55 protein-coding genes (1 of these 55 running past the window's edge) are annotated in these 55,392 nt (G+C 72.4%); 20 read left to right on the forward strand and 35 right to left on the reverse strand.

Going from position 1 to position 55,392, the window contains the following annotated elements:
- Window positions 1-32 precede the first annotated feature (32 nt).
- From OG711_RS28110 to OG711_RS28120, 3 genes are all read right to left on the reverse strand, one after another.
- Complete coding sequence (locus OG711_RS28110; RefSeq protein WP_329561211.1) at window positions 33-1,967, reverse strand: SPFH domain-containing protein; 1,935 nt, start codon at window positions 1,965-1,967, stop codon at window positions 33-35.
- A 7-nt stretch (window positions 1,968-1,974) separates the two neighbouring features.
- The gene (locus OG711_RS28115) at window positions 1,975-3,384 is read right to left on the reverse strand and encodes a TIR domain-containing protein (protein ID WP_329561212.1); all 1,410 of its coding nucleotides are present in this window, start codon (window positions 3,382-3,384) and stop codon (window positions 1,975-1,977) included.
- A gap of 221 nt (window positions 3,385-3,605) precedes the next feature.
- Window positions 3,606-4,889 (reverse strand): MFS transporter, encoded by a 1,284-nt coding sequence (locus OG711_RS28120; protein WP_329561214.1) that lies wholly within the window; start codon window positions 4,887-4,889, stop codon window positions 3,606-3,608.
- Window positions 4,890-4,988: 99 nt separating this feature from the next.
- Here OG711_RS28120 and OG711_RS28125 point away from each other — a divergent pair, with 99 nt between their 5' ends.
- Window positions 4,989-6,065: a LysR family transcriptional regulator gene (locus OG711_RS28125; RefSeq protein WP_329561216.1), complete on the forward strand. Its 1,077-nt coding sequence runs from the start codon at window positions 4,989-4,991 to the stop codon at window positions 6,063-6,065.
- Window positions 6,066-6,089: 24 nt separating this feature from the next.
- Here the strand turns inward: OG711_RS28125 and OG711_RS28130 are convergent, their stop codons facing one another.
- From OG711_RS28130 to OG711_RS28140, 3 genes are read right to left on the reverse strand one after another with little or no spacing between them, the layout of a single operon-like run.
- The gene (locus OG711_RS28130; protein WP_329561218.1) at window positions 6,090-6,653 is read right to left on the reverse strand and encodes a TetR/AcrR family transcriptional regulator; all 564 of its coding nucleotides are present in this window, start codon (window positions 6,651-6,653) and stop codon (window positions 6,090-6,092) included.
- 58 nt (window positions 6,654-6,711) lie between these two features.
- Window positions 6,712-8,415, reverse strand: coding sequence for a phytoene desaturase family protein (locus tag OG711_RS28135; RefSeq protein WP_329561220.1), 1,704 nt, complete (start codon window positions 8,413-8,415; stop codon window positions 6,712-6,714).
- Window positions 8,412-9,371: an ACP S-malonyltransferase gene (locus tag OG711_RS28140; protein ID WP_329561222.1), complete on the reverse strand. Its 960-nt coding sequence runs from the start codon at window positions 9,369-9,371 to the stop codon at window positions 8,412-8,414. Before OG711_RS28140 ends, OG711_RS28135 begins: the two co-directional genes overlap by 4 nt.
- Before the next feature lie 246 nt (window positions 9,372-9,617).
- Between OG711_RS28140 and OG711_RS28145 the strand changes: the two genes are divergently transcribed.
- The 5 genes from OG711_RS28145 to OG711_RS28165 all read left to right on the forward strand — a co-directional run bounded on the left by OG711_RS28145 (window position 9,618) and on the right by OG711_RS28165 (window position 13,293).
- Entirely contained in the window at window positions 9,618-9,893 is a 276-nt protein-coding gene (locus tag OG711_RS28145; RefSeq protein WP_073793460.1) for an acyl carrier protein, read from the forward strand.
- A complete protein-coding gene (locus OG711_RS28150; RefSeq protein WP_266514833.1) occupies window positions 9,886-11,133 on the forward strand; it encodes a beta-ketoacyl-[acyl-carrier-protein] synthase family protein in 1,248 nt (415 codons plus the stop codon). Before OG711_RS28145 ends, OG711_RS28150 begins: the two co-directional genes overlap by 8 nt.
- Window positions 11,130-12,248 carry a beta-ketoacyl synthase N-terminal-like domain-containing protein gene (locus OG711_RS28155; protein WP_329561226.1) on the forward strand — a complete coding sequence of 373 codons (1,119 nt, stop codon included), beginning with the start codon at window positions 11,130-11,132 and terminating at the stop codon, window positions 12,246-12,248. The genes OG711_RS28150 and OG711_RS28155 overlap by 4 nt, the downstream gene beginning before the upstream one ends.
- Before the next feature lie 215 nt (window positions 12,249-12,463).
- Window positions 12,464-12,889, forward strand: coding sequence for an FAS1-like dehydratase domain-containing protein (locus OG711_RS28160; protein WP_073793457.1), 426 nt, complete (start codon window positions 12,464-12,466; stop codon window positions 12,887-12,889).
- Window positions 12,886-13,293: a MaoC/PaaZ C-terminal domain-containing protein gene (locus tag OG711_RS28165; RefSeq protein ID WP_206606917.1), complete on the forward strand. Its 408-nt coding sequence runs from the start codon at window positions 12,886-12,888 to the stop codon at window positions 13,291-13,293. Before OG711_RS28160 ends, OG711_RS28165 begins: the two co-directional genes overlap by 4 nt.
- Here the strand turns inward: OG711_RS28165 and OG711_RS28170 are convergent.
- The 5 genes from OG711_RS28170 to OG711_RS28190 form a co-directional block, all read right to left on the reverse strand.
- Window positions 13,196-14,596, reverse strand: a complete 1,401-nt coding sequence (locus OG711_RS28170; protein ID WP_073793456.1) for an MFS transporter — start codon at window positions 14,594-14,596, stop codon at window positions 13,196-13,198. The two genes, OG711_RS28165 and OG711_RS28170, sit on opposite strands and share 98 nt — an antisense overlap.
- 103 nt (window positions 14,597-14,699) lie before the next feature.
- Window positions 14,700-15,143, reverse strand: coding sequence for an ester cyclase (locus tag OG711_RS28175; RefSeq protein WP_073793455.1), 444 nt, complete (start codon window positions 15,141-15,143; stop codon window positions 14,700-14,702).
- A 74-nt stretch (window positions 15,144-15,217) separates the two neighbouring features.
- Window positions 15,218-15,922, reverse strand: a complete 705-nt coding sequence (gene fabG, locus OG711_RS28180) for a 3-oxoacyl-ACP reductase FabG (protein WP_073793454.1) — start codon at window positions 15,920-15,922, stop codon at window positions 15,218-15,220.
- Window positions 15,923-15,929: 7 nt separating this feature from the next.
- Window positions 15,930-16,592: an HAD family hydrolase gene (locus tag OG711_RS28185; RefSeq protein ID WP_073793453.1), complete on the reverse strand. Its 663-nt coding sequence runs from the start codon at window positions 16,590-16,592 to the stop codon at window positions 15,930-15,932.
- Entirely contained in the window at window positions 16,589-17,581 is a 993-nt protein-coding gene (locus OG711_RS28190) for an AfsA-related hotdog domain-containing protein (protein WP_073793452.1), read from the reverse strand. Before OG711_RS28190 ends, OG711_RS28185 begins: the two co-directional genes overlap by 4 nt.
- A gap of 236 nt (window positions 17,582-17,817) precedes the next feature.
- Between OG711_RS28190 and OG711_RS28195 the strand changes: the two genes are divergently transcribed.
- Complete coding sequence (locus OG711_RS28195) at window positions 17,818-18,462, forward strand: MerR family transcriptional regulator (RefSeq protein ID WP_329561235.1); 645 nt, start codon at window positions 17,818-17,820, stop codon at window positions 18,460-18,462.
- On the opposite strand, the gene OG711_RS28200 is transcribed toward OG711_RS28195, so the two are convergent.
- Entirely contained in the window at window positions 18,450-19,082 is a 633-nt protein-coding gene (locus OG711_RS28200) for a class I SAM-dependent methyltransferase (RefSeq protein WP_073793450.1), read from the reverse strand. The genes OG711_RS28195 and OG711_RS28200 overlap by 13 nt on opposite strands.
- 211 nt (window positions 19,083-19,293) lie before the next feature.
- Here OG711_RS28200 and OG711_RS28205 point away from each other — a divergent pair, with 211 nt between their 5' ends.
- The gene (locus OG711_RS28205; RefSeq protein ID WP_073793449.1) at window positions 19,294-19,932 is read left to right on the forward strand and encodes a DedA family protein; all 639 of its coding nucleotides are present in this window, start codon (window positions 19,294-19,296) and stop codon (window positions 19,930-19,932) included.
- Window positions 19,933-20,045: 113 nt separating this feature from the next.
- Window positions 20,046-22,241: an MMPL family transporter gene (locus OG711_RS28210; protein WP_329561237.1), complete on the forward strand. Its 2,196-nt coding sequence runs from the start codon at window positions 20,046-20,048 to the stop codon at window positions 22,239-22,241.
- Between the two features lie 285 nt (window positions 22,242-22,526).
- On the opposite strand, the gene OG711_RS28215 is transcribed toward OG711_RS28210, so the two are convergent.
- Window positions 22,527-22,886, reverse strand: a complete 360-nt coding sequence (locus OG711_RS28215; RefSeq protein WP_329561239.1) for a hypothetical protein — start codon at window positions 22,884-22,886, stop codon at window positions 22,527-22,529.
- Between the two features lie 88 nt (window positions 22,887-22,974).
- On the opposite strand from OG711_RS28215, the gene OG711_RS28220 reads away from it, so the two are divergent.
- Both OG711_RS28220 and OG711_RS28225 read left to right on the forward strand, forming a co-directional pair.
- Window positions 22,975-23,577, forward strand: a complete 603-nt coding sequence (locus tag OG711_RS28220; RefSeq protein ID WP_329561241.1) for a hypothetical protein — start codon at window positions 22,975-22,977, stop codon at window positions 23,575-23,577.
- Entirely contained in the window at window positions 23,574-24,788 is a 1,215-nt protein-coding gene (locus OG711_RS28225) for a lactonase family protein (protein WP_329561243.1), read from the forward strand. The genes OG711_RS28220 and OG711_RS28225 overlap by 4 nt, the downstream gene beginning before the upstream one ends.
- 88 nt (window positions 24,789-24,876) lie before the next feature.
- On the opposite strand, the gene OG711_RS28230 is transcribed toward OG711_RS28225, so the two are convergent.
- From OG711_RS28230 to OG711_RS28255, 6 genes are all read right to left on the reverse strand, one after another.
- Window positions 24,877-25,587, reverse strand: a complete 711-nt coding sequence (locus OG711_RS28230; RefSeq protein ID WP_143201304.1) for a 4'-phosphopantetheinyl transferase family protein — start codon at window positions 25,585-25,587, stop codon at window positions 24,877-24,879.
- Entirely contained in the window at window positions 25,584-26,420 is an 837-nt protein-coding gene (locus tag OG711_RS28235) for an AfsR/SARP family transcriptional regulator (protein WP_329561244.1), read from the reverse strand. Before OG711_RS28235 ends, OG711_RS28230 begins: the two co-directional genes overlap by 4 nt.
- Window positions 26,421-26,449: 29 nt before the next feature.
- Window positions 26,450-27,406, reverse strand: a complete 957-nt coding sequence (locus OG711_RS28240) for a UbiA family prenyltransferase (RefSeq protein ID WP_099284060.1) — start codon at window positions 27,404-27,406, stop codon at window positions 26,450-26,452.
- Window positions 27,407-27,525: 119 nt separating this feature from the next.
- Window positions 27,526-28,260 carry a response regulator transcription factor gene (locus OG711_RS28245; RefSeq protein WP_079185031.1) on the reverse strand — a complete coding sequence of 245 codons (735 nt, stop codon included), beginning with the start codon at window positions 28,258-28,260 and terminating at the stop codon, window positions 27,526-27,528.
- Window positions 28,244-29,350 carry a sensor histidine kinase gene (locus OG711_RS28250; RefSeq protein ID WP_073793444.1) on the reverse strand — a complete coding sequence of 369 codons (1,107 nt, stop codon included), beginning with the start codon at window positions 29,348-29,350 and terminating at the stop codon, window positions 28,244-28,246. The genes OG711_RS28245 and OG711_RS28250 overlap by 17 nt, the downstream gene beginning before the upstream one ends.
- A 205-nt stretch (window positions 29,351-29,555) precedes the next feature.
- A complete protein-coding gene (locus tag OG711_RS28255; RefSeq protein ID WP_329561250.1) occupies window positions 29,556-30,158 on the reverse strand; it encodes a MerR family transcriptional regulator in 603 nt (200 codons plus the stop codon).
- 363 nt (window positions 30,159-30,521) lie between these two features.
- Between OG711_RS28255 and OG711_RS28260 the strand changes: the two genes are divergently transcribed.
- Window positions 30,522-31,163, forward strand: a complete 642-nt coding sequence (locus OG711_RS28260) for an HAD family hydrolase (protein ID WP_073794128.1) — start codon at window positions 30,522-30,524, stop codon at window positions 31,161-31,163.
- A gap of 19 nt (window positions 31,164-31,182) precedes the next feature.
- Here OG711_RS28260 and OG711_RS28265 read toward each other — a convergent pair whose 3' ends face one another.
- The 3 genes from OG711_RS28265 to OG711_RS28275 all read right to left on the reverse strand — a co-directional run bounded on the left by OG711_RS28265 (window position 31,183) and on the right by OG711_RS28275 (window position 32,766).
- Window positions 31,183-31,644, reverse strand: a complete 462-nt coding sequence (locus OG711_RS28265; RefSeq protein WP_329561253.1) for a phosphatase domain-containing protein — start codon at window positions 31,642-31,644, stop codon at window positions 31,183-31,185.
- A 25-nt stretch (window positions 31,645-31,669) separates the two neighbouring features.
- Window positions 31,670-31,846: a hypothetical protein gene (locus OG711_RS28270; RefSeq protein ID WP_266514794.1), complete on the reverse strand. Its 177-nt coding sequence runs from the start codon at window positions 31,844-31,846 to the stop codon at window positions 31,670-31,672.
- Between the two features lie 377 nt (window positions 31,847-32,223).
- Window positions 32,224-32,766: a DoxX family protein gene (locus OG711_RS28275; protein ID WP_329561255.1), complete on the reverse strand. Its 543-nt coding sequence runs from the start codon at window positions 32,764-32,766 to the stop codon at window positions 32,224-32,226.
- 219 nt (window positions 32,767-32,985) lie between these two features.
- On the opposite strand from OG711_RS28275, the gene OG711_RS28280 reads away from it, so the two are divergent.
- Entirely contained in the window at window positions 32,986-33,309 is a 324-nt protein-coding gene (locus tag OG711_RS28280) for a nuclear transport factor 2 family protein (RefSeq protein WP_073793440.1), read from the forward strand.
- 169 nt (window positions 33,310-33,478) lie between these two features.
- On the opposite strand, the gene OG711_RS28285 is transcribed toward OG711_RS28280, so the two are convergent.
- Both OG711_RS28285 and OG711_RS28290 read right to left on the reverse strand, forming a co-directional pair.
- Window positions 33,479-33,940, reverse strand: coding sequence for a lamin tail domain-containing protein (locus OG711_RS28285; protein ID WP_329564100.1), 462 nt, complete (start codon window positions 33,938-33,940; stop codon window positions 33,479-33,481).
- Window positions 33,941-34,115: 175 nt separating this feature from the next.
- Complete coding sequence (locus OG711_RS28290) at window positions 34,116-35,117, reverse strand: Gfo/Idh/MocA family protein (protein ID WP_329561257.1); 1,002 nt, start codon at window positions 35,115-35,117, stop codon at window positions 34,116-34,118.
- 215 nt (window positions 35,118-35,332) lie between these two features.
- Between OG711_RS28290 and OG711_RS28295 the strand changes: the two genes are divergently transcribed.
- Window positions 35,333-36,703 (forward strand): multidrug effflux MFS transporter, encoded by a 1,371-nt coding sequence (locus OG711_RS28295; protein WP_073793437.1) that lies wholly within the window; start codon window positions 35,333-35,335, stop codon window positions 36,701-36,703.
- 727 nt (window positions 36,704-37,430) lie between these two features.
- Here OG711_RS28295 and OG711_RS28300 read toward each other — a convergent pair.
- Both OG711_RS28300 and OG711_RS28305 read right to left on the reverse strand, forming a co-directional pair.
- Window positions 37,431-38,156, reverse strand: a complete 726-nt coding sequence (locus tag OG711_RS28300) for a bifunctional DNA primase/polymerase (protein ID WP_073791563.1) — start codon at window positions 38,154-38,156, stop codon at window positions 37,431-37,433.
- A 162-nt stretch (window positions 38,157-38,318) separates the two neighbouring features.
- Complete coding sequence (locus OG711_RS28305) at window positions 38,319-38,981, reverse strand: TetR/AcrR family transcriptional regulator (RefSeq protein ID WP_073791560.1); 663 nt, start codon at window positions 38,979-38,981, stop codon at window positions 38,319-38,321.
- A 152-nt stretch (window positions 38,982-39,133) separates the two neighbouring features.
- On the opposite strand from OG711_RS28305, the gene OG711_RS28310 reads away from it, so the two are divergent.
- Together OG711_RS28310 and ddaH are read left to right on the forward strand one after the other, a co-directional pair.
- Window positions 39,134-39,400 carry a DUF6243 family protein gene (locus OG711_RS28310; RefSeq protein ID WP_266514779.1) on the forward strand — a complete coding sequence of 89 codons (267 nt, stop codon included), beginning with the start codon at window positions 39,134-39,136 and terminating at the stop codon, window positions 39,398-39,400.
- A 186-nt stretch (window positions 39,401-39,586) separates the two neighbouring features.
- Window positions 39,587-40,405 (forward strand): dimethylargininase, encoded by an 819-nt coding sequence (ddaH, locus tag OG711_RS28315; protein WP_342748491.1) that lies wholly within the window; start codon window positions 39,587-39,589, stop codon window positions 40,403-40,405.
- Here the strand turns inward: ddaH and OG711_RS28320 are convergent.
- The gene (locus tag OG711_RS28320) at window positions 40,402-41,424 is read right to left on the reverse strand and encodes a small ribosomal subunit Rsm22 family protein (protein WP_266514776.1); all 1,023 of its coding nucleotides are present in this window, start codon (window positions 41,422-41,424) and stop codon (window positions 40,402-40,404) included. The two genes, ddaH and OG711_RS28320, sit on opposite strands and share 4 nt — an antisense overlap.
- 148 nt (window positions 41,425-41,572) lie before the next feature.
- Between OG711_RS28320 and OG711_RS28325 the strand changes: the two genes are divergently transcribed.
- Window positions 41,573-42,631, forward strand: a complete 1,059-nt coding sequence (locus OG711_RS28325) for a hypothetical protein (protein ID WP_329561263.1) — start codon at window positions 41,573-41,575, stop codon at window positions 42,629-42,631.
- Between the two features lie 887 nt (window positions 42,632-43,518).
- Here OG711_RS28325 and OG711_RS28330 read toward each other — a convergent pair.
- Genes OG711_RS28330 through OG711_RS28340 form a run of 3 tightly spaced genes read right to left on the reverse strand, consistent with a single transcriptional unit; the run spans window position 43,519 to window position 46,555 of the window.
- Entirely contained in the window at window positions 43,519-44,346 is an 828-nt protein-coding gene (locus OG711_RS28330; RefSeq protein WP_329561265.1) for a heme ABC transporter ATP-binding protein, read from the reverse strand.
- The gene (locus OG711_RS28335) at window positions 44,346-45,545 is read right to left on the reverse strand and encodes a FecCD family ABC transporter permease (protein WP_245876872.1); all 1,200 of its coding nucleotides are present in this window, start codon (window positions 45,543-45,545) and stop codon (window positions 44,346-44,348) included. The genes OG711_RS28330 and OG711_RS28335 overlap by 1 nt, the downstream gene beginning before the upstream one ends.
- The gene (locus OG711_RS28340) at window positions 45,542-46,555 is read right to left on the reverse strand and encodes a heme/hemin ABC transporter substrate-binding protein (protein ID WP_266514732.1); all 1,014 of its coding nucleotides are present in this window, start codon (window positions 46,553-46,555) and stop codon (window positions 45,542-45,544) included. The genes OG711_RS28335 and OG711_RS28340 overlap by 4 nt, the downstream gene beginning before the upstream one ends.
- A gap of 130 nt (window positions 46,556-46,685) precedes the next feature.
- Between OG711_RS28340 and OG711_RS28345 the strand changes: the two genes are divergently transcribed.
- The 3 genes from OG711_RS28345 to OG711_RS28355 all read left to right on the forward strand — a co-directional run bounded on the left by OG711_RS28345 (window position 46,686) and on the right by OG711_RS28355 (window position 50,936).
- Entirely contained in the window at window positions 46,686-48,179 is a 1,494-nt protein-coding gene (locus OG711_RS28345) for an HtaA domain-containing protein (RefSeq protein ID WP_329561269.1), read from the forward strand.
- Between the two features lie 215 nt (window positions 48,180-48,394).
- Entirely contained in the window at window positions 48,395-50,092 is a 1,698-nt protein-coding gene (locus OG711_RS28350; RefSeq protein ID WP_329561271.1) for an HtaA domain-containing protein, read from the forward strand.
- A 178-nt stretch (window positions 50,093-50,270) separates the two neighbouring features.
- A complete protein-coding gene (locus OG711_RS28355; RefSeq protein ID WP_266514724.1) occupies window positions 50,271-50,936 on the forward strand; it encodes a PhzF family phenazine biosynthesis protein in 666 nt (221 codons plus the stop codon).
- A 203-nt stretch (window positions 50,937-51,139) separates the two neighbouring features.
- Here the strand turns inward: OG711_RS28355 and OG711_RS28360 are convergent, their stop codons facing one another.
- From OG711_RS28360 to map, 5 genes are all read right to left on the reverse strand, one after another.
- On the reverse strand, window positions 51,140-51,793 hold the full coding sequence (locus OG711_RS28360; RefSeq protein ID WP_073791533.1) for a biliverdin-producing heme oxygenase: 654 nt from the start codon (window positions 51,791-51,793) through the stop codon (window positions 51,140-51,142).
- A gap of 268 nt (window positions 51,794-52,061) precedes the next feature.
- Complete coding sequence (locus OG711_RS28365) at window positions 52,062-53,066, reverse strand: transporter (RefSeq protein WP_329561274.1); 1,005 nt, start codon at window positions 53,064-53,066, stop codon at window positions 52,062-52,064.
- Complete coding sequence (locus tag OG711_RS28370) at window positions 53,063-53,956, reverse strand: ABC transporter ATP-binding protein (RefSeq protein ID WP_329561276.1); 894 nt, start codon at window positions 53,954-53,956, stop codon at window positions 53,063-53,065. The genes OG711_RS28365 and OG711_RS28370 overlap by 4 nt, the downstream gene beginning before the upstream one ends.
- Window positions 53,953-54,366: a GntR family transcriptional regulator gene (locus tag OG711_RS28375; RefSeq protein ID WP_329561278.1), complete on the reverse strand. Its 414-nt coding sequence runs from the start codon at window positions 54,364-54,366 to the stop codon at window positions 53,953-53,955. Before OG711_RS28375 ends, OG711_RS28370 begins: the two co-directional genes overlap by 4 nt.
- A gap of 202 nt (window positions 54,367-54,568) precedes the next feature.
- Window positions 54,569-55,392: the 3' portion of a type I methionyl aminopeptidase gene (gene map, locus OG711_RS28380; RefSeq protein ID WP_266514716.1), read on the reverse strand. Its footprint extends 34 nt past the window's final position; only the last 824 of its 858 coding nucleotides appear in the window; the start codon falls outside the window, past its right edge — the gene reads right to left on this strand; the stop codon is at window positions 54,569-54,571.

Below are 55,392 nucleotides of genomic sequence, written 5' to 3' on the forward strand. Positions count from 1 at the left end.
AGCCGGGCGGGCCGTCCGGCGTGGCATGGGCCCTACTCCGGTTCGCCGCCGCCGTCCCCTATGAGCTCACCGTCCCCCAGGAGCTCGCCGTCCGCGACGAGTTCTTCGGGCGGGGTGGTCTGCGTCAGCGCGGGCTGTTCGGCGTGCCGCTTCGCCCCGTCGATGAGCTCCAAGGCGCGCTGCATGGGCAGGTACTGGAGCAGGGACTCCGCGTCACCGCTGACGATCTGCGGCACCTTCATGTGCTTCAGCTCCGCGAGGAAGAGCTGCATGGCGACGGTGTCCCGGCCCAGCAGCTCGATCTTGCGCTCCAGCTTCACGCTGTCCAGCAGCATGCGTTCCCGCTCGGCCGCGAGCTCTATATGGCGGATGTCCGCCTTGAGGTGGGCGTTCTTCTTCTGCTCCTCCAGTTCCTGGGTACGGGTCTGCGCCTCGAACACCCGCTTGCGGGCCTTGTCGAGGTCGCCGTCCAGGGATTCGAACTCACCCAGGTTGGTGCTCGCCGCCTCGACTCCCCAAGCGGCGAGGGCGTTGCGTACCTGTGCGCCCAGGTCCGTGCGGATTCCGGCGTACCCGGTCAGGAACTCCTCCACCGTGGACTCGGCGGCGATGCCGTTGAAGTACGTGTCCACGGCGCCGCCGAGCACCCGCTCGACGAAGCGCTGCACCGGGGCCGGGTTGTTGACCAGGCCGCCCACCCCGGAGGACGAGGAGTCGCCGAACTCGCTGACCAGCCGGGGAGCGGCGGCCTCCGGGATGTTCAGCGTCTGGCGGAGCTCGACCTGGAGCCGGTGCCCCTGGACGTTGACGCTGATCCGGTCGAGCGCGGCGTCGTAGTTGTTGTCCGCCTGGGAACCGCCCTTCTTGCTCCAGTCCAGGATGAGCAGCCGGGTCGGGATCAGGACGACGCGGACGAACCAGGGATTGAGCGCGTAGACGGAGCCCTCGCCCAGGCTCTCCTCCTGCACACCCCGCCAGCCTCCGCTCCCCAGGAAGATCCAGGGCAGCCGGAAGCTGCTGTGGCCCTTGACGATCGGGCCGACCCTGCGTTCCGTCCGGTCGGGCTCGGCGCCGTCCAGAGTGATCACGACTCCGGCATGGCCGACGGGGATCGCGATCTCCTTCAGCTGCCCGGTCCCGAGGCCGTCCGAGCCGCCCCCGTCGGAACGGCCCACGTTGCTGGAGGTGATCGTCTCGAAGAGGTAGGGATTGATGTCGTAGTGCGTGCCGCCGGTGAGGATCGCCAGTTGTCTGCCCTGTTCGCCGCCGCCGAGGAGGAAGGCGGGGCCGTCCTGGAAGTTGTCGCACTCCACGTACCGGCCGAGCGGGCGGTCCGGGGGCCGGATGGCGCCGTCCTTGGCGATGATCAGTCCGACCGTGCCCGGTTCCACATAGGTCCGGGGTACGACCTCGACCTGGAAGAGGGCGGTGTTGATGTAGTACGAGCTGTCGCCGCGGAGGATCGCGAGCTGTCTGCCCTGTTCGCCGCCGCCGAGGAGGAAGGCGGGGCCGTCCTGGAAGTTGTCGCACTCCACGAACCGGCCGAGGACCCGGCCGGGGTCGCGCTTGGCGCCCTCGGCGGCGACGACGAGTCCGATCTGTCCCGCCGGGACATGGACGCGCGGTACGAACTCGACACCGTGGACGAAGGGCGTGAGCCAGTACAGCCGGCCCGGCAGCAGGGTGCGGGCCTGGACTCCGCGCGCGTCGTGGGGCGTGATCCGCTTGAAGCGCTGATCCGGGTGGGCCTTCCCGAACCTCTTGTGGACGATGCCGACATGGCCCGCGGGCACCACGCACAGACCGGCCCAGGAGACCAGCATGCCCGCCCCGAACCCGGCCATCCCGCCGGCTTGCCGTGCCGAACGCGAGGTTCGCTCACGCTTCGACCGGCCCGATCCGTGGACGATGAGGATGCTCAACGCCACGAACCCCACGATCAACAACAGCACCAGTAGCAGGAACAAAGGAGGTTCACCCTCTCTCGCGAAGCCGCAGATGTACGGCGAGCACCGTCTCGGTCCACTGGTCGTACCAGTCCCGGTACCGCTCGCTCTGGGGGTTGCGCAGGGTCGGGAAGAAGGCGTGGTTCCCGGCCGCGCTGGTGAAACGCTGGTAGGTGGGCACGGTCTCGTCCGGCGAGGAGCGCCAGCCGTATCCCACGGAGAGGGGCATGAAGTCCGAATGCCGACCGCCGCCCGCACGGGCGAGGCGCGTCTGCGCGCCGAAGCCGTAGGTCCCGCCGGAGGAGCGCGACCAGAGGGTGTCGATCCCGGAGATCAGGGACTCGGGCAGCCGTCTTCCGTCGGACCGGCGCAGCCACCCGGCTTCGAGTCTGCCGACCGCTTCCAGGAGCAGCGTCGTCGTCAGCAGATCGGCGTGCTCGGTCTCGTGCTCGGCGAGCAGGGCTTCGAGCGTGGCCAGCGAACCGCGGGCGGGGGAGCGGACGGCGGGCACCGGCCGGGCCGCGGGGAGCGGCAGTACCGGCGGGGTCCCCGGGGCGGGGGACCGCCGCTCGGAGCGGGGGGAGTCGTGGAGGCGGCGCAGCAGGCGCATCGCCTCGGGGCCGGGCAGATCGCCGTTCCTGGCATCGAGGTACCAGCTGCTGGCGAGCAGGTAGTTGCGCTCTCCCCGTAACAGGACGGGGAAGAACTCGCGGCTGTGGCGCTGCCCTTCGAGGATCTCCCGGGTGACGTCCTCGGACTCCTCGGCCTCGGGCGACATCAGGACGACGACCGCGAGGGCGTGCCGGAGCCGCTGCCGGATCGTCCAGAGGTAGTCGTCGCCCCACTTGAGATGGCCCAGGGACCATACGGGCAGGCCCGAACCGGAGAGCTGGTCCACCAGCCGCTCCCCGTAGGCGGCGTCGGCGCGGGCGTAGCAGACGACGAACGCGGGCTGCGCGGAGTCGGTGGGCGGCCGGGTCCGCGGACGGGCGAGATCGAGTACCTCTTCGCCCGCCCCGGGCTTGCGGGGCTGTTCACCGCCGCGCAGGACACCGGCCAGTTCGGCGGCCTTGGCATCGAACGCGGGCCCGCTCAGCTCGCGGAAGTCCACCCAGACCCGTGTCCCGGCGAAGGCGGGGAGGTCGGCGTCGCCGCAGAGCACGGGGATCAGCCTCAGCCCGCGCCCGGCCGACGCCTGTACGAGCGCCGCGTATTCCTGCCGCGCCCACGGTTCGGTCATCGTCCGCGGGCCGACGACCTGGATGCCGTGCGTGGACGCGCGGATCGCCTCTTCGAGCTCGTGCACCACGATGTCGCCCGGCCGCAGGCTGCATCTGTCGAAGAAGACGCGCACGCCATGTGCCTTCAGACGCTCCGCCAGCAGACCGGTCCAATCGCCGTCAGCAGCCGCGTAAGAGATGAATACGTCATAGACCACGTTTCCCCCGCACGAACGCATGGTGGTCGCGCTGTGACACTCCAGGATATCGAGAGGGAGCGGTATGGGCAGCGGAACGCGCGCAGGTCTGTGGTGCGGATGGCCTTACGGCGGGCTGTTGCGGCGGGCCGGCGCGCAGCCGTACAGGCCCGCCCCCTGGAAACCGCCGGGTTCCCGTGGGGGCGGGCCTGTACGCGTCAGCCCGGTGGGCCTTGTTGCGCTCAGGCGGTCGTCTTCCCGGACGTGTCCGCGCGTCGTCCGGCGGACGCGCCGCGCCGCTCCCCGGGGCCGGGGCCCCGGTCCGCCCGGCCCGGGCGTGCCAGGCCGGTGACGAGGGCCGCCGCCGTGAGGGCCACCGCGCTCCACAGCAGGGCCGTGATGCCCGCCGCCTCCACGATCGTCCCGCCCAGGAAGGCGCCCAGGGCGATGGCCGCGGTGAAGACACCGACGTACAGCCCGGTCACCTGCTCGACGCGGTGGGGTGCCGCCTGGACCATCCAGATCTGGCAGGCCACCGACACCCCGCCGTACGCCAGGCCCCACAGGGCGACCGCCGCGGCGGTGATGCCCGTGACCGTGCCGAAGAAGGCGAGCAGCGCGACCGCCGCGCCGATACCGGCCGTCAGACCGAGCAGGGTGGGACGGGCGCGGCGCGCCGCGAGGGCGCCCGCGGCGAAGTTGCCGATCAGACCGAAGACGCCGTACACGGCCAGGACCAGGGCCACGGAACCGTCCGTCAGCCCGGTGCGCTCCTCAAGGACGGGCCGTACATAGGTGTACGCGGCGAAGTGCGCCGTGACCAGGAACACGATCAGTACCAGTCCGACGGCGACCTGGGTGTTGCGCAGCAGCGACCCGCGTTCCGCCCGGCCGCCCGTACCCGTCGGCGCGGGCGGGCGCGGCAGCCGGGGGAGCGTCAGCAGCAGCCCGGCGGCGAGCAGCAGCGCGGCCGTGGCCAGGACGGCGAACGCCGCGCGCCAGCCGAACGCGTTGCTGATCACGGTGCCCAGGGGCACCCCGGCGACCGAGGCCGCCGCGACACCGCTGACGGCGACGGACACCGCGAGCGCGGTGTTACGGGCCGCCACGAGCCGGGTCGCGACCGCCGCCGCCAGACCCCACACCACCCCCATCCCGATCCCGAGGACGATCCGGGAGACGACCAGCGGACCGAAGCCCCCGGCCACGGCGGTCAGCGCGTTGCCCGCGGCCAGCACCACCATCGCCGCGGCCAGCACCGTACGGCGGTCGAGCCCGCCCAGCAGCCGGGGTACCAAGGGGGCGGTGACCGCCGTCGTCAGACCCGTGACGGACAGGCTGAAGCCCGCCGAGCCGGGGGAGATCCGCAATCCGTCGGCCATCGGGGTCAGCACCCCGACCGGCAGCATCTCGGAGGTCACCACCACGAAGGTGCTGAGCGACAGGACCGCGACCGCCAGCCACTGCCGTGCGGTGGTGCGATCCGGATCGGAACCGGCGCTGTCGACCGGTGCGTACGAAGCCATGACCTCAATCAAGCAGCGGGCCGGAGCGGGAACAACGCCGAACTTCTCAACGGTTGATGAGGTGGAGTGATCGATGAGCGGGACGCCGGGAGGCCGTTGATGAACCAGGTCCATGTCCAGGAGATCGAGTGCCTGCTGGTCCTGGCCGACGAGCTGCACTTCGGGCGGACGGCCACCCGGCTGGGCTGTTCCCAGAGCCGGGTCAGCCAGCTCGTCGCCTCCCTCGAACGCCGGGTCGGGGTGCGTCTCGTCGACCGCACCAGCCGCCGCGTCTCGCTCAGCCCCTTCGGCGCGCAGTTCGTGGACGAGGTGCGCCCGGCCTACGAGACCCTGTCCACGGTGATCACCCGGGCCCGGGAGCGGGCCGGGAGCGGCACCCTCCAGCGGTTGCGGATCGGCTTCCACGGCAGCGTCTACGAGGAGGTCACCGAGGCGTTCCGCCGGCTGCGCGCCCACCACGACGTCACGATGGCGCTGAGCGAGATCCCGCTGGGCTCACCGTTCTCGGCGGTGCTCGACGGTCAGGTCGACGCGGTCGTCGTGGAGCTGCCCGCCACCGACCCCGCGCTGACCTGCGGCTTCCGCTTCCCGCCGCAGGACCGGCTGCTCGCCGTCGCGTCCTCCCACCCGCTGGCCGCGGCCGGGCGGGCGGATGTCGAGGAGCTGGCCGGTCTGGATCTCCTCCATCCGGCCGGGGAAGCCCCCGACGACTGGAAGGCCGCCCGGGTGCCGCGTACCACCCCCGCGGGCGTGCCCGTCCGTTCCACCACGGGGATCACCACCGTCCAGGAGGGCCTCGCGCTCGTCGCCTCCGGCGGGCACGCCATGCTGGTCTGCCGCCCGCTGGCCGAGCGCGCCGTCCGCGGTGATGTGCGCTATCTCCCGGTGGACGGACTCGACGAGCCGTCGCAGATGGCGCTGATCTGGCGCACGGACCGGGGTTCCCGGCAACTGCTGATGCTCGCCCGGCTCCTCCGGGAGGAGTTCGACCGGGGGCGGGCCCCAGTGGGTGCGGTGGGTGTTGCGGCTTCGGCCGGTCCGGTGGGTCCTGCGGCTTCGGTGGCCTCGGCGGGTGCGGTGGGCCCGGTGGGGCTTGCGGCTTCGGCCGGTCCGGTGGGTCCCGCGGCTTCGGTGGCCCCGGCGGGTGCGGTGGGCCCGGTGCCGCTCGCGGGATGACCCGGGGTCCCGGCTTCCGGGCCCTCAGCCTCCACCGTCCGCCGGACCGCCCGGACCGCCCGGACCGCCCGGACCGCCCCGGTCGTCCGCCGGACCCCGGGGGCCCTCCAGCGCGGTCTGGGCGATCATCAGCAGCTCCTGCGCGAAGAACGCGCGGACCTCGGCGGGCGGCGCGCCCGTCCGGTCCTCGACCGAGAACCACAGCGCCGCCCAGCTCCGGCGGACCTGGTCGGTGATACCGGGGTCGCCCGCGGCGAGCACCGCCGTGACGGCGTGCAGCCGCAGCAGCGGCAGGCTGCTGTCGTCCAGGAACCTCTTGCGTGAGCGGGCCATCGCGTCGAGGGCGTCCGTGCCGCGCAGTCCCTCGGCGGCCCGCGCGTAGAAGTCGCCCGTCTCCTGGAAGCACCGCTCGACGGCCTTCTCGAACAGGGTGCGCTTGTTCGGGAACAGCCGGAAGAGATAGGGCTGCGAGATCCCGGCCCGTCCGGCGATCCGGTCCATGGGCGTGCCGTGGAAGCCGCCCGCCGCGAACTCGGTCACCGCGGCCCGGACGACCGCCTCTCGCCGCTGCGCCGAGCTCAGCCGCATGCCCCCTCCCGTCTTCGCGCGCCGCTGTCCGGCCCCGCCGCGTACCGGGGGGAGCGGATCATGAACGGCCCTGCCGGGATCCGCGCAGCGGCTCCCAGCCGGCGCCGCGCTCCGGCAGCAGCGACGGGTCCCCGAGGACCGCGCCCGCGTGCACCTCGTGCATCAGCCGCCGTCCGAGGATCTGGCCCGCGCACGCGATACCGCTCACCGCGGAACCGGTGATGCCGTTGCCGTAGCGGGTGTTGGCGCCCGCGATGTGCAGGCCCTCGATCACGGTCGCCGTGTCGGGGCGGGCCCCGGTGGCGCCCCAGCGCGCCATGCCGAAGGGGGTGCCGCCGGTGGACAGCGTGTACCGCTCCTGGGTGAGCGGGGTCGCCGTCTCCAGATGGGTGATCCGGTCCCGGAAGGTGCCGAGCACCTCCTCCGCGGCGTCCAGCACCGACTCCGTCAGCGCCGCCTTGCGCCGCAGGTACTCCGGGTTGTCGCGGTACCGCTCGCCGTCCGCCGGACCGGCGCTCACCCCCCAGGGCTCCAGACCGGGCGGGCACAGCGTCATCAGCTGGAAGTTGGAGTGGCCCGGCGGGCAGATACGGCGGGTGTCCGGGTCCTTGCCGTTGGCGAAGGAGACGAACAGGAAGTCCGTGCCGCCGGAGGCGGAGCCGTCGCGCAGGGAGCGGTAGAACCGCTCGATGTCGTCGTCGCGGTACCACCAGAGGTTGGCGTGCCGCCCGAGGTCCTCGGACAGCCCGACGTAGACGGTCGCCCAGGGCAGCGCCATCCGCGCGTCCTGGGTCTTCGCCGCCAGTCGGCGGGGCAGATGCTCGGCGCCCACCAGGTCCAGCATGGTCCGCCGGTAGTCCGCGTTGGAGACGACGACCGGCGCCGCTACCCGGGTCCCGTCCGCGAACTCGACGCCCGTGGCCCGCTTCCCGTCCACCAGGACCCGCCGCACCCGGGCATGGGTACGCAGCTCACCGCCCCACGCGCGGATCACCTCCAGCAGCCCGGCGGCCAGCATCTGACCGCCGCCCTCGGGGTAGTAGGCGCCCCGCATGTAGTGGTCGACGAGCGTCGCGTGGGTCGCCACGGTCGCCTCGTCCGGCGCCATCCCGTAGTTGGGGGACTGCGCGGCGAGCAGCGTCCGGGCCCGCGCGGAGAGCCCGCAGTGGTCGAAGAGATCGGCGAGGGTGCGCCGCCCCCAGGCCACCGACTGCGGTGCGCGCTGCGGCAGTTCGGCCATCGGCACGTCCTCGGCGGTGAGGATGGCGTCCCGCCGTTCGGCGCCGAGTCCGGAGACCACGTCCACGAACACGTCGATCCCGGCGGAGTCCTGCGGGCACAGGTCCGTGACCCGCTTGCGGTACCCGGCCCAGTCGGCGGGGACGTCGAGCGCGGCGCCGGGGATCAGCACCCGGTCGAAGCCGTCCGGGTCCATCTCCCGGTAGGTGATACGGCCGCGCAGCCCGAGACCGTCGAGGATCGCGGGCAGCACCCCGTCCGACCCGCAGTCGCCGAGGTAGTGCAGCCCCACGTCGAACTCGTAGGCGCGGCGTCTTCGGAACACATGGCTGTTCCCGCCGGCGACACCCGCCTGCTCGGCGACCAGGACGCGTTTGCCCGCGACGGCGAGATACGCGGCGCTCACCAGCCCGCCGATACCGGAGCCGATCACCACCGCGTCCCACGACGAGCCGCTGCCGCCACCGGCCGTACCCGTACCGCTCACGCTCTCCGCTCCGTTCACGTTCCCCGTCCCGCTCACGCGACGTTCCGTCCGGCGGGCGCGGGCACGGCCGGCAGCTGGCCCGGTTCGCTGACGGTCAGCCGGGAGACCCGGGGACTGATCCGGCGGGCCAGCCCGGTGAGGGTGCGGCCCGGGCCGATCTCCACGAGCATGTCGCAGTACAGGTCGTCGGCCATCGTCCGCACCGAGTCCGCCCACCGCACCGGGGAGGTGAGCTGCCGCTCCAGGATGCGCGGCCAGTTGTCGCGGCCCCGGTGCGCCCGCGCGTCGATGTTCGCCACGACCGGCGCGAACCCGGCCCGGAACTCGGTACCGCTCAGCGCCTTGCGGAACGCCAGCGCGGCGGGGGCCATCAGCGGGGTGTGGAAGGCGCCGCCGACCGGGATCGACACGATCCGCGCGGCGGGGGAGTCCCCGAGCAGCTTCGCGCAGTGCCCGACGGACTCCTCGCTGCCCGAGAGCACCGACTGGAGCGGCGAGTTCAGGTTCGCCACCCACACCCGGCCCCCGTCGGCGCGCACCGAGGCGGTGGCCGCCTCGACCTCGTCCGGCGGCAGCCCCACGACGACCGCCATCGTGCCGGCCTCGGCGGCGCACGCCGCCCGCATCGCGGCGCCGCGCCCGGCGACCAGCCGCGCCCCGTCCTCGAAGCTCAGGATGCCCGCGGCGACCAGCGCCGAGTACTCGCCCAGACTGTGCCCGGCGCACACCAGCGGCCGGTCCGCCGTGGGCAGCGCCTGACGCAGCTCATGGAGGATCACCATCTCCAGCACGAACGTGGCGAGCTGCGCGTTGTCGGTGCGGCGCAGCCGCTGCTCGTTGGCGTGCAGCAGCAGATCCACCACATCGCGGCCGGTGACCTCAGCGGCCCGCTCCGCCAGGAACCAGCCAGGGCTGGTCGTCCAGGGGCGGCCCATCCCGGGCTGCTGCGCACCCTGGCCGGGAAATGTCAGTGCCAAACGTGGACCGCTCATATCGGCTGACCCCCACCTTCTGGTATTCGCTGGATACCAGATTGACAACCCCCTCTGGAAGCCCGATGGAGCACGAATAAAAGCGAGAAAAAGGGGCGGGCAAATGCCGTGGAACGTGGTCACCACACGGTTCGATGTCACTTTCGATGAATGTCGTACGCCTTTCGTGGGGTGACTCTTGTACGCCCAACTTCGGCCTGTTTACGTTCCGTTCTGTTCGCCCCGCACAGGATGAGAGGAACGCGCATGACTCAGCAGACCGTTACCACGGCCGTCGAATACCACGCGCAGGTCAGCCAGATCGTCAACGAGGAACTGGAGCTGGAGGACGGCGAGCTGACCGACAGCGGACACTTCATCGACGACTACGACAGCGACTCGCTCTCGCTGATCACGGTGGTCTCCCGCATCGAGAAGGAACTCGGCGTCGCCATTCCGAAGACCGAGCTCGGTGAACTCTTCAACCTGCGCCTGCTGGTGGACGCGGTCGTGCAGTACGCCAAGGAGCGCGCGGATGGCTGAGCCCGGTCTTTCCGTAGCCGGGGCGCCGGAAATGCGCCGCGTCGTGATCACGGGGCTCGGCGCGGTGTCGCCCGTCGGTATCGGCGCCGATGTGTTCGCCGCCGCCGTCCGTGCGGGGACGGTCGGAACCAAGCCGATCACGAGCTTCGACGCGAGTGCCTTCCCGCGTCGCAACGCCGGTGAGGTCCTCGACTTCGAACCGGCCGACCACCTCAAGCGGCTCGACCCGGGAAGCTGGGGGCGCAGCGGTCTGCTGGCGGCCGCGGCCGCCCGGCTCGCCGTCGCCGACGCCGGGATCGACGAGGGCCAGCTGGAGCTCGCCCGCGCCGGCGCGATCATGGGCACCACCAGCGGTGAGTCCGCGGTCATCCAGGAACTCGCCGAGCAGTGGGTGGCCGACGGGCTGCACACGATCGACGGACGGCTGGCCGGGCAGACCCCGGCCTCCCGGATCGCCAACGCGGTCAGCACGGAACTGCGGCTCAGCGGCGAGACGCAGACCATCCCGACCGCCTGCTCCGCCTCCAACTACGCGCTGGGCTACGCCTACGACCTGGTCCGCAGCGGCGAGGCCGAGGTGATGCTGGCGGGCGGCGCGGACGCCGTCAACCGGCTCACCCACGCGGGCTTCTACGCGCTGGGCGCGATGGCCGAGGACGTCCCGCGGCCCTTCGCGGCCGACCGCACCGGTATCGTCACCGGTGAGGGCGGGGCCGTCCTGGTGCTGGAGACGTACGAGCACGCGGTCGGACGCGGGGCGCGGATCTACGCCGAGGTGCTCGGCTACGCCGCCAACTGCGACGCCTCCCACATGGTCCACCCGGACAACACCAGCATCGCCGCGTGCATCCGTGCCGCGCACGAGGCCGCCGGGGTCCGCCCCGAGCAGATCGACTACATCTGCGCCCACGGCACCGGCACCCCGACCAACGACGCCACCGAGGTCGCCGCCGCGCGCGAGGTGTTCGGCGAGCGCATCCCGCCGATCAGCTCCATCAAGTCGATGCTCGGCCACACCATGGGCGCCGCCTCCGGCTTCGGGGCGATCGCCTGCTGCAAGGCCCTGGAGCAGGACTTCCTGCCGCCCACCGCCAACATCACCGAGCCCGATCCGGAACTCGGCGAGGGCGTCGACCCCGTGGCCGGCGTCGGACGCGCGGCCCGGCTCGACATCGTGCAGAACCACGGCTTCGCGTTCGGCGGCAACAACGTCATCACCATCTTGGGGAGGGTGTCGTGACGGCCACCACCACGGGTCCGGCCCCCGCCGGCCCGGCCACCACCGTCGTCGAGCCGCTGTACATCACCGCGGCCGGGGTCGTGTCCTCGGCGGGCATCGGGCTCGGTCCGCTGGCCGACGGGCTCCTCGGGCTCACCGAGTCGCAGGAGGGGCCGGTCGGCGAGGACGCCGAGGCGTACCCGCCGCGCCCGGTACGCGCGGTGCGGGGTCTGGACGTCAAGGAGCACCTGGGCCGCAAGGGCACCAAGTACCTCGACCGCCTCACGTCGTTCGGGCTGATCTCCACCAAGGAGGTGCTCCGCGACACCGAGGTCGACGGGGCGCGCACCGGAGTGGTCATGGCCACCAACACGGGCTCGGTGTCCACGCACAGCACCCTGCTGTACGACACGCTGACGCTCGACAAGCCGTACCTGGTCAACCCGGGCCGGTTCCCGAACACCGTCATGAACAGCGCCGCGGGACAGATCGCCATCCGCAACGGGCTGCGCGGCCTCAACGCCACCGTCGCGGGCGGCCAGACCGCCTCCCTGCTGGCCTTCCGGCACGCACGGCTCGCCCTCGGGCTGCGCCGCGCGGACCGGCTGGTGGTCGGCGGTGCGGAGGAGCTGAGCGCCCCGGCGGCGTGGGGCTGGCACCGTACGGGGGTGCTGCGGGACGGGGCGGCCCTGGGCGAGGGCGCCGCCGTGTTCACCGTGCAGCGGGAGCGGCCCGCCGAGGGCCCGCTCGCCGAACTGCTCGCCTGCGAGACCCGGTTCACCCCCGACCCCCGCGGCTACACCGACGGCCTGGCCGACGCGGTGACGCGGGCGCTGCTCCGCAGCGGGGTGTCCCCCGACGAGGTGGACGTCGTCTCGCTCGGCGCCGTCCACCAGCGTGGCCTGGAGCGGCTGGAGGAGCGCGGCGTGCGGGCCGCGCTGGGGGGCGGGCTGCCGCGCACCGTACGGATCGCCGATGTGCTCGGCGAGACGTTCAGTGCCAGCGGCGCGATGCAGCTCGCCGCCCTCCTCGCGCTGTGGCAGGCCGAGCCGGCCGCCCCGCCGGTGACCGCCCTGGTCACCTCGGTGGGGTGGGACGGCCAAGCCGCGGCCATGGTGGTGCGAAGCCCCCGCTGAGGCCCGCGGTACGGCAGCGGCGCCCGTGAGTTGTCCACGGGCGCCGCTGCCGTTGGCCGTCGCCCGTGCCACCCCGGAGCCCGGAGCCCGGCCCCGTACGCGCTGCCCGGTGGCCCCCGCCGACCCACTCCCGCAGCACCCGCTCCCGCAGCACCCACCGAGCCACCCAGCAGCACCCACCGACCCACCGACCCATCTTGACCACAGGAGGTCACGTGCCCGGCGTCTTCGACACGTCCTGCCAGGGACGCGTCTACCCACCCGGCGAGCCCTACGAAGTGGGCCGCGAGAAGATCAGGGAGTTCTCGGCGGCGGTGGGGGGCGGGCCCGGCGACGGGCTCGTCGCGCCGCCCACGTTCCCCATCGTGCTGTCCATGCACGCCGAACGGCAGGTCATCGACGATCCGGGGCTCGGCTTCGACTTCTCCCGGGTCCTCCACCGCGACCAGCGGTTCGAGGCCGTACGGCCGGTGCGGGCCGGGGACCGGCTGTCGGTGAGCGTCGAGGTGCTCGCCGCGGCGACCGTGGACGGCAACGACGTGCTCACCCTGCGTGGTCTTGTGCACGAGGCCGGCACCGAGGTGCTGGTGTGCACCACGACGTCCACCCTGGTCTCCCGCGGTGCGGAGGCGGGCGCGTGATCGGCTCCGGCGACAAGCTGCCCCTGCGCGTCTTCCGTGTCACCCGCGCCGATCTGGTGCGGTACGCGGCGGCGTCCGGCGACCACAACCCCATCCACTGGTCCGACTCCCGGGCCCTGGCCGTGGGGCTGCCGGGGGTGATCGCGCACGGGATGCTCAGCATGGGGCTTGCGGCCACCGCGCTCACCGAGTGGGCGGGCCCGGACGCGGTCGTCGTCGAGTACGGGACCCGTTTCACGCGTCCCGTGGTGGTGCCCGACACCGCCGACGGCGTGGAACTCACCGTCGACGGTGTGGCGGGCGACGTCAGCCCGGACGGCTCGGTTCGGGTAGATCTGACGGTGCGCTGCGGAGCGGAGAAGGTCCTGGCGCGGACCCGGGCCCGGGTTTCCCCCGGTCGATAGCGAACCCGGCGAACGCGCCGGCGAACACCACGGCGGCCCCCGTCAGCACCGCGCTGCGGAGGCCGCTGTTCACATAGACGGCGGTGAGCACGGCGATGCCGAGCGCGCCGCCGAACTCGCGCAGGGTGTTGTTCACGCCGGACGCCACATTGTGCTCGTGCTCGGCGACCGAGCCGATCACCGTCGAGGGGTTCGCCGCGAACACCAGCCCCATGCCGATCCCCGCGAGGGCCATCGCGGCGGACATCTCCGAGTAGGACACCCCGGGCCGGGCCGTCAGACCCAGCCAGAGCAGGGCGCCCGCCTGGAGCAGACAGCCGACGGCCTGGAGGATGCCGCCGCCGACCCGGCCGACCAGCGCGCTGGCCACGGGGACGGCCACCATGGGCGCCGCCGTCCACGGCAGGGTGCGCAGCCCGGCCTCGAAGGGGGAGTACCCCATCGTGTTCTGGAGGAACTGGGCGAGGAAGAACACCGAGCCGAACACCCCGAAGTACATCGCCAGGGCGAGGACGTTGCTCAGCATGAACGCCCGTACCCGGTACAGATGCGGGGGGACGAGCGGGGCGGGTGCCCGCTGCTGCCAGTACCGGAACACGACCAGCAGCGCGGTGGCGACGACGAGCCCGCCGAGCAGTACGGGCAGCCCGCCCGCCTCGAACTGGACGATGCCCCAGACCGCGGAGATCACCGCCCCGGTGATCAGGACGGTGCCGAGGACGTCCAGCGGGCGCGGTGCCCCCCGGGACTCCCGCAGCACCCAGAGCGCGAGCGGCAGGGCCAGCACCCCGACCGGTACGTTGATCCAGAAGATCCAGTGCCAGTCGAGTCCTTCGGTCACCAGACCGCCGACGAGGGGGCCGACCGCGATCCCCAGACCGTTGACCCCGCCCCACACGCCGACGGCCAGCGCCCGGCGCTCGGTCCCGGCGGCCTGGACGGCGAGGGTGAGGGACACCGGCAGGATGGCCGCCGCCCCGATGCCCTGGAGCGCGCGGGCCGCGATCAGGGTGGCGGAGGTGTCCGCCAGCGCGCACGCCGCGGACGCCACGGTGAACAGCGCGATGCCCCAGACGAAGACCCGGCGCCGTCCGATCCGGTCGCCGAGGGCCGCCCCGGCCAGCAGCAGCCCGGCGAAGACCAGGATGTATCCGCTCATCACCCATTGCAGACCGGCCTGGTCCGTGTCCAGGTCCTCGGCGATCACGGCGAGGGCGTTGGTGACCACCAGATTGTCCACGGCCACCATGAACATGGGCAGCGAGGTCGCCACGAGGGCCCATGCCACCGACTTGCGTTCCATCCTCCTTCTCCTTCTCCTTGTACGTACCAACGGTTCTCATACGGATGCGCACAGGCCGCCGGACCCTGTGGGGGAGGGCCCGGCGGCCTGTGCGCGCGGGGAGTTACGCCTGGGTGCCGGTGGGCGGCAGCTTCAGCTCGACGGCGCCGATCTGGGCCAGCAGGAACAGGTCCTGGCGGCAGGCCCAGTGCTCGTGGACGAGCCCGTCGTCACCGACGCGGTAGATGTGGATGTGCTCCACGTCGACCTTGTTGCCGCTGCCCTCGAAGCCGAGGAAGTTGCCGGTGTGGATACCGGTGAACCGGACCCGGACGACGGCCTTGTCGCCGTCCGCGAACGAGTCGATGTGGTCCCAGCTGGCCTCGGTGAACACGGAGTTCATCCAGCGGGCGGTGCCGAGGTAGCCGTCGGGGCCGCCGGGGGTGCCGGGCGGGGCCTCGTAGTCGACGAAGTCCGGGGCGACGAGGTCGTGGGCGACCTTCTCGTCCAGGTCGTTGAACACCTTGCCCATCTGGTGGGCGATCTCCAGCACCTTCTGGTTCGACATATGTGTCCTTTCGTACGGTGGGACGGGGAGGAAAGAGGTCTGTGGGCGGGTGGGGCGGACGCGGGGGCCGGGACTCAGTGGCCGACGCCCAGGCCACCGGTGACGGGGATGACCCCGGCGGTGACGTAGGAGGCGTCGTCGCTCGCGAGGAACCGGATGACACCCGCGACCTCCTCGGGCTGGCCGGCCCGGAACAGCGAGGTCTGGCTGAGCAGATGGTCCCGGCGCGGGCCGGTGACCTCCTTGACCATGTCGGTCTCGATCAGCCCGGGGGTGACGATGTTGACGGTGACGTTGCGCCGTCCGACCTCCAGGGCCAGGGACCGGCCGAAGCCGATGAGTCCGGCCTTGGACGCGGCGTAGTTGGTCTGGCCCGGGGCGCCGGCCAGCGAGCTGACCGAGGAGACGAGGACGATCCGGCCCCAGCGGGCCTTGATCATGTCCGGGACGACCTCCTTGACCACCCCGACGGCCGCCAGCAGGTTCGTCTCGACGACGGCGCGGAAGTCGGACTCGTCCATGGCGACCAGCAGCTCGTCACGGGTGATCCCGGCGTTGGAGACCAGCACCTGGAGGGGGCCGTGCTGGATACGGGCCTCCTCGACGGCGCGGCGCACGGACTCGGCGTCCGTGATGTCGCAGCGCACCCCGAACAGGCCCTCCGGCGGCTCCCCGGTGCGGTAGGTGACGGCGACCTTGTCGCCCTGGGCGGCGAGGGCCCGCGCGGTCGCGAGACCGATACCGCGGTTGCCGCCGGTCACGAGTACGGAACGGCTCACTGGCTGCTCAACTCCCCTGGCTGAGAGCGGACCCCAGCAGCGCGTCCAGCCGCTCGGCCGCCGTGGTGGTGTCGGTGAAGTGGACCGCCTGCCAGCCGGCCGCCTCGGCGCCCGCGCAGTTGTGCGCGAGGTCGTCGATCAGGACACAGCTGCCGGCGGGGACCCCGGCGCGTTCGGCGGCGAGCGCGAACATCCCGGGCGAGGGCTTGCGGTGGCCGACCTCGAACGACAGCACGACGTCGTCGAAGAGTTCGGCCGGGTCGACCATCCGGCGCCAGTGGGCGTCCCAGGTCGGGACCATGTTGGAGAGCATCCCGACGAAGGCGCCCCGGTCCCGGGCCTTGCGGAGCACCGCGACCCACTCGTGGTTGGTCTCCCGCCCGTCGAACCAGGCGTCGGCCAGTGAGGTGAGCCGCTTGCCGGTGACCCCGTGGTCGGCGGCCAGCACCTCGGAGATCTGGGCGAGCCACTCCTCCTCGGTGATCAGCGGGGTGTCGATGGGCTCCATCACATCGGTGGTGTTGTACCGGGCGGTGACCTTGCCGAGGGCCTGGAGCAGGACCTGCGGGTCGAGTCCCTGGGCCGCGCAGAAGGTGCCCATGGTGTGCTGGATCGGCGGGGTCAGGACCCCGCCGAAGTCGGTCCAGACGGCGATGCGCCGGGTGTTCACAGTGCCTCCTTGGTGGCGACGGTGACCGTCACCTGGGCGATCTCGTTGCCGTCCTGGACGAACCGCACCGGCACCTCGCCCCGGCCGTCGAGGGGGACGGCCCGGGGCGCCTCGGCCCGGACCACGTCGTCCAGCTCCGCGAATCTGCTGAAGCCCGCCTCGAAGCCGACGGCGTACGTGCCGAGCGGCTCCCCGGACCCCAGCAGGGCGAGCTGGCGCGCCGCCTCGACCAGCGTCATCGCCGGCAGATGGTCGTACTCGTGGTCGAACAGGGCCCGGTTGTCGAAGCGCGGGGTGACCTCGGCGCCGACCCGCTCGCCGAAGCGCTCGGCCCGGGACAGGACGACGTTCAGCGGGTTGGCGCGGCCCACCTCGTGCGCCGGGACCTGGCGGCTGCCGTCCCCGCCCGGTCCGTGGTCGCCGAAGTCGGAGGTCATCGGCGCCGGGGTGCCCCGCTGCGAGTGGCGCAGCACCTCGTTCTCGTGCGGGTTGAGGAAGAGCACGTCCATCTCGTGCGTGGCCACCTCGGTGTCCCCGACGAAGTACCGCTGCGCGACCTGGCCGTTGCGGACCCGGCCCCGCTTGTTGATCTTGCCGTCGTACGCGGTGTCGATCCGGATGTGCCCCGGCTTGGTGCCGATCGTCAGCCCGCCGGGCTGGTCCAGCGAGAAGCGGAACCGGTCGACGATCATCATCGTGTTCGGCGCCAGACCCATGAACACGTGGGACCCGGCGATGGCGGCCTGCCGTCCCGACTCCAGCAGCAGCAGCGCGTCGAAGACGGCCGGCCGCTGGAGATGGTCGCTGTAGTAGCCGTGGGTCAGCGGGAGCTGGACGGCGGTGCGCACCTTGCGGGCGGCCAGCTGCTGCACATCGGTGACGAAGACCTCGGAGACCGCGGTCCGGTGGACCAGGGAGCGGTCCACCGTGCGGCCGAAACTGAGCTCGGCGGGCGCCGAAGAGGTCTCCGGAGCCGCGTGTGGGGTCATGGCTGCTTCCTTTGGCTGGGTGCCCTCGAAGGCTGCGGTTCACGTTGCCGCCGTCGTCGCCCTTGTCGGCAAGGGGTGTTGACGGTGTCGTCCGATCCTGACAGGGGGTCATGAATTCGAGGTCGTGCCAGAATTCAAGGCCGATAAAAGACGGAGCAAATAGGGTGCGGCGTCGCGTAGCGGTTGGATCCCTCGCGGGCGGTCTGGATACGGGGGAAGCGCAGTATCCTTATGGAATGCGTATCGGAGAGCTGGCGCGGCATACGGGAGTTCCGGCCCCCACGATCAAGTACTACACACGTGAGGGGCTGCTGCCGCCCGGCGAGCGCACCAGTCCCAACCAGGTGCGCTATGCCGGGTCCCATGTCCGCAGGCTCAAGCTGATCAGGGCGATGCTGGAGGTCGGCGGCATGTCCGTCGCCACTGTGCGTGATGTCCTGGCGCAGGTGGACGCTCCCGGGCGCACGGTCCACGGCATGCTCGGGGTGGCCCAGTCGGCGGTCAGCAGGTCCGCCACCGAGCGCGGTACCGAGGAGGAGCGGCGCGAGGCCGAGCGGGAGGCGGCCGAGCTGGTCCGCCGGCACGGCTGGGACGTCAAGCCGGAGAACCCGGGCTGGCCCGCGCTCGTCCAGATCATCGTCACCTACCGGGACCTCGACCGGGGTGATCTGCTGGCCCTCCTCGACGAGTACGCGGCGGCGGCCGGCCGGCTGGCCCAGGTGGAGCTGGCCACGGTCGCCGACGTCCCCACCGTGGACGGCATGGTGGAGGGCGTGGTCCTCGGCACGGTGCTCGGGGACGCCGCGATGTCGGCGATGCGCCGGATCGCCCAGGAGAGCGCCTCGTCCCGTTTCGCCAGACCCCGGACTCAGTCGGTGTAGGTCACCGCGGGCCGCACCGGCACCAGATGGTGGACATGGGCCGGCGGGAGGTTGCCGAGCACGGTCTCGGTACGGAAGCGGTGGCGCTGGAGGGTCCGGGTGATGACCGCCTGGGTCCGCAGCGCGCGCCGCCGCTCCTCGGGGCCCACGAGCGCCCGGCGCAGGGCGGGGAGCCCCGCGTAGGCGAAGAAGGAGAGGGTCCCGCCGGGGCGCAGCGCGCCCAGCAGCCGGTCGAAGATGTCCTGCACCGTCGCGGCGTCGAAGTTCGCGAACGGCAGTCCGCACACGATCGTGTCGTACGAGCCCAGCTCGTGCTCCTGCACCAGGCCGGTCAGCAGCCGGACCTGGCCGTCGCCCGCGTACCGCTGCTGGAGCAGCTCGGCGAAGCGCGGATTGGCCTCGACCAGGTCCAGGGTGTCCAGCGGCCCTATCGCGGCCCGCGCCCGCCGGGTGACGGCCCCGGTGCCCGGCCCCACCTCCAGTACCGCGCGTGCGTGGCCCGGGCTCGGGATCACGAAGCGGGTCAGGGCGCCGGCCAGCGCGGGACTGCTCGGGGCGATGGCCCCCGTCTCCCGGCGCGATCGGGCGAACTCCTGGAAGAAAAGCGTCACTTCGGTCATGACCCCCACCTGCGTCCTTGGTGATAGTGAAACTATCGATAGTTTAGGTTACTGTAGGGGTCAGGCGGGGTCGTTCACCGCCATGCGCGACGTTAACGGCCTTGCGGCCAGGGAGCATCACCTCCTTCCGACCCCGTGCATACCTCCAAAGACACATGCGCGTCTCGCGAACCCGTCCCCGGACGGCTACCGACAGCCCTGGGGGAAGACCATGGACTTCTCGTCGCTCCTCTCATGGGTCGACATCACGGCCGGCCTGGCCCCCCGCCTGGGGGAGATGGCCTGCTGGGCCTACGCGATCCTGGCGATCACCACCCTGCCGCCGCTGCTGCCCAACAATCTGCTGCTCATCACCGGCGGCATGCTCGCCGCCCGCGGCGAGATGTCCCTGGTACTCGTCCTGCTGTCGGTCGCGGGCAGCGCGCTGCTCGGTGATCTGCTGCTGCACCGCTTCGGCTGGTCCGCGGGCGGCAGGTTCCGGCGCTCGGAGCCGACCGGCCGCCGCGGCGAGATGTTCGTCTGGGCGTCGGACCGGATACGGCGCCAGGGGCTCCCGTTCGTGATCGGCGTACGGTTCCTGCCCAGCGGACGGCTCCTCGGGCCGCTCGCGGCGGGCGCCGCGGGCTACCCGGTACGGCGCTTCGTCATCGGCGCCGCGATCGCCGAGACGGTCTGGACGGCCTACTCGGTGGGCGTCGGCTACTTCGGCGGCGCGCTCAGCGACAACCCCGTGCACGCCCTCGCGATCGGACTCTCGTTGTCGCTGGGAGTAGCCGCCGTGGCCACCGCCGTCCAGCGGCGCGGAACGGCGCGGATGAGGGCCGGCGCCGATGTCCCGAAAGAGGCATGAACCGCACCCCCAGCGCGCATTCCTTTGAAATTCCGGGCTCTGTAAGGATTGTGACAACAGTTCAGGCGGGCCGCCGGTAGACCATCGCTCGTCATTCAAGCAGGGAGAGGGAAATGTTTGCCGCCATCGGAGAATTCACCGCGCGGCGCCGGAAATGGGTGGTCGTAGCCGCAGTCGTATTCACGCTGTTCGCCGGAGTGTGGGGAACAGGCGTATTCGGCTCGTTCACCGGTGGTGCGGGCTTCGACGATCCCTCCAGCGAATCCGTACAGGCCGACAAGGTCCTCGAAGGCCCGCTCGGACGTGAGTCCAACGATCTGATCGTCCTCTACGAGTCGGACAAGTCCGGACAGAGCGTGGACGAGTTCGGGCCAGCCGTGAAGGCCGCCCTCGACGCCGTCCCCCGGGAGGGCATCGAGCGCCTCGACTCCTTCTGGCAGCCCGGCGCCCAGGGCGCGGACGGCTATGTCTCCAAGGACCGCGACCAGACCTATGTCACGGTCCAGTTCACCAGCGACAACGACCAGGACCAGGTCGAGCTGCTCACCGAGATCGAGGACCGTTTCGCCGCCGAGGGCACCGACGTCCGCTTCGGCGGGGTCGCCGCGATGACCCAGCAGGTCAACGCGCTCACCGGCTCCGACATCGCCCGCGCCGAGATGCTCTCCGTCCCGCTGCTGCTCCTGCTGCTCGTGCTGATCTTCCGCAGCGCGATCGCCGCGCTGCTGCCGCTGGCCGTGGGCACCTTCGTGGCACTCGGGTCGTTCGTGGTGCTGCGGGTGCTCACCATGTTCACCGAGATCTCCAGCACCGTCATCAACGTCATCACCATCCTCGCCCTCGGCCTCGCCATCGACTACGCCCTGTTCATGGTCAGCCGGTACCGGGACGAACTCCGGGCGGGCGCCGACGTCGACGAGGCGGTCCGCCGCGCCACGGCCACCGCCGGACGCACGGTCGCCTTCTCCGGACTCGCGGTCGCGATCTCCTTCGCGGGCCTCATCGTCTTCCCGTCCCGTTTCCTGTCCTCCATGGGCTACGCCGCGGTCGCCGTCGTCACCTTCGCCGTCGTCGGCTCGCTGTTCCTGCTGCCGGCGCTGCTGCGCTACACCGGGCACAGCATCGACAAGTGGCGCATCCCGCTGCCCGGCGGCAAGAAGGAGCGCCCGGCCAAGCCGGAGAACCAGGGCGCCTGGTACCGCACCGCGCACGCCGTGATGCGCAAGCCGCTGATCTCGTCCTTCCTCATCGTCGCCGCCCTGGTGGGCCTCGGCGCCCCGCTGCTCGGGGTCAACTGGGCGCGGCCCGGCGAGTGGGTACTGCCCTCCGGCGCCGACGCCAAGGTCGTCAGCAAGGACCTCGGCTCGGAGTTCCCCACCAACCCCGGCCGGATCATGACCACCGTCGTCCGCTTCGACGGCGATGCCGACCGCGACGCGACGAGCGCCTACGCCGCACGCCTGGGAGAGGTCGACGGCGTCGCCTCGGCCACCCCCACCGCGTTCTCCGGCGGCGACGCCCGGGTGACCATCCGCTACACCCCCGACCCGATGTCGACCGACGCCGGGGACATGGTCCGCGACATCCGCGCCACCGAGGCACCCCCGGGCGCCCAGACACTGACCACCGGTATGCCCGCCTCCCGGGTGGACATCGTCGGGATGATCGGTGAACGGCTCCCCTGGATGGCCCTGTTCGTCGCCGTCGTCTCGTTCCTGGTGCTCTTCCTGGCCTTCGGGTCGCTGCTGCTGCCGCTGAAGTCGGTGGTCCTGAACCTCCTCTCGCTGCTCGCCACCTTCGGCGCCATCAAGTGGATCTTCCAGGACGGCCATCTCTCCGGGCTGCTCGGCTTCGAGCCCATCGGCGCGGTGGACGCCAACTTCCCGGTCCTCGTCGTCGCGATCGCCTTCGGTCTCGCCATGGACTACGAGGTGTTCCTGCTCTCCCGGGTCCGCGAGGAGTGGGAGATCAGCGGCGACCCGATCGAGTCGATGGCACTGGGTCTCCAGCGCTCCGCGAAGATCATCACCAGTGCCGCACTGCTCCTGGTCGTGGTGGTCGGCGGGTTCATGACCTCGTCCATCCTCTTCATGAAGATGATCGGCGTGGGTCTGGTGATCGCGGTCATCGTGGACGCGACCATCGTCCGGGGTCTGCTCGTCCCCGCCACGATGGCGCTGCTCGGCAGCAAGGCGTGGTGGGCACCCGCCCCGCTGGCCCGCTGGTGGTCCCGCTTCAACCTCAGCGAGTCGTCGGCCCCGCCGCCGCCCGCCGAGCCCACCGCGGCCCGCGCCGAGGCGTTGCGGTGACCACCGCGAAACCCGGCGACACCGCGTCGCCCGCGCCGCACCCGGCGCCCGCCCCGCCCGCGTCGGTGACGCGGGCGGGGCCCGCCACCCCGGCGGCACGGTCCGCCACCCAGGCCGGACCCGCCACCCAGGCCGGACAGGCCGACCGCAGCCCCGCCCCGGCCCGCCGGGCAGGGCACCCGCACCACCCCGCGCCGACCGGGGCACCCGCCCCCGCCGGCGCCCCCAGACCGCGCCGCGCCCCGGACCCGCACATCCCCCGACGGGCAACCGGGGCGCGGCGCCTCAATCCGGGACCGCCGGGCCCGCCACCACGGGCCCGGCGAGCCCCCCGGCCACCGGGTCCGCCCCGGCCCCGGCGAGCCCCGGGCCCCCCGGCGGCGGCACGGAGCCCGACCCCGGCGGTACGGGGACAGGGACGGGGACCCGTACGGCCACCGGCACCACCGGCACCACCGGCACCAGCAGCACCAGCAGCACGGCCACGGACACCCGTACGGCCACCGGCACCACCGGCACGGCCACGGGAACCGGTACGGCCAGCACCAGCACCAGTACGCCCACGGACACCCGTACGGGCACCGCCGCCGCCCCCGCCGGGCGGTACCGGGTCGAGGCGGCCGGGGCCCTCGCGGCCTGTGTCACCGCGCTGCTCGCCGCCCTCTTCGGCAGCTGGGGCAGCTGGTCGGCGCCGCTCGGGGACGTCCTGCCCGGGTTCCCGCTGCCGTGGGGGGTGACCGCGGGGCCCCCGCTGCTCCTGGTGACGCTCGCCGGGGCGTTCGTCGGCTGGGCCGGCGCACCCTCGTTCGCCCGCACCTGGGCGCACACGGCGGCGGCCCTCGCCGCCGCCACCGGACTGCTGGCCCTGCCGCGAGCCCCCTTCGGCGCCGACGGCGTCTGGGCGGCGCTCTCGGAGGCCGCGCACGCGGGCCTCTTCGGTGTCCTCGCCGGATGGCTGCCCGCGCTGGCGGCCCTGGCGCTCACCCGCCGGGCCACCGGGCCCGGCGGCCTCGCCCCCTATGTGTGGACCACCGCGCTCGCCGCGCTGGGCCCCCTGCTCTGGTTCGCCGTGAACGCGGCCCTGGCCGACCCCGCGGCCGACCCCTGCACCGCCACCGGATGCGTCTCCGCCCGCGCCGAACTCCAGTTCACCGGCGAGATCGCGCTGCGCCTGGCGCTGCCCGCGTGGGCCGCCGCCGTCGCCCTGCTCGCCGCCGCGCGGCGCGCCCGGCGGATCAGGGAGCTGCGCACCGTATGGCAGGTACTGATCGCACTGGCCCTCGTCGGGACGCTCGCCGTCCTCTCGCCCGGTCTCGTCATCGGAGCCGACGTATGACCCCTGGACCCCTGGACCCCGAGAACCGCGCCGACCGCACCAGGCGCCGATTCCTCGCCGCCACCGCGGCCGCCGCCGCCTCGGCGGCGGGCTGGGCGGCCACCACCGCCGCCGCGGGCGGCACCCCGCGCCCGCACGCCCGCCACGCCTACATCGGCGGCTTCACCCGCGGCGAGTACGGGCTCCCCGGACTGCCCGGTATCGGCATCGCCGCCGTCACCGGGAGCGGCCGGCTGGAACTGCGGGGCTGGCAGAAGGACATCGAGAACCCGTCCTTCCTCACCCTCTCCCCGGACCGCGACCGGCTCTACGCCGTCAGCCAGCTGCCCGGGGGCGCCACCGGGGCCGTCCACGCCTACCGCGTCGACGGCGACCGGCTGCGTCCCGTCGGACGGCCCCGCTCCAGCGGGGGAGCGGCCCCCGTCCATCTCGCGTTCCACCCGGACGGCCGGTTCCTGTTGACGGTCAACTACGACTCCGGGCATGTGGCGGTGCTGCCCGTGGGCACCGACGGCGCCCTCGGGGACCCCGTCCAGGTACTGCGCCACGAGGGCCGCGGACCGCACCCGGTGGAACAGCGGGGCCCCCACCCGCACATGGTCGCCTTCGACCCGGCGGGCACCCGGGTCCTCGTGCCCGACAAGGGCGACGACCGTATCCACGTCTACGACTTCGACGCCCGCGCCGGACGGCTGAGCCCGCGCACCACCACCCGCCTCGGCAGCGGGGTCGGGCCCCGGCACCTGGTCTTCCACCCGGGCGGACGCCTCGCCTACGTGACCAACGAGATCGGTCACTCCGTCAGCGTCCTGTCCTACGACTCCCGCACGGGCGAGGTCCGGGCCCTGTCGCACACCTCCGTGGCACCGCCGGGCATCGACCCGCGCAACGCCCCGTCCGCCGTGCATCTGACCCCGGGCGCCCGGCTCCTCGTCACCGCCGACCGGGGACTGGACACCGTCCAGTCGTTCCGGGTCGGCGACGGGGGCCGCACCCTCACCCTGCTGGAGTCCCAGCCCGTGACCCCGAAGGCACCCGGCACCCGCTGGCCCCGGGACGTGGCGCTGGACGGCTCGGGGCGGTTCGTCTGGACCGCCAACCAGGCGGGCCAGTCCGTCAGCGCGTTCCGTCTCGACCCCGACGACGGACGCCTCACCCCCGCCGCACATCCGCTGCCGGTCGCCAGCCCGAGCTGTGTACTGCTCCGCTGAACGCCGTGGGGGGCCGTCGGCGGCCCCCCACGGACCCGTGGCACGGGCGGGGGCCGGACCCGCCGGGCCCGGCCCCGTGCCGCGCCCGTCAGGACCGCCAGGCCGCCGTCGACACCCGGGTGTCCGCGCTGGCGCTGGCGACCGACGCGGCGTAGCCGTCCGGGCAGCGGACGCTGCGCACGTACCACTCCTGGGCCGAGTGCGGCACCGTGGCGGCGCGCCAGGCCCCGAACACCCGGCCGGTGTAGCGCGGCGGGGTACGGCTCAGTCCGGTGCCCGCCGCCTTCACCAGGGCCTCGGCGCGGGTCCACTGCTCGAAGCCGTGGGTGGTCCGGCCGCCGTCGACACAGGGGATGGCGCTCCAGTCCATGTGCGGACGCACCCGCTCGATGTCCACGCCCACCTCGACGCCGGGGCTGTCGCTGAGGGCGATCAGCGCGTACGCGCCGGAGTGGGACAGGCTGGCCGACAGGTCGCGGCCGTCGGGGCCGACGGGCCGCGGCTTGCCGTGCCCGTCCTCGCGGCACTTCCCGCAGTGGCGGCGGAAGGAGACCTCCTCGGCGGGCACGCCCAGCCGCCGTCCCAGCAGGGTGCGGAAGGCGTGGTGGATGGCCAGGTAGCGCATCCGGTCGCCGACCCGCCGCATCCCGGCCAGCCGGGCCCGCTCGGACGCGTCGAGGACGGCGTACGCCTCGTCGTAGGGCACCGCCGCGGCTGCGGGGGCCGTCGCGACCGTCCAGATCCGCACCCCGACCGTACGGGTGGGGGAGAGCGGTGCCGCTTCCAAGGTCACACTCATGCCGCGGAACCCCCGGCCAGGATGTGGTGCTGCAACTGTCTCAGGTCCTCGGAGGGTTCCAGTCCCAGCTCCTCGGCGAGGACGCTGCGGACATGGTTGAACGCGCGTAGCGCGTCACCGCGGCGGCCGCTGCGGTGCAGGGCGTCGATGAGCCGGGCGTGCAGCCATTCGTTGAGCGGGTCGACCGCGATGAGGCGGATCAGATCGGGGACCACCTCCCGGTGCTGGCCCAGTCCCATCGCCGCCTCGATGCGTAACTCCTGGGCCCGTAGGCGCAGATCCTCGATCCGGGCGACATGGCCGGCGAGCACCCGCCCGCGGGACACGTCGGACAGGGGGCGGCCCCGCCACAGCCCGAGCGCGGTGTCCAGGGTCTGGATCGCCGCCTCCCGTCTCCCGGCGCGCAGTTCGGCACGTGCCTGGGCGCACAGCCGGGTGAACTCCTCCAGGTCGAGCCGGCCGGGCGGGAGGTGCAGGGCGTAGCCGGAGCCCTCGGTGACGAGGACGTCGCGGGCGGCGCTGCCCAGCTCCCGTTCGAGTTCCTGGCGCAGATGGTAGACGTGGGTGCGGACGGTGCTCACCGCGGTGGTCGGGGGCGCGCCGTCCCACAGCTCCTCCACGATGGTGTCCAGGTCGATGATGTCCCGCGGGCGTACCGCCAGCAGGGCGAGCACCTTGCGCACCTTGGGCCCGCGCGGCCGGTGGGTGGAGGCGCCGTTGACGACCTGCAAGGGTCCGAGGATGCGGACGCCGAAGCCGTCGCCCGCTGTACCGGCCACCGGCCGGTACGGGTCGTGGTGTGCGGTGGGTCTGAGGGTCTGCTGGCTGATCATCGTCGTTCCCCCGGCTTCTGTGTGCTGGCTCAGGTGATGGGAAGTGCGAACGCGACCAGATGGGTCGCGTACTGCGTGACCATGAAGATCCGGTACGGGACGCGGCGCTGGGCGCGGGTCTCGTCCGGCCGGGCGGTGAGGGCCACAGCGGCGAGCACCAGCGCGCTGCCGAGCAGCACGGCGCTGGGCAGGAGCAGCCCGGGGGCGGACAGGGAGAGGGCGCACAGCAGGAGTCCGGTGCCGATCGTGAGGGCGCTGACACAGACCAGGCAGGCCGTGACGGCGGGACCCCACAGCACGGTCCAGTTGCGGCGGCCGTGCCGGGCGTCGCCCTCCGCGTCGGAGAAGTCCTTGGCGATCGCGCCGACCAGACCCATCCACAGGCACATGGCGCCGCAGAAGGCGAGCGAGGCGGGGGTGAGGGGGGTCGCCCCGCACAGCAGGCCCGCCACATAGGTCAGGGCGCCGCCGCCGATCACCGCGGCGATGGTGCCGGGGGTGTGCCGCTTGAGAGCGATCCGGGGCGCCGAGTACGCGTAGCCGAGCAGCAGGAAGCCGACGGTCACCGCACACATCAGCGGCCCGACGAGGGCGGCGCCGACGACAGCGGCGGCGGCCAGACCCCGGGCGGTGCGCAGGGCCGTGTCGAGGGGCAGCAGCCCGCTCGACACGGGGCGGGTGGAGCCGTTGGACCGGTCCTCCTCCACATCGGTGACGCCGTTGTAGAGATAGACGGCCGTGACGGCGCTGATCCATACGGCCGCGCCCAGGAAGAGCGCGGGTTCAGCAGGTGATCGGGAGGTTCCGTCCGCCGTTCCGGCAAGCAGGAAACGTAAAAGGAATATCGCGAGTACCGCGCCCCGGGATTCCCGGAGGCAGAGCGCGACGAACCTTAACCCTTTAGGAGGTGCGGAGGGTTCCCCCGGTTCCGTCCCGGCCGTGAACGTTGCGGGATTGATGTATTTATCATGCTTCGCTCTCGGCATATTCGGAAATTTACTCGACGGGTGCCGGAGAGTGCAGACCCTCCGGAGGCATGCCGCCTACATCCTAAGAAACATATGGTCGTCAACCGGGGAGGGGGAGCCCGTGACCGGGGGTAAGTCTAATCTTTTGGTGGCGTTTTCCGGTGCGCCCGGGGATTTTCCATTTCCGTTACCTCGGGCCGGCTTGTCATGGCCCGTCGGATCAGCCGGGCGTCAATCGCCTTGTTCACCGCGTCGATGCGCGACACCGCTCCGAGCTTTTCGAAGATATTACGAAGATGTCGTTTCACGGTGCCCTCGGTGATGCTCAGCCGGGTCGCGATCTGACGGTTGCTCAGCGCTTCGGCGGCGAGGGTCAGGACTTCCCGCTCACGTGGCGACAGGGTCTGCGCGGAGGTGGCGAATCCGGTGTCCGGCATTCCGCTGCTCGGCAGCGCGATCGTGACCTGGGGATCACGCGCGACGGAGTTGCGGATCGCCGACAGCAGCGATTCACGGGGCACGCTCTTGTGCAGATACCCGCGGGCCCCCTGGGCCAGCAGCTCCTGGACGAGCTGGGCGTCGCCGTGCATGGACAGCATCAGGACGTGCAGCCCCGGGAAGCGGCGGGTCAGTTCACCCACCACGGTGGGCGCGTGACTGCCCGGGATCTCCACGTCCAGCAGGACCACCTGGGCCCGGGTCCGCTCGATCAGTTCGGCGAGCCCCTCACTGCTCTCGGTGTCGGCGACGATCGTCAGATCGCTCTCCGCCTCGATCAGCCGGCACAGCGCGTCACGGAGCAGCGAGTGGTCGTCGACGGCGACGATACGTATGGCTCTGCCGTCGGGTTCGGGTCTACTCGTGGCGAGCACGGTTCTCCTTGTCGATGGGGGCGATCAGATCGACGACCGTGCCTTCCCCGGGAGAACTGTTGATCTCCAGCTGACCGCCCAGCAGTCTGGCGCGCTCGACCATCGACGCGAGACCGTGCCCGCGTCTGCGCTCCGGATCGAACCCGATGCCGTTGTCGTGGACGGAGGCACGGATCAGTCCGTCCTCGATCACGACAGCGATGTCTATCCGGGTCGCGGAGGCGTGGGCGAAGGCGTTGCGCAAACATTCGCGCAGCATCAGATAGAGATCATCGGCGAGCCCTGGGGGCATATGGTCGCCCGGGTCCTCGACCCGGATCTCCACCGTCGTCTTGTCCAGCGCCATTGCCGTGACGAACGAGGAGAGGGCGACCTGGAGGGACCGTGTGGTGTCGGCGCGGTTGCGCAGTTCCGTCACCAGGTCGCGGGTGATGTGCTGGGTCTCCCGGATGGCCTGCTTGAGGGCCGTCAGACGGGAGTCGGGCTGCTGGGACAACTCGTAGAGCTCTAACTGGCGCAGGGCGACACTCGCGGCGCCCCCGATACGGTCGTGTATCTCCCTGGCCATGCTGTTGCGGCCCTGCTGGGCCGCATCCCGCACCACGTCGAGCAGGAACAGGTCATGGCCGATGGCGCCCTGCTCCAGCCGTCTGATGATCGACGACTGAAGGCCCAGCAGCGCCTGGATGAGATGACGCTCCGAGCCGGGCCGGTCCGCGCAGATCCGGCTCAGGTGATCCATCGTCACCTGGAACAGGAGGGAGCCCGCGCGCACGGAGTGGATAGGGGCGATCCCCTGGGAGATGCGGGCTCCGCCGAGTCTTCGCGTCTTCAGCACGAGACCCGCGTCGAACGGCGACTCCCCGCCGTGCCGCAGGGTCGCCAGACAGTCCGCGACGACGTGTTCCGCCTGCTCATGGCAGGTCTGCCAGGCCTCCGGATTGGTGCCGAGGGGGTTTCCTTGCTCGACGAGCGCCTGGCGGTAGGAGTCGAGCAGCTGTGGCCGGATCGCCTGGAGCCGCTCCGCGAGTGCGGCGGCTCCGTCCTCCGGCCCCCGCCGCTCGGAGTCCCCACGCAGTGGCCTGTCCATACGCCCCCGTCCCCGTCCGGGCCGGGACCGCCCCCCACTGACGGTAGAACCGCACACCTGGTGCGATTGCAAAAGGCCCGGTTGTTCAGATAGTCAAGTGGGAGTCTGCAAGAGCTGTGCGTGATCGTCAAGCTTCACATGGTTACCGATGCGTAAAGCGGGGTTCGGTAACACCACTTGGCTGGTTTCATGGGGAAATCAAGGTTCAGTGAGGCGAGGGGGCGGCGCACAGCCGGGTGGAGACGTGTTCGTGCACGAGTCTGCGCAGCGCGGTGATCACCGTGTCGCCGATGACCGTGCCGTTCACCATGCGGGTCGCCGCGGTCTCCCGGTCGGGCTGGCGCAGGACCAGACAGAGTTCGGCCTCGGCGACCTTCTCCAGGGCCTCCGCGTAGGCCAGCAGCGGACGGATCAACTCCCCCTGCCCCAGCCACTCGGTGACCACCAGGGCCTGGATCAGCGTCCGCCAGGCGGGGTTGTCGGGGCTCACGTCCCACTGCCTGGCCTCCGCGAGTTCACGGACCCGCTCGCCCGCCTGCGCCCAGTCGGCGTCGTCGGTCGCGGAACCCGCCGACGGCAGGGCGTACTGGATGGCGCCCAGCAACTGGTGCAGCGAGGTCTCCGGGGACTCCAGCCGCCCCAGCACCCGCCGGGTGTCGGAGTGGGTGAGCCCGCCGACCTCCATCAGCGCCCGCACCAGTTCGACCCGGCGGACGTACGACTCGTCGTACGGGGGCGGGACGGGGATCAGCCCCGACTGCTGGAACGTGCGGAGCGTCAGCACCGGCACCCCGGTCCTGCGGCTCACATCGGATAGTCGCACCTCACGCCTTCCCTGGCAGCGGCCCCGTCCGGTCCTTCCCGGGTCGTCGCAAGCGGGATCATGGCTGGACTGTAGGCACCGTGAGCACCCCGTCACAAGACACGGTCCCGGAGGTGGGGCACGCGATGTGTCGAAAGAGGTGGCCCGGGGGGACCCTGCGACCCCGCCCCGGGCGCGCCGCCGTGACCCGGCCCCCGCCGGGGTGCGACTCTCACGCGGTCGGAGGCGCTTCGCGCTCCCGAAGCCGGTCAGGTGCGCCGTCCACGGGGTACGTGGTCCGAGTTCATTTCCCGCGTGCCCTCGCGCGGCCGACCCGCACTCGGCCGGTGGGGGCCTAGTGTTCCGGTGGTGATCGAAACCATCGTTCTTGATGTGGGCGAGACCCTGGTACGGCGGGACAGGTACTGGGACGGCTGGGCCGACTGGCTCCAGATGCCACGGCACACCGTGTCGGCGCTGGTCGGTGCGGTGGTCGCGCAAGGGCGGGCCGCCGAGGACGCGTTGCGGCTGATCAACCCCGACATGGACATCGCCTCCGCCGACGCGGCCCGGGACGTCTCGGGCCGCGGGGAGTACCTCGACGAACGGGACCTCTACCCGGACGTGCGTCCCGCGCTGGCCGCCCTGCGCGAACGCGGACTGCGGGTGGTCGTCGCCGGGGACGCCAGCGCCCGCTGCACGGAGATGCTGCGCGGGCTCGATCTGCCGGTCGACCTCGTCGCCGACACCGCCGAGTGGGATGTCGCGAAGCCGAAGGGCGAGTTCTTCGAACGGGTCCTCGACCTCGCGCAGAGCCCCGCCCGCTCCACCGTCTACGTCGGTGACCACCCCGGCGACGACGTGTTCCCGGCGAAGGCCGCCGGGCTCCGCGTCGCCCATGTGCGGCGCGGCCCGTGGGGTCATCTGTGGGGCGAGGACCCCGAGGTGCTGGCCGCCGCCGACTGGCAGGTCGACTCCCTGGTCCAGCTGGCGTCCGCGCTCGGCGACTGAGCGGGGCCCTGCCGGGCGGCTACGGGTGTCCGGCCGCCGGGTGCCCGGCGGGGCGCTGGAAGCCGCGTACGTAGCGCCGTTGCCAGGGGGTCTCCACCGCGTGCCGGTCGTAGTGCGCGCGGACATAGGCCACGGCCTCGCCCTGCGGTACGCCGTCGAGTACCGCGAGGCACGCCAGCGCCGTCCCGGTACGTCCCCGGCCGCCTCCGCAGGCCACCTCGACCCGCTCGGTGGCCGACCGGGTCCAGACCCGCGCCAGGGTGGTGGCGGCGGCCGTCCGGTCCTTCGGCAGCCGGAAGTCCGGCCAGCGCAGCCAGTCCGCGTCCCACGCGGTCGCGGGCGGGGGGCTCCCGAGCAGATACACGCCGTACTCCGGCGCGGGGCCCCCGGGCAGCGGGCGGCGCAGCCCCCGGCCCCGTACGGTCCGTCCGGACGGCAGCCGCAGTACGCCCGGGGCGTCCGGGCTCCAGGTCGTCGTCATCCGGTCAGCCTAGGGCCGGCCGCCCTCAGTGGTCCGGGCTTTTGCGCTGCCCGTCGTCCGACGACCGGGCGGTGCCGGAGCGGTCCACCTCGAAGACCCGGCGCGGTCCCTTGGCGGGCCGCTCGCGGTCGTCCGGTTCGGGGCGCTGTTCCTTGTCCGGCCCGGTGTCCGCTCCGCGCCGTTCCTGCTGGGGCTTCGCCATGGGGACCTCCATCGCTGCGGTTGGGCCATCCGGGGGACGTGGTCTTCGTCCGCGGGTCGTGCTGTTCCCCGCGTCGCTGGGTTTCCTGTGCCGGGCGTAGTTGTCTCTGTGCGGGTCGTTCGTGGGTGCGCAGTTCCCCGCGCCCCTGGATGCTGCCCCTGTTCGTTGTCCGTCGGGTGCGGGTCGGCCCTCGTCTTTTGCGCAGTTCCCCGCGCCCCTTTGGGGCGCCCCTTCCGCCGTCTTTCGGCGTACTCAGTGGAACGAGTGGGCCGCAGGTGGAACCCCAGGGGCGCGGGGAACTGCGCAGCCACGTCGGTACCCGGGCGGGCGTCGGGCGTTCGGCCGGGGTGACCCGGGGCGCCGTCGGGCGGCCGTGGTCAGGGGGTTTCCGCCGGGGTGGGTTCCGCGCGGAGCCTTCGTTGGCGGGTGCCGACCACGCACACCGCGGCCACCGCGCTCGCGACCAGCGCCAGCGGAACCATCCAGTCCCGGTCCAGCGCATGCCCGATCGCGTGATCGACCGAGTACCGGCCGGGCCCGGTCAGCGCGAGGCTGGCCGCGGCCGTACCGAACGCGGCGGGGAGCTCGTAGCCGCCCTCCGTGGTGAAGAAGCCGTTGGGGGCGTGCACCGCGGCGGCGCCCGCCATCCCGCCGGAGGCCGCCGCGCCCGCGAACGGCGTCGCGAGCCCGAGGGCCAGCAGGGTCCCGCCGCCCGCCTCGGCGAGCCCGGAGGCGATCGCGCTGGGCCTGCCGGGGATGTACCCCATCGACTCCATGGCGGTGCCCGTGCCCTCGATGCCGCCGCCCCCGAACCAGCCGAACAGCTTCTGCGTGCCGTGCGCCGTCAGCGCCCCGCCGATGCCGACCCGGAGCAGCAGCAGACCCAGATCGCGCCGGTGGACATGGAAACAGCCGGTCATCGCGTTCCTCCTCAGGGGATGCCTGGCCTTCCCCTCCACGGTGGCACCTCCCGGGCCCGTCCGCCCGCCCGTACCCCCGGGTGCCCGAACGCCCCCGCGCCCGGTAGCGGGGCACACGGACGGGTGTGAGGGTGGGCGGCGTCGGCCCCGTGGTCCCGCGGTGCCGGCGCCCGGGGGCCAGGAGGCCGCGGGCGGCAGCGAGGAGGCCCGGGAGGCCCCATGTCCATCCAGCTCGCCAAGCTCAGCGAGCCCGCCGTGCGCGACTTCGTCGCCGCGGTGAACGCGCACGACCGGACGGCGTTCCGGGCGGTGCTCACCCCGGACGCCACCATGTCCGACGACGGCACCGAGCGGGATCTCGACGAGTGGACCGAGCGGGAGATCTTCTCCTCGCACGGGCATCTGGACATCGACAAGGAGAAGGCGGGCGGCCGCTCGCTCATCGCCCGCTACAGCAACGACACCTGGGGCGAGATGCGGACCCGGTGGGACTTCGTGGTGGAGGGCGGCAAGGTCACACGGTTCGAGACCGGCCAGGCATGAGGACGGGACCGTCGCCCTGTGGTGCCGGCGCGGTCCCGCTCGTCCCGTGTACCGGGGGGCGACCGTCCCGTGGTGCGGGTCGTTCCCGCTGTCCGCGCGGTTCCGGTCGCGCGGAGCGGTCACCCCCCCCGCCCGGCCCCGGGACGGTCGCCTGCCCCTTCAGGATGGCTCAGTGGCAGTACGTGGTGCCGCGGCCGTCGCCCCAGGAGCAGGAGTCGGCCTGGGAACCGCTGGGACGCAGCAGCCGGGCCTTGTCACCGGTGTTGTTCCAGACGTACGAGCCGCGGTTCCAGTACACGTAACCGGCGCTGTTGGTGCCCCGGCCGGTGCGCAGCTGGACGGTCTTGCCCGCGCCGATCTTGTGGTTGCCGAAGGTGTACGTGTAGCCGGTGTTGTCCTTGATCTTGTAGCCCTTGAGCTGGATCGTGGAACGGGTGTTGTTGTGGATGTTGACGCGCTCGGCGTTCAGCGAGGCGTTCGAGCGGGTGTCGCGGCCCGGGCTGTCGTACTGGACCCAGCCGAAGTGCAGTCCTCCCTGGTGCGGCGCGGCGGCGGCCGGGGTGGCGGCGAGCAGCGGGGCGGCCAGGGCGGCGACGGCGACGGCGGCGGATGCGGCGAAACGGATACGCAACACGGCTCCAAATGTGGATATTCGATGAACATACTTATGAAGGAACCCTGAGCATAGGCGTGTTGCCCGGCCATACCGGACGGAAGGTCTCGTTCCGCTTGTGGAGATTCTCAGGACGGAGGAATGCCGGTCCCACGCCCCGGGCAGACGTGGTCGCCCCGGACGAAGAGGCTCCTCAGACCCGCTCGCCCGGGTACCGCACCCCGGTCCGCTCCCGCACCGCGTCCAGCGTCCGCATCACGGCGAGCGATCCGTCCAGCGGGACCAGCGGGGACTCCACCGCCCCCGCGCGCAGACACCGCATCACCTCGGCCGCCTCATGACGGAACGTGTCCCGGGGCCCGTCCGCCGGGTCCGTCACGAACTCCCGCGGCTCCTTGCCGTCCCGGTGGAGCACGAACCGCTCCGGGTAGAAGAACCCGCCGGGGATCTCCACCCGCCCCTCGCTGCCGGTGACCGACGCGACGACCGGGGTGTGCGCGTTGACCGCGCAGTGCAGCACCGCGAGCGCGCCGCTGTCGTACGACAGCACCATGCCGGTCTGGAGGTCGACCCCTTCCGGCGACAGCGTGGCCGCCGCGCTCACCCCGGCCGGCTCACCGAGGAACAGCTGCGCGAACGACACCGGGTACACACCGAGGTCGAGCAGCGCGCCGCCGCCCTGCGCCGGGTCCCGCAGCCGGTGCGTGGCCGGGAAGCTGCCGTCGATCCCGAAGTCGGCGTGCACCGCCCGGACCGTACCGATCGCCCCGTCGTCCACCAGCCCCTTCAGCCTGCGGATCAGCGGGTTGCAGTACATCCACATGGCCTCCATCAGGAACAGGCCCCGGGCCCGTGCCAGCGCCACCAGCTCCACCGCCTCGGGCGCGTTCAGCGTGAACGCCTTCTCGACCAGCACCGGACGGCCCGCCCCCAGACACAGCCCGGCGGCCCGCCGGTGCGCGGCGTGCGGAGTGGCGACGTACACCACGTCGACGTCCTCGTCGGCGGCGAGCGAGGCCCAGTCGCCGTACGCGCGCCCGATCCCGAACCGCTCGGCGAACGCCTTCGCGCCCGCCTCGGTACGGGACGCGACCGCGACGACCTCGGCGTCCGGCATGTCCAGCAGATCGGCGGTGAAGGAGGCGGCTATCCCGCCCGTCGCCAGTACTCCCCAGCGCACACGTTCCCCGGCCATGAGGCCCCTTCCGTTCCTGGGCGGTGCCCCTGGGGCAGCCGCTCCCGCGAGAAACGGACCGCCCCGCCACCGGGCCGGGCCCGGTACGTGGATAAATGGTCTCAACCATCCGATCCGGACTGCGAGCATAGAGAACGGACCCGGCGAACTCCATCGGCATCCAACGGAAACCAACGCCGGCGAACACCAGGAACGGCAGACGAAGGGGAGGGCGCATGCCCGAGCGCGGGAGTGCCGCACAGGACGGGGACGACATACCGGGGCCCCTGGACACCGACGTCCGGGCGGGGGAGCAGGTCGCGCCGCCACCGGTCCCCGTGCCCGTCCCCGCGCCACCGGGCGACCCGGGACCCGCCGTCCACCCCCCGGCCGTCCGCCGCACCGGAATCCTGGTGACGCTGGTCCTCGGCGGACTCACCGCGATGCCCCCGCTGTCCATGGACATGTACCTCCCGGCGCTGCCGGAGGTCACCGGGATGCTGGGCGCCTCCGCCGCGACCGTGCAGCTCACCCTCACCGCCTGCCTCGCGGGCATGGCCCTCGGACAACTCGTCGTGGGACCCATGAGCGACAAGTGGGGCCGCAGACGCCCGCTGCTGATCGGTCTGCTGATCTACATCGTCGCCACCGCCGCGTGCGCCGTCGCCCCCGATGTCGAACTCCTCATCGCCTTCCGGCTCGCCCAGGGACTCGCGGGCGCCGCGGGCATCGTGATCGCCCGCGCGATCGTCCGGGACCTCTACGACGGGGTCGCGATGGCCCGGTTCTTCTCCACCCTGATGCTGATCTCCGGGGTCGCCCCGATCATCGGTCCCGTCATCGGCGGCCAGGTGCTGCGGTTCACCGACTGGCGCGGGGTGTTCTGGGTGCTCACCGTCGTCGGGGTGGTCCTGACCCTCCTCGTCCGCTTCCGGCTGCCGGAGACCCTGCCGCCCGCCCGCCGGCACCCCGGCGGGGTCCGGGCCGCGCTGCGCACCATGCGCGGACTCCTCGCCGACCGCGCGTTCACCGGCTACACCCTCGCGGGCGGCTTCACCTTCGCCGCGCTGTTCGCGTACGTGTCCGCCTCGCCGTTCGTCGTCCAGGAGATCTACGGGGCCTCACCTCAGACGTTCTCGCTGCTGTTCGGTGTCAACTCGGTCGGCCTGGTGATCGTCGGCCAGATCAACGGCCGTCTGCTCGTCGGCCGGGTCAGCCTCGACAAGGCCGTCGGGGTGGGGCTCGCGGTGATCGGTCTCGCGTCGGTCGCGCTGCTGCTGCTCACGGCGGGGGTGTTCGGGAAGGCGGGGCTCTTCCCGGTCGCCGCGGCGCTGTTCGTGCTGATGTCCGCGATGGGGCTGGTGCTGCCCAACACCAACGCGCTGGCCCTCTTCCGGGCGGGGCACGCGGCGGGGTCCGCGTCCGCGCTGATCGGTACGTCGTCGTTCCTGATCGGCGCGGTGGCTTCGCCTCTCGTCGGGATCGCGGGGGAGCACACGGCTGTGCCGATGGCCGTCGTCCAGCTCACCGCCGCCCTGGCCGCCGCCCTGGCCTTCCTCACCCTCTCCCGCCCCCACACCACCCCCCACCAGGAGTCACCCCTGTAACCCACGCCCCGCCCCCGGGAGTTCCACACCTGGACGCACTTGTCCCCGTACAGGTCGTCCGTGGGTGCGCAGTTCCCCGCGCCCCTGGGTCTGTCCGGCTGGGCCCACTTGTCCCTGTGCCGTCGCTCGGTGGTTTCGCGCAGTTCCCCGCGCCCCTAGGTGGTGCCCCCTTGCGGTCGTTCTTCGGGTGCGGGCCGGTTCTCGTCTTTGCGCAGTTCCCCGCGCCCCTTTGGGGGCGCCACCTGGGGCTGTTCTCCGTCTGCTGTGGTGGGGTTGAACCATCCTCCTCGTGCAGGCGCTCGGCTACGGGAGGGGGTGGGCGGGAATCTCTGCCCGCAGACTCCGATGCTCTTCAGTCGGGTAAGGGGGATGTCCGACCGAGCGCGTTGGAGCGAGGACGGAGAATCCCGACCGGCACCGACCCGAAGAGCCGGCCGGGAGCGCCCCAAAGGGGCGCGGGGAACTGCGCGAAACCACCGAGCGACGGCACAGGAACGAAGTGCGTCACGCCGGACAGACTTCGGAAGCGCAAGCGAAGGCGACCCGCGGGGAACTGCGCGAAACCACCGAGCGACGGCACAGGAACGAAGTGCGCCCAGCCGGACGGACCTGGGAAGCGCAAGCGAAGGCGACCCGCGGGGAACCGCGAAAACGACGAGCGACGGCACAGGAACGAAGTGCGTCCAGCGCAAGGGGCCTACGGACCGCTGGCGAAGGCGGCCCGGGGTCAGCCGCGCAGCGGCCACCCCACCCCCGCCGGTTCGCCCCCGAACCTCGCACAGGAATCCGTGAGGAACTCCAGCAGCGTCAGCGGATCGGGCAACCCGTACTCAGGCCCCCGTACCCACTCCACCACCCGCTCCCCGGGCAGCCGCGCCGGCGGCACCAGTACGTACGACCCCCGGCAGTGCCACCGCAGCCCCGGATGCTCGTCCATCGTCTCGGGATGGCAGTCCAGCTCGCAGGGCCACCACTCGTCCTCCTGCTCCGGCGTCCCCCGGGTCGCCGTGAAGAAGAGCATCCGGTCCTCGCCGGAGACCGCCACCGGCCCTACCTCGACCCCGGCGGCCAGCAGCCGCTCCAGCGCCTCCCGCCCCGCGGCCTGCGGTACGTCCAGCACATCGTGGACCATCCCGGTGGACGTGATGAAGTTCGCCTCGGGCGCGCTCCGCGCCCAGCGCTCGATCTGGGCCCGGTCCGTCGTGGACTGGGTCTGCCAGGCGAACGAGACGGGGTGCTGGCCCGGAGTGGGACAGCCGACCCGGTCGCAGGAACATCCGTATCCGGACGGGTGCGCGGCGGGCGCGAGCGGCAGCCCGGCTCCCGCGGCGGCCAGCAGCAGCTCTTCACGGCCGGCGCTGTCCACCGTGTCCCCGGTGTCCCGGGGCCGGCGGCCTCGCAGCCATTGGGAAATCCTGCTCCGTCCGCCCGAGCGGCCGTTCTCCACGCCCATGTATCCCCTCACCCAGTCCTGAGTCCCGAGTCCGGCACGGCGTCGGCGCCGGTTCGCGCGGATGTGACCGGGGCGGCTCGTGGCGTTTCCCGGACCTCCGTGGCCTTCCATCGTCCCACCATCCTGCGCCCCGCGTGGCCGGACCCCGCAGCCGGGGTGCGTTCAGCGCGCGGCGATGCCGTGCAGGGCGTAGTCGACGAGGGTGTCCGTATAGCCGTGGCTGAGCGGTCCGCTGCGCTGGAGCCAGCGCTGGGCGAGCGGCGCGACGAAGAGTTCCAGCGCGATCCGCGGGTCGATGTCGGCCCGTACCTGCCCGCTGTCCTGCGCCGATCGCAGCCGGCCGACGTAGAGCTGGAGCTGGGGTTCGAGCAGTTTGGTGACGAACTGCTCACCGAGCCGGGCGTTCACCACGCCCTCGGCGGCCAGCGCGCGGGAGGGCGCCTCGAACTTGGGGTCGAGGAGTTCGTCGACGGTGGCGCGGAGCACGAACTTCAGATCGGCCGCGAGGTCCCCGGTGTCCGGGAACTCCCAGGGGGTGCCGCCCGCGGCCTCGCTCGCCTGCTCGCTCAGGTCCAGGAAGGCTTCGAGCAGTACATCGGCCTTGGAGGACCACCAGCGGTAGATGGTCTGCTTGCCGACACCCGCGCGGGAGGCGATGCCCTCGATGGTGGTGCGCTGGTAGCCGACCTCGGCGACGGAGGCGAGCGCGGCGTCGTAGATGGCGTGGCGGGAGCGCTCACTGCGGCGGCTGGAGTCGGGCCCGTCCTTGCGGGCGGTGCCGGGGGGCCGGGTGGGCGCGGTAGGGGTGCTGGAATCGCTGGACATGCACCGAATCTACCTCGTGACGAGACGGAGCGTCTTTATTCGATTGACGAGACGTATCGTCTTGCCTAACGTGTGGTGCGGTCGCTACGGGGCGTATCGTCCCGTAGGACGTCGACCGACGGACGACGACCATCACACGGAGGTGAGGGCATATGGCCCGCAACGGAAACATGCTCGGCGTGGGCGGCACCCGCAGCAATCTCTCGCGGGGCGCGCTGCGCGGCAAGGGCCGCGACGGCAGGGGCGCCGCGGTGGACCCCGCCGCGCAGAAGCGCGAGCTGCTGCGCAAGCTCCAGGCGGCCCGGACGGCCGAGCAGGACGCGTCCGGCGACACATCCGCGGCCACGCCCGGGAGCGCGCCCGACGCCGGGCCCGGACCCGCCACCGACGAGGACACCACGGCCACCGACGGGTCGTGAACCCGGGCCGTGGCCGCGCCGCCGACCGCGCGCGGACGGCGGACCACCTGTCCGGCCCAGCACCACGAGGGCTCCTCACCCCGCACCAGGACACAACGGCTTCCCGCCGGGCGGCGTTCTGCCGCACCATGGGCAGCGTCGCCCCCGATCGGGACGGCATGAACCTGCGGTCGTGAGGAGCCCTCATTGCCCCGTCGCCACGCCACACCCCGGCGTTATCTCATGTGCCCACCGGCACACTTCAAGGTGACCTACTCCATCAATCCGTGGATGGACCCCGCCAAACCCGTCGATCTCCCGCTCGCCGTCGCCCAGTGGGAGGACCTGCGGGACCGGTACCGCTCCCTCGGCCACACCGTCGAGGTGCTCGAACCCCACCCCGAACTGCCCGACATGGTCTTCGCCGCCAACGGCGCGACCGTCGTCGACGGCCGGGTCCTCGGTGCCCGCTTCGCCTATCCGGAACGTGTCCCGGAGGCCGCGGTACACCTCGACTGGTTCCGGGACCACGGCTGGAGCGCCGTCCAGGAACCGCTGCACATCAACGAGGGCGAGGGCGACTTCGCCGTCACCGCCTCGTACCTCCTCGCCGGACGGGGCTTTCGCGCGAGCCCGCTGTCGCACGGCGAGGCCCAGGAGTTCTTCGGCCGCCCGGTCATCGGGCTCGATCTCGTCGACCCCCGCTACTACCACCTGGACACCGCGCTCGCCGTCCTCGACGACCGCGCGGACGACGTCATGTACTACCCGGGCGCCTTCTCACCGGGCAGCCGGGCCGTCCTGCGGCATCTGTTCCCCGACGCCCTGATCGCCACCGGACGTGACGCCGAGGCCCTCGGCCTCAACGCCGTCTCCGACGGCCGGCACGTCCTGCTCCCGCAAGCCGCCCTCGGCCTCCTCGACCCGCTGCGCGAGCGGGGCTACGAGCCCATCGGCATGGATCTGTCCGAACTGCTCAAGGGCGGGGGCAGCGTCAAGTGCTGCACCCAGGAGCTGCGGGGTTAGTCCTTCCCCGACCGCTCGCCGTCCTCCGGCGGCGGTGGCCAGGCGTCGCCCCAGTCCGTGTCCCGCGCGGACCGGTACAGGGGCCCATGGCGCTTGGTCACCGTCTCGCGGCGCAGCGCGCCGTCCGCGCCGCACAGTTCGAGCAGCACCTGGCCCTTGCGGATCTGCGGGCGCCGCACCACCCGCGCCGCCGCCGGTGAGCCGGGGAAACGGACCGCGGCCACGAAGCTGAACTTCTCGTCCTCGTACCCGAGCGAACCGCCCTTCACCTGGCGATGCAGGGACGAGCGGCTGACCCGGGCCGAGAAGTGGCACCAGTCCGCGCCCGGGACGATCGGGCACGCCAGGTCGTGCGGGCACGGGGCCAGCACCCGGAAACCCGCGGCGAGCAGCGCCCGCCGGGCCTCCAGCACCCGGGCGTAGCCCTCCGGGGTGCCCGGTTCCACGACGACCACCGCCTGCGCGGCGTCCGCCGCCGCGGCCACCACCGCCGTACGGTCCTCCTCGGTCAGCTCCCCGAGGACATAGCTGACGGTCACCAGGTCCGCGGGCGCCAGGACCAGCTCGGCGCCGATCCTCGCGCGCTGCCACCGGGCGGTGCGCAGGGCCGGGTTCGCGGCGGCGATCTCCGCGCCGAGGGTGAGCGCGGGCTGCGCCCAGTCGAGGACCGTGATGTCGCGGGGGCCCGCCCAGGTCGCGGCGGTGGCCCAGGTCGCGGCGCCGGTGCCGCCGCCCACGTCGGTATGGCTCGCGGGGGTCCAGCCGGGGGCCGCCGCCGCGAGCGCCGCCAGCGCGGTGCGGGCGGCCTCGAAGGTGGCGGGCATGCGGTACGCGGCGTAGGCCGCGACGTCCGGGCGGTCCCGCAGGACCGGGGCGGCGGTGGGGATACGGCCGCGGTACGTGGTGATCAGCCGTTCCACGGCCCGGGAGGCCTCCCGGGCGGGAAGCTCTGCGAGAAGGGTGTCCAGGGCGGTGCGCAAGGGAGCGGCACCGGTCGGGGACGCGGTCGGCTGGTTCACCCACGAATTGTATTCCCCTGTCACGGTACGGACCGCTCGCCCCGGTCGCCCCCGCGGCGCACCGCCCCGCCTCCCTCCGGGCCCGGCGTCCGGTCCGTCCACCGCCCGGTAGGGTTCGGGGCCGGGAAGGGGAAGGTGAAGGGGCCCGATGGAAGCAACGCCAGCAATCTCAGCAACTCCTCCGCCACGCCCGCGGGCGGCGACACGCCGGTTCCCCCGGCGCGCGACGGCGCGGGGACTCACCCCCTGGGCCGTACTGACCGCCCTGACGCTGACGGCGACGGGCTGTGTCACGGTGCACGGGGAACGCGAGATCATCCCCGCCGCGACCAAGGCCGAGGCGGACCGCGCGCTCGGGGACTTCCTCACCGCGTACAACAAGGCCGACCGGGCCAACGACCCCGCGCTGGACGAGGACCGGGTCACCGGCGCGCTCGGCGCGATCGACCAGGCCGGGCTGCGGGCCCGCCGGAGCATCGACCCGGACGGCGACCCGAACCGTTTGCCGCTGGAGCTGACGGACCGCCGGTTCACCGTCCCGAAGATGGCGGGCTGGCCCAAGTTCTTCCTGGCCGACACGGACTCCAACCGGGACCAGGACACCGACAAGAGCAAGGACACCCGCTGGGTGCTCGCCTTCACCCGGGGCGGACCGGACGCCGGCTGGAAGGCGGCGTACCTCACGGTCATGTCGCCCGGCCAGATCCCGGAGTTCCGCACCGACGGCGACGGCCTCGCGAGCGCGGTGCCGGTACGGGACAAGGAACTCGCGGTGCCGCCCGCGGAGTTGAGCGAACGGTACGCGACGTATCTCGACAAGGGCGGTCCCGACTTCGCGCCGGGCCCGCACACCACCGACTGGCGGGAGGAGCGGCGGCGGGGGGCGACCCGGCCCGGACTGTCCCGGCAGTACATCGACCAGCCGCTCGGCGACGGCGCGTACGCCCCGCTCGGGCTGCGGACCGAGGACGGCGGAGCGCTGGTGTTCTTCGCGACGCGGCACTACGAGAAGCAGACTGCGGCGAAGGGGCGTGACCTGCGGCTGGAGCCGCCGGTGCGGGCGCTGATGCGGGGTGCCGTCAAGCAGTCGGTGACCCTTGAACGGACCTCCAACCAGGCGGTACGGGTTTCCGTGCGGGGGGCTTCGGGGGGCGGGGTGCTCGTCCTGAGCCGTATCCAGGGCCTCACCGGAGCAAAGGGCGACTGACGGCCGGACCCCGACCGAGCCGTCCCTGGGTTCCCCATGCCGGGCGCACAAGTTCCTGTGCCGTCGCTCGTGGGTGCGCAGTTCCCCGCAGGTCGCCTTCGCTCGCGCCCCTGGGTCCGTCCGGCTGGCCGCGCTTGTTCCCGTACGGGTCGTTCGTGGGTTGCGCAGTTCCCCGCGCCCCTTGGGTGGCGCCTCTTGCGGTGGCTGTTCGCCTGCGGGTGGCGCCTGGTTGCTCGCGCAGTTCCCCGCGCTCCTGGGTCGTCCCGGGTGGGCGTCGCACGTCCTGTGCGGGTGGTCCGTGGGTGCGCAGTTCCCCGCGGGTCGCCTTCGCTCGCGCCGCTGGGTTTCCTGTGCTGGGCGCACTTGTTCCTGGGCCGTCGTTCGTGGGTTGCGCAGTTCCCCGCGCCCCTTGGGTAGCGCCTCTTGCGGTGGCTGTTCGCCTGCGGGTGGCGCCTGGTTACTCGCGCAGTTCCCCGCGCCCCTGAGGTCGCGCCCCTTGCTGCCCCCGCCCGACCGCGGGTCACCAGGGGGTGCCCAAAGGGGCGCGGGGAACTGCGCGAAACCCCGGACCACCCGCACAGAAACAAGTACACCCAGCGACGAGTACCCAGGGGCGCGAGGAACTGCGCACCCCCGGAGTACCCGCACAGGAACAGGTACGCCCCGCCGGGGAACCCTAGGGGCGCGAGGAACTGCGCACCCCCGGAGTACCCGCACAGGAACAGGTACGCCCCGCCGGGGAACCCCAGGGGCGCGAGGAACTGCGCACCCACGTCGGGCCCGTACGGGAACAAGTACGTTCAGCCGGACGGACCCAGGGGCGCAAGTGAAGGCGACCCGGACAGGGACACGTGCGGCCGCAGGGACGACCACGCCCCCCGGGAAGGCTATTCGCGGCGGGGGAAGACCAGCAGCGCCCCGGTCCGGGGATGGGGGAGTACCTCGACCGGCTGGCGGTAGACCTCCGTGAGGGACTCGTCCGTGAAGACCACCCCGGGCGCCCCGTCCGCCACCACCCGCCCGTCCCGCAGCACCGCCACCCGGTCCGCGTACGCCGCCGCGAGCCCCAGATCGTGCAGCACCACGACCACCGCGTCACCCGCCTCGGCCCGCCGCCGGCAGACCCCGAGTACCAGCTCCTGATGGCGCAGATCGAGCGCGGCGGTCGGCTCGTCGAGCAGCAGCAGCGATGTCCGCTGCGCCAGCACCCGCGCCAGCGCGACCCGCGCCCGCTCACCCCCGCTCAGCCCGGAGAACGCCCGCCCGGCGAAGTCCGTGACCTCGGTGGAGGCCATCGCCGCGGCGACCGCCTCGTCGTCCTCGTCCTCCCGCTCGGTCCCGGCCCAGGGCGCCCGTCCCATCCGTACGACGTCCTCGACGGGGAACGGGAACGACAGCGACGCGTCCTGCGGCAGCACGGCCCGGCGCAGCGCGAGTTCGGCGGCCGACCACGCGGCGGCGGGCCGTCCGGCGATCGTCACGGACCCCTCGTCGGGGGCCCGGTCCGCCGCGAGCGCGGCGAGCAGCGTCGACTTGCCGGCGCCGTTCGGCCCGACCAGCGCCAGCACCTCACCGGCCCGCGCCGTGACGCCGACCTCCGACAGCACGGGACGGGAGTCCAGCCGTACCGTCAGGTTCCGTGCCTCGGCCAGCACCTCGCCGGGGGCGACCGGCGCGGGCATGTTCCGTGTCCGTGACGCGAACAGGGACCTCATCACGCCCAGCCTCCTTGCTTGCGGCGGGTCCGGCGCAGCAGCCAGAAGAAGAACGGGCTGCCGAAGAGCGCGGTGAGCACCCCGAGCGGCAGTTCGGCGGGCGCGGCGACGGTCCGGGCGGCGAGGTCCGCGGAGACGAGGACCAGTCCGCCGCCCAGCGCGCTGCCGGGCACCAGGAAGCGGTGTCCCGGTCCCGCGGCCATCCGCAGCAGATGGGGGACGAGCAGTCCCACGAAGGTGATGACCCCCGCGACGGCGACGGCTGCCGCGGTGAGCAGCGCCACGACCAGGATCATGGTGATCCGCAGCCGCTCCACGTCCACACCCAGATGCCGGGCGGGGCGCTCACCGAGGGCCAGCAGATCGAGCTTGCGGGCCGACAGCGGGGCGACGAGCAGCCCGAGCAGCGCGCAGGGCAGGACCGCGAGCACCTTCGGCCAGGTGGCCTGGGAGAGCGAGCCGAGCTGCCAGAACGTGATCTGGGTGATCGCGGAGTTGTCGGCGAAGAAGACCGAGAGCCCGATCAGGGCGCCCGCGAACGCGTTGACGGCGATACCCGTGAGGATCAGGGTCACCACCTCGGTCCGGCCGCCCGAGCGGGACAGCGCGTACACGAGGCTGACGGTCGCGAGTCCGGCGATGAACGCCGCCGCCGTGACCGTCCAGTTGCCGAGGAAGGTGAGGCCGAAGGCGATGGCGACGACCGCGCCGACGGCCGCGCCCGCCGAGATGCCGATGACGCCCGGCTCGGCGAGCGGGTTGCCGAACACGCCCTGCATCAGGGCGCCCGCGCAGCCCAGCGACGCCCCGACGAGGAGCGCGAGGACGACCCGGGGGAGCCGGACGTTCCACAGGACGCTCTCACCGACCCGGTCGAGGGCCTGTCCGCCGAGTCCGATCCGGTGCCGGACGGAGGAGAGGACGTCCCCGATCGGGATGTCGTACGCGCCGGTCCCGGCGGAGACCAGGGCCATCACGAGCAGCGCCGCGATCAGCCCGGTGGTCAGCAGGGACGTGGTGCCGCGCCGCCGGGGGGCGGCCTGCGCCGGTGCCCCGCGTACCGGGTCCGGGGCGGGCGACGGGTCCGCCGCCGCTTCCTTCGTCGCTCCGTCCGCCGTCGCCGCGGACTTGGTGAGGGCGACGGCGCGGGGTTCCTCCGGGCCGTCGTCCGCCCGGTCGGGCCTGGCCAGGGTCGTCACTTCGCGGGACCCTTCGCGTAGAGCTGGTCCACCAGGCTCTGGAGGACCTGGTCGGTACGGGGACCGTAGTTGAGCATCACGCCGTCGTCGATGGAGACGATCCGGCGGTCCATCCCGGCGGGGGTCTCCGCGACCCCGGGGATCTTGACGAGTCCGTCGACACCGCCGACGGACTTCAGGCCCTTGGTCATCACGAGGACGGCGTCCGGCGCGGCCTTGGCGAGCGCCTCGCTGGTGATGGGGGTGAAGTCCTTCTTCAGTCCGGACGCCTTGCCCGCGTCGACCGCGCCCGCGGCCTCCAGCAGGGAGCTGGCGCCGGAGTCCCGGCCGCCCAGCAGATAGACGGACGCGGAACCGCGGACGTACAGGAAGGCGACCCGGGGCTTGTCCGCGTCCTTCGCGGGCGCCGGGATGTCCGCCTGGACCTTCCCGATCCGCTCCTGGGTACGGGCCGTCAGCTCGGCGCCCGAGTCCGGGACACCGAGGGTCCGCGCGACGGCCTCGATGCGCTTGTCCACGTCGTCGAGGCCCTTGGCCGCCTCGTAGACGACGAGGGGGATGCCCGCGTCACGGATCTGGTCGATCGCCTCGACCGGACCGCTGGTGGAGTCGGCGAGGACGACGGTCGGGCGCAGCGACAGCACGGATTCGGCGGAGACATCGTGCGCGCGGGTCACCACGGGCAGCTTCTCGGCCTGTTCGAAGGTCGCGGTGATGTCCTTGGCCACCACTTTTCCGCCGAGTCCGAGTGTGAAGACAATCTCATTCAGACTACCGCTCAGCGGGACGATCCGGCTGATGTCGGTGATCTCCACCGTGCGCCCGTCGGCGGAATCAACCGTGGCCGGAAGTCGCGGTTGTGGAGCCTTGGCCAGCGGTTCCACCCGGTCGGCGGCGGTCTTCGCGCGGGCCGTGGCCGGGGCGCCTGTGTCGTCCTGGGAGCCGCCGCAGCCGGTGAGGGCCAGGGCGAGGACGACGGTGAGGGCGCCTGCCAGTCGTGGGATGCGCACGAATACACCGTCCTGTCGTGCTGGTTGTGAGGTTCGGGTGACCGAAGGAGGTGACCGAAGGGTTCCGGCCAGGTCAGCCATAGTTTAGGTTAGCCTTACCTTAAATGACCAGGCCCAGGAAGGGGCATCGATGCTGTCCGGACGGGTTGCCCGTACCGCCGCCGCCACGGCGTGCTCGGCTCTCATGGGAGCGCTGCTGCTCCTGGCGTCGACCGCGCACGCGGCCGAGCGCACGGTGAACGGAGGCCGGCTGGACTGGGGCATCAAGTCCTCGTTCCAGCGATACGTCACCGGTCCGATCGCCCAGGGGAACTTCACCCTGCAAGGCGGTTCGGCGACCGTGGGCGCGGGCCAGTTCCGCTTCCACTCGGCGAACGGCACCTACGACCCGGACACCGGCGCCTTCCGCGCGGGCTTCTCCGGCGGGGTGCGGTTCACGGGCCACAAGAAGCCGAACGGTGACCTCCAACTGGATCTCACCATCTCACGCCCCACCGTCCGGATCTCCGGCGGTTCCGGCACCCTCTACGCCGACATGCTCAGCAAGGAGCTCAACACCGGCAAGGTGACCAACACCAGCCAGGTGCCGATGGCCTCGCTGAACCTGTCCGGTGTCGACATGCGCGGCGGCGGCAGCCCGGTCGCCCTCAACGGCATCCCCGCCACCCTCACCGCCCAGGGCGCCAAGGCGTTCGCCGGTTACTACACCGCCGGTACCGCCCTCGACCCGGTGAACCTCTCCGCCGATGTCGCCGCCGCGGCCACCCGGCCCGCGCCGGAGCCGTCCCAGGAGACACCGCCGCCCGGCAAGAAGGACGAGAAGGCCGACAAGGACAAGGCCGGCGCGGACAAGAAGGACGAGAAGAGCGAGAAGGACGGCAAGGGCGACAAGAAGCCCGCGGCCGGACGCATCGAGGACGCGGCCGTCGACTGGGGCGTGCGCCGCACCTTCCGCGAGTACGTCAACGGCTCCATCGCCAACGGCGAATGGAAGCTGACCGACGGCGCCCAGGACGGCGGCGCGCTCTTCCGTTTCCCCGAGGGCAAGGGCACCTACGAGAAGAAGGCGCTCGACGCCACCTTCACCGGCACCGTGCGCTTCTCCGGCGACCAGGGTCTCGACCTGACGTTCAGCAGGGTCGCCGTGACCACCAAGGGAGCCAAGGGCACCCTGTTCGCGGATGTGAAGAACTCCGCCTTCCACGACGCCAAGGTCCCGCTGGTCACCTTCGACACCGCCGCGCTGAAGACCTCCGGCGGCCTCGTCACCATCACCGAGGCCCCGGCCGAACTGACCGCCCAGGGCGCCAAGGCGTTCGGCGGGATGTACAAGGCCGGTACGCGGATGGACCCCGTCTCGCTCGCCGTCGCCCTCGACACCAAGGCCGAACTGCCCGCGCTGCCCGACCTCGGCAGTGACCCCTCACCCAGCCCCGCCCCCGAGAAGTCCGCCGAGGCCACCCCCGCCGACCAGGGCGACAAGACCGAGAAGGCCGCCGCCGCCGAGGACTCGTCGGGCTTCCCGGCCGTCCCCGTCGCGATCGGCGCGGGTGTGCTGCTGCTCGCCGCGCTCGCCTTCTGGTTCGTCCGCTCCCGTCGCGCCGGGACCACCGACGCCGGCTGACCCGGACACCCTGACCCCTTGACCTCTTCCCCGCGCGAGGACGCGGCCCCCGGCCGGGGGCCCGCGCACCCGGCCCCGGGCCGCACCGGCCCCGGCCGCGGTGCCCGGGGCCGTCGCCGTACGGTCCGCGTCCGCGCACCCACCACACAACAGCCGTCCGGGCGGGCCCTCCCCCCCCGGCCCCCCGGACCGGCCCTCACCTAGGAGAACGGATCATGGCAGTTCCCCGCCGCCGCCCGACATCACTCGCGGTCTGCGCCGCGACAGCGGTGACCCTCGGGGCCACCGCGCTGGCCCTGCCCGCCGTCGCCGCCCCCGCCGCCCCGTCCGCCCCCGCCGCGCCGCCGATCGGGCTGGGGGAAGGCACCCTGGACTGGGGCTTCAAGGAGACGTTCCGCAAGTACCTGGTCGGGCCGATCGGCAACGGCAAGATCACCGCCGCCGAAGGCGCCCGGCAGGCCGCCGGGAACGGCCCGTTCACCTTCACGGACGGCACGGGCACCTACGACATGGGCAACCACGCGACGAACACCGCGTTCAAGGGGTCCGTCCACTTCGAGGGCCATGCCGGCGTCCTCGACATCAAGCTCTCCGACGTCAAGGTGAAGACCACCCGGACCGACGGCACGATCAGCGCGGACGTGACGACGAAGAAGGACGGCAGGACCACCACCGACCAGGACGTGGTCCTCGCCGATCTGAGTCTCACGGGCGTCCGGCCCGGTTCGGGCCCGGGTGGCGCGATGGTCTTCAAGGACATCCCCGCCAAGCTGACGTCCGGCGGCGCCAAGGCGTTCCAGAACTTCTACCAGGCGGGTGCCGTACTCGACCCCGCCACCCTCACCGTCACCTCCGAGTCCTCCGGCACCCCCACCGGTACCCCGACGGGTACACCGACCGGTACCCCCACGGGCACCCCCACCGGCACGCCGACGGGTACGCCGACCGGCACTCCCACGGGCACCCCGACCGGCACTCCCACAGGGGGCCCGACCAGTACGCCGACGGGCCCCTCGCCCGAGCCGACCGACGACCCGACCGACGACCCGACCGATGAGCCGACGGACGGGCCCGGTGAGCCCGGTGAGCCCTCCACGCCCGGCGAGGAAGGGCCGGTCGGAGAGGTCGTCGACGGCAAGCTGTCGTGGGGCCTCAAGGAGTCCTTCCGCTCCTACATCAAGAGCGGCGGCTCCATCAATCTGTCCGAGACCGCCACCGACAACGGCAACGGCTTCGACTTCCCGTTCGCCTCGGCCGAACTCGACCCCGAGGCGAAGACGCTGGACGCGTCCTTCAACGGCACGGTGCAGTTCCTCTTCCTGAGCCACACGATCGACATGGCGTTCACCGACGTCAAGATCAAGGCGAACGGCTCCAAGGGCACGCTCGTCGTCGATGTGATCACCCCGCAGCGGACCAGCGACGACGTGGAGTTCGCCACGCTGGACCTGTCCGGGGTGTCGTACCGCCCGACGAACGACGTCCTGCTGCTCGACAAGGTGCCCGCCAAGTTCACCGCGGACGGGGCGAAGCAGTTCGCCAACGACACGGTGGGATCGATCTACCAGCCGGGGATGGAGATCGACCCGGTCACCGTCGCGCTCGCGCTGTCCGACGACGTGGAGCTGCCCAGCGGCTCCGGCGGCTCGTCCTCCGGCGGGAGCGAGGGCAGCGGGTCCGCCGGCGGCGGCGCCGGTGGCTCGGCGGGCGGGTCCGTCGGCGGCGGGTCGGTCGGCGGGGGTTCCGCGGGCGGTTCCGTCGGCGGGGGCTCCGCCGGTGGCTCGGCCGGAGGGTCGCTCGCGGCCACCGGTGCGGGGCTCCCGACGGGGTCGCTGCTCGCCGGGGCCGGAGCCGTCGTCGCGGCCGGGGCGGCCGTGGTGATCGGCGTGCGGAGGCGTACGACGGCGCAGTGAGCCTGACGGGGCGTCGGGACCCGCGCCGTGCGCGGAGTTCCCCGCGCCCCTGGGTTCTCACCCGCGGTCATGGTTGTCCCCCGGGCGGGCCCCACGGGTGCGCGGTTCGCCGCGCCCCGCGGGGCCCGCCCGTGGACGTGGCTGTTCGGGTGCGGGGGTGGGCGGGCACAATGCTGCGGTGACCCAACTCGACGTACTACGAGTCTTCTGCGGACCGGACGGTGGCCGCGGCAATGAGCTGGGCGTCGTCCGGGACGGCGCACCGGTGCCGCGGGAGGCGTCCCGCAGGCGTATCGCCGGGAAACTCGGGTTCAGCGAAACCGTGTTCGTGGACGATCCCGAACGCGGCCAGATCGACATCCACACCCCGAGCCTGCGGCTGCCGTTCGCGGGACACCCGTGCGTGGGCGCCGCGTGGCTGCTGGACGTGCCCGAACTCGTCACCCCGGCGGGCGTCGTGGGGGCGCGTCAGGACGGGGAGTTCTCGTGGATCGAGGCGCTGCCCGAGTGGGCGCCGGAACGCACGCTGAGGCAGTACGCCTCGGCGGCCGAGGTGGACGCGCTGGAGGTCCCGCCGCCCGGTGAGTGGATCTACGCCTGGGCCTGGGAGGAAGAGGCCGCGGGGCGGATCCGGGCGCGGGCGTTCCCCGGCCGGGACGACGGGGTCCGCGAGGACGAGGCGACCGGCGCGGCGGCGCTGCTGCTCACCGCGGAACTCGGCCGCGCGCTCAACATCCGCCAGGGGCTGGGCTCCCAGATCCTGACCGCGCCGCAGCCGTACGGCTGGGTGGAGGTCGGCGGGCGGGTCCGGCTGACGCATTCGGGGCTGCCGCTGCCCCGCTGACGTACGGGTGACGCCCGCCGCCGACCCGCCCCCGGAACTCCGGGGCCGGGTCGGCGGCGGGCGGACGTCGGACCGGCGGCCGGGCGGGTCGACCGCTGGGCGGTCCAGGCGCCGGGCCGGTCAACGGCTGGGCGGATCGGGCACCCGGTCCGATCAGGCACTGGTCCGGTCGGGTACTGGGTGGTGCAGGGGTGCCGGTCCGATCAGGCGCTGAGGGGGAACTCCTCGCCCAGCGCGTGGAACACGGCGGTGTTCAGCGCGAACGCCCGCTTGCACTCGGCCACGATCCGCTGCTTCTCCAGGTCGTCGGCGGCGACACCGTCGAGGAGTTCGCGGTAACCGCGCTTGAACGCGGCCGGGTTGGTGATCTCGTCGAAGACATAGAACCGCACGCCGTCGCCCTTGCGGGCGAAGCCCCAGGTCTTCTCGGCCCGGTCACGGATGATCTGGCCGCCCGACAGATCACCGAGGTAACGCGTGTAGTGGTGGGCGACATAGCCCGCGGGCCACTCGCGCACACACTCCTCGACGCGCTCCGCGTAGGCGCGGGTCGCGGGCAGCGCGACCAGGCCCTCCTGCCAGGACGGACCGCGCAGATGGGCGAGGTCACGCTCCAGGGCCGTGCTGCGCATCAGCTCGGGCTGGATGAAGGGACCGGCGACCGGGTGGTCGCGCAGGGACTCCGCACCGGCCTCCAGCGCGCGATAGACGAACCAGAGCTGCTCGGTGTAGCGCGCGTAGGCGTCCACCCCGAGCTTTCCGCCGAGCATGTCGCTCATGAACGACGAGCTCTCCGCTTCGGTGTGCGCGTCCTGCGACGCGGTGCGGATGAGGGTGGAGAACGGCGGCGTGTCCATGGGACCTCCGGGTGCCGAAGGGGGGCGGGGCTGCACCGATCATCTATGGTTAGGCTTACCTAAGTCAACAGCTTTCCGACAGGCTGTCGGGAAAAATATACCCGGAGAGCGGACCGGTGTGCCCCGATCCGGGGAATCCGGCCCGCTCCCGTACCTCTCCCGCCCCGCCGCGACCCGGTTCCACGGCGGCCGCAGACCCGGCCCTGAGGCGGCTTTCGGCCCTGCGGCAGCCGTACCCTCCACCGCGTCCGCTGGCCCAGGGCGGCCGTCAGGACAGCCGTCGGCGCAGCCACCACAAGCCCGCCGCGGCCGGCAACCCCGCGAGGGCGAGGTACAGCGCCGTCTCCAGCAGCTGGAACGTCCAGTACCGGTCGCCCGGCTGGTACTCCACCTCCACCCGCAGGCCGGCCTGCTCAAGGCACTTCCCCTGGGACGTGGGGCCGCTGTCCGCGCAGACCTCCGCCCCGGTCGCGGGCACCCCGTCCGGGGTCAGTGCCGGGGACCGGCCGGACGTCACCCACGCCCCGGCCATCTCCACGATCACGTCCATCCGGGCGTTGTCGCCGGAGCCGCGCGACTGGAGCCCCATCCCCGTGATCCCCTTCTCCAGCCCCGCCGGACCGGCCACCCGCAGCGTCCTGGTCTCCGGCGGCATCAGATGCGGGCGCACCGCCAGCGGGACGAGGATCTGTGCGGCGGCGACCACCGCCAGCGTCACCGCCATCGCGGGCAGGGTCCGGCGGACCAGCAGCCCGGCGCACACTCCCACGGCGAACGCGAAGGCCGCGTACCCGAAGGGCACGACCCCGCGGACCTCGAAGACCAGCGGGGTGAACCGCTCCTGCGTGATCGCGTCGATCGGACGGGCCCACCAGGTCACCATCAGACCCAGCAGCCCCGTGGTGAGCACCGCGAAGCCGCCGACCGTCAGCATCCGGACCATCAGCCAGCGGGTCCGGGTGACGCCCTGGTTCCAGATCATCCGGTGCGTGCCGCTCTCCAGCTCACGGGCCACCAGCGGGGCGCCCCACGCCATCCCCAGCAGCCCCGGCACGGCGATCAGCGCCGCCCCCACCGCGGAGACCATGGTCTGCTGCTGCCGCACGAACTCGTTCAGCGAGTCGCCGCAGCCGCCCGCGCACCCCGCCCGGATCTCGTCCAGACCGTCCCGCATCCCGATTCCCGTGATCAGCAGGAACGCCGCCACGACGCCGAGCAGCGCCAGGGTCACCAGCAACGGGACACGGAACTGCCGCCAGGTGAGCCAGATCATGAGCGGGCCTCCTGCCGGGACGCCGCCGGGGCCGCGGTGTCCCGCGCCGCCATATGGACGAGGACCAGGTCCTCCAGCCCTATCGGCTCCATCCGCCAGGCCGGATCACGCAGCTCGATCATCGACCGGACGACGAAGGTGCTCTGCCGCTCGGTGTGCTGCGCCTGGACGACCGTCAGCTCCCCGGGCAGCGAACCGGGGTCCCGGCGCGCGGTGGTCAGCCGGAAGTGGGTGGCGAGCAGCTCGTCCACGTCCCCGGCGAGCCGTACCCGCGAGCCCACCAGGGTGATCAGATGGTCGCAGGTGCGCTCCAGGTCGGACACCAGATGCGAGGAGAGCAGCACCGAGATCCCGTGCTCGGCCACGTACGCCATCAGCGCCTGGTGGAACTCCCGCCGCGCCAGCGGGTCCAGCGCGGCCACCGGTTCGTCCAGGATCAGCAGCTCGGGGCGTTTGGCGAGGGCCAGGGCGAGCGCCAGCTGGGCCCGCTGGCCGCCGGACAGCCGCCCCGCGCGCTGCGCCGGGTCGAGACCCGTGGCGTCGATCCGGGCCCGCGCCAGCGCGGCGTCCCAGCCCGCGTTCAGCTTGGCGCCGAGCCGCAGGTGCTCGGCGACCGTCAGCCCCTTGTACACCGGGCTGTCCTGGGCGACGAAGCCCACCCGGGCGAGCTGTGCCGGGCCGGAATCGGGGCGTCCGCCGAGCACCGACAGGGTGCCCGAGGTCGGGGTGAGCAGCCCGCACGCCAGCTGTAACAGGGTCGACTTCCCGGCGCCGTTGGGGCCGACCAGGCCGACCACCCGGCCCTCGGGGACGCTCAGCGTGCACTCGCGCAGCGCCGTCCGCCGTCCGTAGCGCTTGGTCAGCCCGCGGGCTTCGAGGACCGCCGTCATCGCACCGCCCCGTCCGGAGTACCCGGCTGACCGGCCGCCCTGGCCCGCAGCGCGGTCAGGACCAGCGCCTCCACGCTCTCGTCGGCCAGTCCGGCGGCCCGGGCGCGCACCAGCCAGTCGTCCAGTTCGCGGCGCAGCGCCTCGTACTCGGGGTGCGCGGTGTCGTCGAGCGTGCGGGTCACGAAGGTGCCGACGCCCGGCCTGGGCGCCACCAGACCCTCGTACTCCAGCTCGCGGTACGCCTTGAGCACGGTGTTCGGGTTGACCGCGACCTGCGTGGCCACGTCCTTGACGGTCGGCAGCCGGTCGCCCTCGGCCAGTACCCCGAGGCGCAGCGCGCGGTGCACCTGCTGGACGAGCTGGCGGTAGGGGGCCACTCCCGACCGTGCGTCCAGATGGAACTCGATCATGCGTTTCCCTATTCATCTAGGTGGCTAGCACTTTAGGACTCTAGGGCTTTCAGGCTCGGGTTGTCCTGAGAACGGCATGAGAAAACCCGCCCCCGGCTCGGGGGCGGGCTCATCGGTGCGTGTGCGGCCATGCGTGGCCGCGCTGGGCGTGCGCGGTGGGTGGCCCGTGCGTACGGCCGGGCCGGACCGGGGCCGGGGTCGGCTACGGGAGGGTGAGGATCTCCGTACCCGTGTCGGTGACGACGAGCGTGTGCTCGAACTGGGCGGTCCGCTTGCGGTCCTTCGTCACGACCGTCCAGCCGTCGTCCCACATGTCGTACTCATGGGTGCCGAGCGTCAGCATCGGCTCGATGGTGAACGTCATGCCCGGCTGGATGACGGTCGTGGCGTGCGGGCTGTCGTAGTGCGGGACGATCAGGCCGGAGTGGAACGACGAGTTGATGCCGTGCCCCGTGAAGTCCCGTACCACCCCGTACCCGAACCGCTTGGCGTACGACTCGATGACCCGGCCGATCACATTGATCTGCCGTCCCGGCCGGACCGCCTTGATCGCCCGGTTCAGCGACTCCCGGGTCCGCTCCACCAGCAGCCGCGACTCCTCGTCCACGTCGCCGACGAGATACGTGGCGTTGTTGTCGCCGTGCACCCCGCCGATGTAGGCGGTGACGTCGAGGTTGACGATGTCGCCGTCGCGCAGCACCGTCGAATCGGGGATGCCGTGGCAGATCACCTCGTTGACGGAGGTGCACAGCGACTTCGGGAAGCCCCGGTACCCGAGCGTCGAGGGGTAGGCGCCGTGGTCGCACATGTACTCATGGGCGACCTTGTCCAGCGCGTCGGTGGTCACTCCCGGCGCGATGACGCTCGCGGCCTCCGCCATCGCCCGCGCGGCGATACCGCCCGCGATCCGCATCCGCTCGACGGTGTCGGCGTCCTGGACCTCGGGACCCGTGTACGGGGTGGGGGCGGCCTTGCCCACGTACTCGGGGCGGGTGATGTGTCCCGGGACGGCGCGGGGGGCGGAGA

Source organism: Streptomyces uncialis, assembly GCF_036250755.1.
GTDB lineage: Bacteria > Actinomycetota > Actinomycetes > Streptomycetales > Streptomycetaceae > Streptomyces > Streptomyces uncialis.

Bases quoted from the DNA above. Each gene is read 5' to 3' on its own strand.
- OG711_RS28120 (WP_329561214.1), bottom strand. From the start codon at position 4,889: ATGGCTTCGTACGCACCGGTCGACAGCGCCGGTTCCGATCCGGATCGC.
- OG711_RS28125 (WP_329561216.1), top strand. From the start codon at position 4,989: ATGAACCAGGTCCATGTCCAGGAGATCGAGTGCCTGCTGGTCCTGGCC.
- OG711_RS28130 (WP_329561218.1), bottom strand. From the start codon at position 6,653: ATGCGGCTGAGCTCGGCGCAGCGGCGAGAGGCGGTCGTCCGGGCCGCG.
- OG711_RS28140 (WP_329561222.1), bottom strand. From the start codon at position 9,371: ATGAGCGGTCCACGTTTGGCACTGACATTTCCCGGCCAGGGTGCGCAG.
- OG711_RS28145 (WP_073793460.1), top strand. From the start codon at position 9,618: ATGACTCAGCAGACCGTTACCACGGCCGTCGAATACCACGCGCAGGTC.
- OG711_RS28150 (WP_266514833.1), top strand. From the start codon at position 9,886: ATGGCTGAGCCCGGTCTTTCCGTAGCCGGGGCGCCGGAAATGCGCCGC.
- OG711_RS28170 (WP_073793456.1), bottom strand. From the start codon at position 14,596: ATGGAACGCAAGTCGGTGGCATGGGCCCTCGTGGCGACCTCGCTGCCC.
- OG711_RS28175 (WP_073793455.1), bottom strand. From the start codon at position 15,143: ATGTCGAACCAGAAGGTGCTGGAGATCGCCCACCAGATGGGCAAGGTG.
- OG711_RS28190 (WP_073793452.1), bottom strand. From the start codon at position 17,581: ATGACCCCACACGCGGCTCCGGAGACCTCTTCGGCGCCCGCCGAGCTC.
- OG711_RS28195 (WP_329561235.1), top strand. From the start codon at position 17,818: ATGCGTATCGGAGAGCTGGCGCGGCATACGGGAGTTCCGGCCCCCACG.
- OG711_RS28200 (WP_073793450.1), bottom strand. From the start codon at position 19,082: ATGACCGAAGTGACGCTTTTCTTCCAGGAGTTCGCCCGATCGCGCCGG.
- OG711_RS28205 (WP_073793449.1), top strand. From the start codon at position 19,294: ATGGACTTCTCGTCGCTCCTCTCATGGGTCGACATCACGGCCGGCCTG.
- OG711_RS28210 (WP_329561237.1), top strand. From the start codon at position 20,046: ATGTTTGCCGCCATCGGAGAATTCACCGCGCGGCGCCGGAAATGGGTG.
- OG711_RS28225 (WP_329561243.1), top strand. From the start codon at position 23,574: ATGACCCCTGGACCCCTGGACCCCGAGAACCGCGCCGACCGCACCAGG.
- OG711_RS28230 (WP_143201304.1), bottom strand. From the start codon at position 25,587: ATGAGTGTGACCTTGGAAGCGGCACCGCTCTCCCCCACCCGTACGGTC.
- OG711_RS28235 (WP_329561244.1), bottom strand. From the start codon at position 26,420: ATGATCAGCCAGCAGACCCTCAGACCCACCGCACACCACGACCCGTAC.
- OG711_RS28240 (WP_099284060.1), bottom strand. From the start codon at position 27,406: ATGCCGAGAGCGAAGCATGATAAATACATCAATCCCGCAACGTTCACG.
- OG711_RS28250 (WP_073793444.1), bottom strand. From the start codon at position 29,350: ATGGACAGGCCACTGCGTGGGGACTCCGAGCGGCGGGGGCCGGAGGAC.
- OG711_RS28265 (WP_329561253.1), bottom strand. From the start codon at position 31,644: ATGACGACGACCTGGAGCCCGGACGCCCCGGGCGTACTGCGGCTGCCG.
- OG711_RS28270 (WP_266514794.1), bottom strand. From the start codon at position 31,846: ATGGCGAAGCCCCAGCAGGAACGGCGCGGAGCGGACACCGGGCCGGAC.
- OG711_RS28275 (WP_329561255.1), bottom strand. From the start codon at position 32,766: ATGACCGGCTGTTTCCATGTCCACCGGCGCGATCTGGGTCTGCTGCTG.
- OG711_RS28280 (WP_073793440.1), top strand. From the start codon at position 32,986: ATGTCCATCCAGCTCGCCAAGCTCAGCGAGCCCGCCGTGCGCGACTTC.
- OG711_RS28290 (WP_329561257.1), bottom strand. From the start codon at position 35,117: ATGGCCGGGGAACGTGTGCGCTGGGGAGTACTGGCGACGGGCGGGATA.
- OG711_RS28295 (WP_073793437.1), top strand. From the start codon at position 35,333: ATGCCCGAGCGCGGGAGTGCCGCACAGGACGGGGACGACATACCGGGG.
- OG711_RS28300 (WP_073791563.1), bottom strand. From the start codon at position 38,156: ATGGGCGTGGAGAACGGCCGCTCGGGCGGACGGAGCAGGATTTCCCAA.
- OG711_RS28305 (WP_073791560.1), bottom strand. From the start codon at position 38,981: ATGTCCAGCGATTCCAGCACCCCTACCGCGCCCACCCGGCCCCCCGGC.
- OG711_RS28310 (WP_266514779.1), top strand. From the start codon at position 39,134: ATGGCCCGCAACGGAAACATGCTCGGCGTGGGCGGCACCCGCAGCAAT.
- OG711_RS28325 (WP_329561263.1), top strand. From the start codon at position 41,573: ATGGAAGCAACGCCAGCAATCTCAGCAACTCCTCCGCCACGCCCGCGG.
- OG711_RS28330 (WP_329561265.1), bottom strand. From the start codon at position 44,346: ATGAGGTCCCTGTTCGCGTCACGGACACGGAACATGCCCGCGCCGGTC.
- OG711_RS28345 (WP_329561269.1), top strand. From the start codon at position 46,686: ATGCTGTCCGGACGGGTTGCCCGTACCGCCGCCGCCACGGCGTGCTCG.
- OG711_RS28350 (WP_329561271.1), top strand. From the start codon at position 48,395: ATGGCAGTTCCCCGCCGCCGCCCGACATCACTCGCGGTCTGCGCCGCG.
- OG711_RS28360 (WP_073791533.1), bottom strand. From the start codon at position 51,793: ATGGACACGCCGCCGTTCTCCACCCTCATCCGCACCGCGTCGCAGGAC.
- OG711_RS28365 (WP_329561274.1), bottom strand. From the start codon at position 53,066: ATGATCTGGCTCACCTGGCGGCAGTTCCGTGTCCCGTTGCTGGTGACC.
- OG711_RS28370 (WP_329561276.1), bottom strand. From the start codon at position 53,956: ATGACGGCGGTCCTCGAAGCCCGCGGGCTGACCAAGCGCTACGGACGG.
- OG711_RS28375 (WP_329561278.1), bottom strand. From the start codon at position 54,366: ATGATCGAGTTCCATCTGGACGCACGGTCGGGAGTGGCCCCCTACCGC.